The 57671-nt window shown below is 35.0% G+C and carries 54 protein-coding genes and 4 tRNA genes (2 of these 58 cut by a window edge); 25 read left to right on the top strand and 33 right to left on the bottom strand.

The window, feature by feature from the left end:
• The 6 genes from rpmG to Q0358_RS07210 all read right to left on the bottom strand — a co-directional run.
• On the bottom strand, positions 1–103 hold the 5' portion of the coding sequence (rpmG, locus tag Q0358_RS07185; protein ID WP_006802145.1) for a 50S ribosomal protein L33. 68 nt of this gene lie to the left of the window's left edge; 103 of the gene's 171 nt are visible here — the first part of the coding sequence; it begins with the start codon at positions 101–103; the stop codon falls past the left edge of the window.
• Positions 104–111: 8 nt separating this feature from the next.
• Positions 112–1314, bottom strand: a complete 1203-nt coding sequence (gene tuf, locus Q0358_RS07190) for an elongation factor Tu (protein WP_299549454.1) — start codon at positions 1312–1314, stop codon at positions 112–114.
• A 147-nt stretch (positions 1315–1461) separates the two neighbouring features.
• Positions 1462–1536: transfer RNA gene (locus Q0358_RS07195), tRNA-Thr, on the bottom strand.
• A gap of 83 nt (positions 1537–1619) precedes the next feature.
• A tRNA-Gly gene (locus Q0358_RS07200) sits at positions 1620–1696 on the bottom strand.
• Positions 1697–1703: 7 nt separating this feature from the next.
• Positions 1704–1788, bottom strand: a tRNA-Tyr gene (locus Q0358_RS07205).
• A gap of 53 nt (positions 1789–1841) precedes the next feature.
• A tRNA-Thr gene (locus tag Q0358_RS07210) sits at positions 1842–1917 on the bottom strand.
• A 182-nt stretch (positions 1918–2099) separates the two neighbouring features.
• Between Q0358_RS07210 and Q0358_RS07215 the strand changes: the two genes are divergently transcribed.
• The 5 genes from Q0358_RS07215 (at position 2100) to Q0358_RS07235 (ending at position 7721) form a co-directional block, all read left to right on the top strand.
• Positions 2100–4058: a TonB-dependent receptor gene (locus tag Q0358_RS07215; RefSeq protein ID WP_299549457.1), complete on the top strand. Its 1959-nt coding sequence runs from the start codon at positions 2100–2102 to the stop codon at positions 4056–4058.
• 77 nt (positions 4059–4135) lie between these two features.
• Complete coding sequence (locus Q0358_RS07220; RefSeq protein WP_299549460.1) at positions 4136–4630, top strand: hypothetical protein; 495 nt, start codon at positions 4136–4138, stop codon at positions 4628–4630.
• Entirely contained in the window at positions 4623–5270 is a 648-nt protein-coding gene (locus Q0358_RS07225) for a 5-formyltetrahydrofolate cyclo-ligase (protein ID WP_299549463.1), read from the top strand. Before Q0358_RS07220 ends, Q0358_RS07225 begins: the two co-directional genes overlap by 8 nt.
• On the top strand, positions 5212–6783 hold the full coding sequence (gene rny, locus Q0358_RS07230) for a ribonuclease Y (RefSeq protein WP_299549466.1): 1572 nt from the start codon (positions 5212–5214) through the stop codon (positions 6781–6783). The genes Q0358_RS07225 and rny overlap by 59 nt, the downstream gene beginning before the upstream one ends.
• 11 nt (positions 6784–6794) lie before the next feature.
• Positions 6795–7721, top strand: coding sequence for an alpha-1,2-fucosyltransferase (locus Q0358_RS07235; RefSeq protein ID WP_299549469.1), 927 nt, complete (start codon positions 6795–6797; stop codon positions 7719–7721).
• A gap of 35 nt (positions 7722–7756) precedes the next feature.
• On the opposite strand, the gene Q0358_RS07240 is transcribed toward Q0358_RS07235, so the two are convergent.
• From Q0358_RS07240 to wecB, 3 genes are read right to left on the bottom strand one after another with little or no spacing between them, the layout of a single operon-like run.
• Complete coding sequence (locus Q0358_RS07240; RefSeq protein ID WP_299549472.1) at positions 7757–9382, bottom strand: glycosyltransferase family 2 protein; 1626 nt, start codon at positions 9380–9382, stop codon at positions 7757–7759.
• Positions 9383–9405: 23 nt separating this feature from the next.
• Positions 9406–10212, bottom strand: a complete 807-nt coding sequence (locus Q0358_RS07245) for a methyltransferase domain-containing protein (RefSeq protein WP_299549475.1) — start codon at positions 10210–10212, stop codon at positions 9406–9408.
• Positions 10209–11330 (bottom strand): UDP-N-acetylglucosamine 2-epimerase (non-hydrolyzing), encoded by a 1122-nt coding sequence (gene wecB / locus Q0358_RS07250; RefSeq protein WP_299549478.1) that lies wholly within the window; start codon positions 11328–11330, stop codon positions 10209–10211. Before wecB ends, Q0358_RS07245 begins: the two co-directional genes overlap by 4 nt.
• 65 nt (positions 11331–11395) lie before the next feature.
• On the opposite strand from wecB, the gene Q0358_RS07255 reads away from it, so the two are divergent.
• The gene (locus Q0358_RS07255; protein WP_299549482.1) at positions 11396–12709 is read left to right on the top strand and encodes a glycosyltransferase family 8 protein; all 1314 of its coding nucleotides are present in this window, start codon (positions 11396–11398) and stop codon (positions 12707–12709) included.
• Here the strand turns inward: Q0358_RS07255 and Q0358_RS07260 are convergent.
• The 6 genes from Q0358_RS07260 to flhA are packed head-to-tail and all read right to left on the bottom strand — an operon-like array spanning position 12693 to position 19548.
• A complete protein-coding gene (locus tag Q0358_RS07260) occupies positions 12693–13760 on the bottom strand; it encodes a glycosyltransferase family 4 protein (protein WP_299549485.1) in 1068 nt (355 codons plus the stop codon). The two genes, Q0358_RS07255 and Q0358_RS07260, sit on opposite strands and share 17 nt — an antisense overlap.
• Positions 13751–15298 (bottom strand): glycosyltransferase, encoded by a 1548-nt coding sequence (locus Q0358_RS07265; RefSeq protein ID WP_299549488.1) that lies wholly within the window; start codon positions 15296–15298, stop codon positions 13751–13753. The genes Q0358_RS07260 and Q0358_RS07265 overlap by 10 nt, the downstream gene beginning before the upstream one ends.
• Positions 15295–15963: a phosphoribosylglycinamide formyltransferase gene (locus tag Q0358_RS07270; protein WP_299549491.1), complete on the bottom strand. Its 669-nt coding sequence runs from the start codon at positions 15961–15963 to the stop codon at positions 15295–15297. The genes Q0358_RS07265 and Q0358_RS07270 overlap by 4 nt, the downstream gene beginning before the upstream one ends.
• Entirely contained in the window at positions 15954–16199 is a 246-nt protein-coding gene (locus tag Q0358_RS07275; protein WP_299549493.1) for a hypothetical protein, read from the bottom strand. The genes Q0358_RS07270 and Q0358_RS07275 overlap by 10 nt, the downstream gene beginning before the upstream one ends.
• Positions 16200–16216: 17 nt before the next feature.
• The gene (locus Q0358_RS07280) at positions 16217–17278 is read right to left on the bottom strand and encodes a 3',5'-cyclic-nucleotide phosphodiesterase (RefSeq protein WP_299549496.1); all 1062 of its coding nucleotides are present in this window, start codon (positions 17276–17278) and stop codon (positions 16217–16219) included.
• A gap of 14 nt (positions 17279–17292) precedes the next feature.
• Positions 17293–19548 carry a flagellar biosynthesis protein FlhA gene (gene flhA, locus Q0358_RS07285; RefSeq protein ID WP_299549499.1) on the bottom strand — a complete coding sequence of 752 codons (2256 nt, stop codon included), beginning with the start codon at positions 19546–19548 and terminating at the stop codon, positions 17293–17295.
• A gap of 143 nt (positions 19549–19691) precedes the next feature.
• On the opposite strand from flhA, the gene rpsO reads away from it, so the two are divergent.
• A complete protein-coding gene (gene rpsO / locus Q0358_RS07290; RefSeq protein ID WP_221531690.1) occupies positions 19692–19967 on the top strand; it encodes a 30S ribosomal protein S15 in 276 nt (91 codons plus the stop codon).
• Between the two features lie 7 nt (positions 19968–19974).
• Here rpsO and recG read toward each other — a convergent pair whose 3' ends face one another.
• From recG to bamA, 4 genes are read right to left on the bottom strand one after another with little or no spacing between them, the layout of a single operon-like run.
• Positions 19975–21774: an ATP-dependent DNA helicase RecG gene (gene recG, locus Q0358_RS07295; RefSeq protein ID WP_299549506.1), complete on the bottom strand. Its 1800-nt coding sequence runs from the start codon at positions 21772–21774 to the stop codon at positions 19975–19977.
• Positions 21774–23024 carry a pitrilysin family protein gene (locus Q0358_RS07300; RefSeq protein WP_299549509.1) on the bottom strand — a complete coding sequence of 417 codons (1251 nt, stop codon included), beginning with the start codon at positions 23022–23024 and terminating at the stop codon, positions 21774–21776. Before Q0358_RS07300 ends, recG begins: the two co-directional genes overlap by 1 nt.
• 50 nt (positions 23025–23074) lie before the next feature.
• Positions 23075–24190 carry a dehypoxanthine futalosine cyclase gene (locus Q0358_RS07305; protein ID WP_299549512.1) on the bottom strand — a complete coding sequence of 372 codons (1116 nt, stop codon included), beginning with the start codon at positions 24188–24190 and terminating at the stop codon, positions 23075–23077.
• Complete coding sequence (gene bamA / locus Q0358_RS07310) at positions 24190–26442, bottom strand: outer membrane protein assembly factor BamA (RefSeq protein WP_299549515.1); 2253 nt, start codon at positions 26440–26442, stop codon at positions 24190–24192. The genes Q0358_RS07305 and bamA overlap by 1 nt, the downstream gene beginning before the upstream one ends.
• 111 nt (positions 26443–26553) lie before the next feature.
• Between bamA and Q0358_RS07315 the strand changes: the two genes are divergently transcribed.
• The 3 genes from Q0358_RS07315 to Q0358_RS07325 all read left to right on the top strand — a co-directional run bounded on the left by Q0358_RS07315 (position 26554) and on the right by Q0358_RS07325 (position 29193).
• Positions 26554–27381: a prephenate dehydrogenase gene (locus Q0358_RS07315; protein ID WP_299549518.1), complete on the top strand. Its 828-nt coding sequence runs from the start codon at positions 26554–26556 to the stop codon at positions 27379–27381.
• A 116-nt stretch (positions 27382–27497) separates the two neighbouring features.
• A complete protein-coding gene (locus tag Q0358_RS07320; RefSeq protein WP_006802172.1) occupies positions 27498–27665 on the top strand; it encodes a hypothetical protein in 168 nt (55 codons plus the stop codon).
• A 10-nt stretch (positions 27666–27675) separates the two neighbouring features.
• The gene (locus tag Q0358_RS07325; protein WP_299549523.1) at positions 27676–29193 is read left to right on the top strand and encodes a disulfide bond formation protein B; all 1518 of its coding nucleotides are present in this window, start codon (positions 27676–27678) and stop codon (positions 29191–29193) included.
• A gap of 291 nt (positions 29194–29484) precedes the next feature.
• Here Q0358_RS07325 and Q0358_RS07330 read toward each other — a convergent pair whose 3' ends face one another.
• From Q0358_RS07330 to Q0358_RS07340, 3 genes are all read right to left on the bottom strand, one after another.
• On the bottom strand, positions 29485–32544 hold the full coding sequence (locus Q0358_RS07330) for an efflux RND transporter permease subunit (RefSeq protein ID WP_299549526.1): 3060 nt from the start codon (positions 32542–32544) through the stop codon (positions 29485–29487).
• Positions 32544–33368 (bottom strand): efflux RND transporter periplasmic adaptor subunit, encoded by an 825-nt coding sequence (locus Q0358_RS07335; protein ID WP_299549529.1) that lies wholly within the window; start codon positions 33366–33368, stop codon positions 32544–32546. Before Q0358_RS07335 ends, Q0358_RS07330 begins: the two co-directional genes overlap by 1 nt.
• Positions 33369–33436: 68 nt before the next feature.
• On the bottom strand, positions 33437–35077 hold the full coding sequence (locus Q0358_RS07340; protein WP_299549531.1) for a hypothetical protein: 1641 nt from the start codon (positions 35075–35077) through the stop codon (positions 33437–33439).
• Between the two features lie 75 nt (positions 35078–35152).
• Between Q0358_RS07340 and Q0358_RS07345 the strand changes: the two genes are divergently transcribed.
• The 3 genes from Q0358_RS07345 to Q0358_RS07355 are packed head-to-tail and all read left to right on the top strand — an operon-like array spanning position 35153 to position 36544.
• Entirely contained in the window at positions 35153–35392 is a 240-nt protein-coding gene (locus tag Q0358_RS07345; protein ID WP_299549534.1) for a hypothetical protein, read from the top strand.
• Positions 35389–35955, top strand: a complete 567-nt coding sequence (locus Q0358_RS07350) for a Rha family transcriptional regulator (RefSeq protein ID WP_299549537.1) — start codon at positions 35389–35391, stop codon at positions 35953–35955. Before Q0358_RS07345 ends, Q0358_RS07350 begins: the two co-directional genes overlap by 4 nt.
• The gene (locus Q0358_RS07355; protein ID WP_299549540.1) at positions 35945–36544 is read left to right on the top strand and encodes a hypothetical protein; all 600 of its coding nucleotides are present in this window, start codon (positions 35945–35947) and stop codon (positions 36542–36544) included. The genes Q0358_RS07350 and Q0358_RS07355 overlap by 11 nt, the downstream gene beginning before the upstream one ends.
• A gap of 2 nt (positions 36545–36546) precedes the next feature.
• Here Q0358_RS07355 and Q0358_RS07360 read toward each other — a convergent pair whose 3' ends face one another.
• Complete coding sequence (locus Q0358_RS07360) at positions 36547–37818, bottom strand: TolC family protein (protein WP_299549543.1); 1272 nt, start codon at positions 37816–37818, stop codon at positions 36547–36549.
• A gap of 108 nt (positions 37819–37926) precedes the next feature.
• Between Q0358_RS07360 and pseB the strand changes: the two genes are divergently transcribed.
• Genes pseB through pseF form a run of 3 tightly spaced genes read left to right on the top strand, consistent with a single transcriptional unit; the run spans position 37927 to position 40749 of the window.
• A complete protein-coding gene (pseB, locus tag Q0358_RS07365) occupies positions 37927–38910 on the top strand; it encodes a UDP-N-acetylglucosamine 4,6-dehydratase (inverting) (protein WP_299549546.1) in 984 nt (327 codons plus the stop codon).
• Positions 38907–40067, top strand: a complete 1161-nt coding sequence (gene pseC, locus Q0358_RS07370) for a UDP-4-amino-4,6-dideoxy-N-acetyl-beta-L-altrosamine transaminase (RefSeq protein WP_299549549.1) — start codon at positions 38907–38909, stop codon at positions 40065–40067. Before pseB ends, pseC begins: the two co-directional genes overlap by 4 nt.
• Position 40068: 1 nt before the next feature.
• Positions 40069–40749, top strand: a complete 681-nt coding sequence (gene pseF, locus Q0358_RS07375) for a pseudaminic acid cytidylyltransferase (protein ID WP_299549552.1) — start codon at positions 40069–40071, stop codon at positions 40747–40749.
• On the opposite strand, the gene Q0358_RS07380 is transcribed toward pseF, so the two are convergent.
• Both Q0358_RS07380 and Q0358_RS07385 read right to left on the bottom strand, forming a co-directional pair.
• Positions 40740–41144: a Fur family transcriptional regulator gene (locus tag Q0358_RS07380; protein ID WP_299549555.1), complete on the bottom strand. Its 405-nt coding sequence runs from the start codon at positions 41142–41144 to the stop codon at positions 40740–40742. The two genes, pseF and Q0358_RS07380, sit on opposite strands and share 10 nt — an antisense overlap.
• Before the next feature lie 94 nt (positions 41145–41238).
• Positions 41239–41883 carry a Crp/Fnr family transcriptional regulator gene (locus Q0358_RS07385; protein ID WP_299549558.1) on the bottom strand — a complete coding sequence of 215 codons (645 nt, stop codon included), beginning with the start codon at positions 41881–41883 and terminating at the stop codon, positions 41239–41241.
• An 85-nt stretch (positions 41884–41968) separates the two neighbouring features.
• Between Q0358_RS07385 and Q0358_RS07390 the strand changes: the two genes are divergently transcribed.
• A complete protein-coding gene (locus Q0358_RS07390) occupies positions 41969–43003 on the top strand; it encodes a 4Fe-4S dicluster domain-containing protein (protein WP_299549561.1) in 1035 nt (344 codons plus the stop codon).
• The gene (locus Q0358_RS07395; protein ID WP_299549564.1) at positions 42993–43691 is read left to right on the top strand and encodes a cytochrome b/b6 domain-containing protein; all 699 of its coding nucleotides are present in this window, start codon (positions 42993–42995) and stop codon (positions 43689–43691) included. The genes Q0358_RS07390 and Q0358_RS07395 overlap by 11 nt, the downstream gene beginning before the upstream one ends.
• 8 nt (positions 43692–43699) lie before the next feature.
• On the opposite strand, the gene Q0358_RS07400 is transcribed toward Q0358_RS07395, so the two are convergent.
• The 7 genes from Q0358_RS07400 to Q0358_RS07430 form a co-directional block, all read right to left on the bottom strand.
• Positions 43700–44212, bottom strand: coding sequence for a YhcH/YjgK/YiaL family protein (locus Q0358_RS07400; protein ID WP_299549567.1), 513 nt, complete (start codon positions 44210–44212; stop codon positions 43700–43702).
• Positions 44213–44221: 9 nt separating this feature from the next.
• On the bottom strand, positions 44222–44689 hold the full coding sequence (sixA, locus tag Q0358_RS07405; RefSeq protein ID WP_299549570.1) for a phosphohistidine phosphatase SixA: 468 nt from the start codon (positions 44687–44689) through the stop codon (positions 44222–44224).
• A gap of 10 nt (positions 44690–44699) precedes the next feature.
• Positions 44700–45386, bottom strand: coding sequence for a 5'-methylthioadenosine/adenosylhomocysteine nucleosidase (locus Q0358_RS07410; RefSeq protein WP_299549573.1), 687 nt, complete (start codon positions 45384–45386; stop codon positions 44700–44702).
• Position 45387: 1 nt separating this feature from the next.
• A complete protein-coding gene (gene fabD, locus Q0358_RS07415) occupies positions 45388–46311 on the bottom strand; it encodes an ACP S-malonyltransferase (protein ID WP_299549576.1) in 924 nt (307 codons plus the stop codon).
• Positions 46312–46355: 44 nt separating this feature from the next.
• Positions 46356–47957, bottom strand: coding sequence for an arginine--tRNA ligase (argS, locus tag Q0358_RS07420; RefSeq protein WP_299549579.1), 1602 nt, complete (start codon positions 47955–47957; stop codon positions 46356–46358).
• A 9-nt stretch (positions 47958–47966) separates the two neighbouring features.
• Positions 47967–48194: a twin-arginine translocase TatA/TatE family subunit gene (locus Q0358_RS07425; protein ID WP_299549582.1), complete on the bottom strand. Its 228-nt coding sequence runs from the start codon at positions 48192–48194 to the stop codon at positions 47967–47969.
• Between the two features lie 81 nt (positions 48195–48275).
• Entirely contained in the window at positions 48276–49304 is a 1029-nt protein-coding gene (locus Q0358_RS07430) for an RluA family pseudouridine synthase (RefSeq protein ID WP_299549585.1), read from the bottom strand.
• Positions 49305–49367: 63 nt separating this feature from the next.
• On the opposite strand from Q0358_RS07430, the gene purB reads away from it, so the two are divergent.
• The 3 genes from purB to Q0358_RS07445 are packed head-to-tail and all read left to right on the top strand — an operon-like array spanning position 49368 to position 52650.
• Entirely contained in the window at positions 49368–50699 is a 1332-nt protein-coding gene (purB, locus tag Q0358_RS07435) for an adenylosuccinate lyase (RefSeq protein ID WP_299549588.1), read from the top strand.
• A 41-nt stretch (positions 50700–50740) separates the two neighbouring features.
• Positions 50741–51811 carry a hypothetical protein gene (locus Q0358_RS07440; protein WP_299549591.1) on the top strand — a complete coding sequence of 357 codons (1071 nt, stop codon included), beginning with the start codon at positions 50741–50743 and terminating at the stop codon, positions 51809–51811.
• On the top strand, positions 51811–52650 hold the full coding sequence (locus Q0358_RS07445; RefSeq protein ID WP_299549594.1) for a DNA adenine methylase: 840 nt from the start codon (positions 51811–51813) through the stop codon (positions 52648–52650). The genes Q0358_RS07440 and Q0358_RS07445 overlap by 1 nt, the downstream gene beginning before the upstream one ends.
• A 131-nt stretch (positions 52651–52781) precedes the next feature.
• Here the strand turns inward: Q0358_RS07445 and Q0358_RS07450 are convergent, their stop codons facing one another.
• Positions 52782–53810, bottom strand: a complete 1029-nt coding sequence (locus Q0358_RS07450) for a hypothetical protein (RefSeq protein ID WP_299549597.1) — start codon at positions 53808–53810, stop codon at positions 52782–52784.
• A gap of 394 nt (positions 53811–54204) precedes the next feature.
• On the opposite strand from Q0358_RS07450, the gene Q0358_RS07455 reads away from it, so the two are divergent.
• The 4 genes from Q0358_RS07455 to cybH all read left to right on the top strand — a co-directional run.
• A complete protein-coding gene (locus Q0358_RS07455) occupies positions 54205–54372 on the top strand; it encodes a hypothetical protein (RefSeq protein WP_299549600.1) in 168 nt (55 codons plus the stop codon).
• 98 nt (positions 54373–54470) lie between these two features.
• Complete coding sequence (locus Q0358_RS07460) at positions 54471–55625, top strand: hydrogenase small subunit (protein ID WP_299549603.1); 1155 nt, start codon at positions 54471–54473, stop codon at positions 55623–55625.
• A gap of 11 nt (positions 55626–55636) precedes the next feature.
• Positions 55637–57370: a nickel-dependent hydrogenase large subunit gene (locus Q0358_RS07465; protein ID WP_299549606.1), complete on the top strand. Its 1734-nt coding sequence runs from the start codon at positions 55637–55639 to the stop codon at positions 57368–57370.
• Between the two features lie 10 nt (positions 57371–57380).
• Positions 57381–57671, top strand: the 5' portion of a protein-coding gene (gene cybH / locus Q0358_RS07470; protein ID WP_299549608.1) for a Ni/Fe-hydrogenase, b-type cytochrome subunit. It continues 381 nt past the right edge of the window; 291 of the gene's 672 nt are visible here — the first part of the coding sequence; its start codon is at positions 57381–57383; the stop codon falls past the right edge of the window.

The raw sequence follows: 57671 nt of genomic DNA on the forward strand, positions 1-57671 counted from the left end.
CCAGTTTTTCTGTTGTGGTTTTAGCATTTTTCATTGTGCTGTAATTAATATCACCACATTCAGAACATTTAAGTCCAATTTTTACACGATTACCTTTAGCCATTGTTATGCCTACTCAATAATCTTAGTAACAACACCCGCACCAACAGTTCTACCACCTTCACGAATCGCAAAGCGTGTTCCATCTTCAAGTGCAATTGGGTTAATTAATTCAACAGTAATTTTAATGTTATCGCCCGGCATTACCATTTCTACACCATCTGGCAATTGAATAGAACCTGTAATATCTGTTGTTCTTACATAAAATTGTGGTCTATAACCATTAAAGAATGGGGTATGTCTTCCACCTTCATCTTTTGAAAGAACATAGATTTCACCCTCAAATTTTTTGTGTGGAGTAATTGAGCCCGGCTTACATAAAACCATACCTCTTTCTACTTCTTCTTTTTTTGTTCCTCTTAGAAGCACACCAACATTATCCCCAGCTTCACCTTGATCAAGCTCTTTTCTAAACATTTCAACGCCTGTTACCGTTGTTTTTTGTGTATCGCGGATTCCAACGATTTCGATTTCATCACCAACTTTTACAATACCTCTTTCAATTCTTCCTGTAACAACAGTTCCACGACCAGCAATTGAGAATACATCTTCAATAGGCATCAAGAAAGTCTTATCTGTTTCACGAACTGGAGTTGGGATATATTCATCAACTGCGTCCATAAGCTTCATAATCTTTTCGCTCCACTCACCTAGATTACCTGCTTTTGCTTCTTCAAGAGCTTTTAGTGCAGAACCTGCAACGATCGGAGTATCATCGCCTGGGAATTCATAGCTTGATAATAACTCTCTAATTTCCATTTCTACAAGCTCTAACAATTCTGGATCATCTACCATATCTTGTTTGTTCATAAATACCACAATGTAAGGAACACCAACTTGACGAGACAATAGAATATGTTCTCTTGTTTGTGGCATAGGACCATCTGCTGCTGAAACAACAAGGATTGCTCCATCCATTTGCGCAGCACCTGTGATCATATTTTTAACATAGTCAGCGTGTCCAGGACAATCTACGTGCGCATAGTGTCTTTTTTCTGTTTCATATTCAATATGAGAAGTTGCAATCGTAATACCGCGCTCTTTTTCTTCTGGAGCGTTATCAATATTATCGTAGTCTTTTAACTCTGCTAGACCTTTTTGTGATAGAACAGCAGAAATTGCAGCACTTAAAGTTGTTTTGCCGTGGTCAACGTGTCCGATTGTCCCAACATTTACGTGAGGTTTGTTCCCTCTGTTAAATTTTTCCTTAGCCATAAGCCTCTCCTAAAATTTTAAGTTTAAAATAGTGGATATTCTACACTATTTTTACCAATTTTAAAATTAAGAATCGTACATTTTCTACAATTCCATCATATCTTTTGCACAATTTACACACTTAAAATTATGCAACCCTTGAAAAACTGGAGCCCATAAGCGGGATTGAACCGCCGGCCTCTTCCTTACCAAGGAAGTGCTCTGCCACTGAGCTATATGGGCATAAATTCATTTAAAAATACATAAATTTAGTTCTTAAAGAAGTGTTTTGCTGATAAAGAAAAATGTAGAATCAGCTCCCAGTATGGAGCGGGAAACGGGGCTCGAACCCGCGACCCTCAGCTTGGAAGGCTGATGCTCTAGCCAACTGAGCTACTCCCGCATGGCTATGGTGGTGAGACGTGGATTCGAACCACGGAAGTCAGAAACAGCAGATTTACAGTCTGCCCTCGTTGGCCACTTGAGTATCTCACCCCAAAAATTATTAATAAAACTGGTCAAACACTGAAAAAATTTAGTAAATTTTATGGAGCTGGCAAAGGGACTCGAACCCCCGGCCTGCTGCTTACAAGGCAGCTGCTCTACCAACTGAGCTACGCCAGCACATTTTTAAAAAATTAAAAATGAGTTGAAATTCTACTCTTTTTTGTTCTTATTGTCAATACTTTTTAAAAATTTGTTATATAATTTTGCACTATCAGAGATTCTATTATGATCTCTATTAAATATGTGTAGAAATAATAGACTTTACCCTAGAATGCTGATAAAAAGGAGTTTTTATTAAAATGGAGAAAAAACACAAAAATCTTTACCCAAAGGGATTTAGAAAGAAATATTTTTCTCTTGCGGCGATTTTAGCACTTAATACTGCATTGCTTGCACAAAGTCAAAATACCGCATTGCTTGAAAAATCCGATTCCATAAATCAGGATATCAAACTTTCTGTAATCCACGCTAGAGAGTTTGTGGAGAATATGGACTTTAAAGAAGAATTTGATGCACAAAATATTGCACTTTCTAATGCACAAAATATCTATGACTTCTTAAATACAAATTCTCTACTCACAATCCGTTCTAACTATGGCAATCCTTATGCGCAAAACATTGACTTACGAGGATTTGGACAAAATGGTCATAAAAACCTTGCTATTATTGTAGATGGAATCTTACTTAATAATATAGATTCCTCTCCTATCTCTCTTAGTAATATCCCGTTAGATTCTGTGCAAAGCATAGAAATTATCCGCGGAAAAGGCACAACAAAATATGGAAATGGCGCAGTTAGTGGAATCTTAAAAATCACAACAAATCGCAAAAGTGGAGGTGCTGTCAATCTGGGCTATGCAAGCTATGGCACGCTAAATTCACAATTTTTTGCACGCAGCGTTAAAGACACTCTAAACATAGGAGTATATGGGCAATACCAACACGCACAAGGAGAGCGTTATTTAAGCAATCTAAGCGATGAAAAAAGTGGGAGCTATAATAAAAATGGCGGAATGACGGCTTTTTTTTATCCTAGTAATGATTTGCTATTAAAAACGCAATTAAATTACGCAAAATATGGAATTAAATATGCAAATCCTATTACACAGCAAGATTTTGAAAACGACCCTACACTTCCAGGCAATGGATACACACATCAAAAACGCTGGGATTTGACTTATTCAACCGGCTTTACAAGCTTTAGCGACACAGGGATTGTAACAGATGTCAATATCGGCGGGAGTCGCAATACAAGCCGTTATGTTAATTTTGATTCTAAATATGAAGGCAAAGGACTTTTTGCAGATTTTAACTCGCAGTTTAAAAACGATTCCTATCTTGCAGAAATTGGCGGTGAGATTCGCGCAAATGAACGCAAAAGCTTAGGGCAAAAAGCAGAAGTGGAATCCTTACTTCTCTACCTTAATGGTGAAAAATACATTAAGGATTCCACCTTCAATGCTGGAATCTCAACACAACGCGTCATCACAAAACAAAGCGATACTTACAGCAAACAAAATAATCTCTTTGGTGGCGAGCTTGGCTATCATTATGCATTAAATCGCCAAATTTCACTTTTTGCGTCCTATGCGCGCAGTTTTAATGTGCCAAATGTAGATTGGATGCTTTATTATGATCCTATTAACTTCACGCCTACTGCTAACCCCTACATTGAAGTTGCAACTTTTGACACCTATCAAATCGGCGCAAAAGCAATCTTTGGAATCCATACAATTCACACAAATGCTTTTATTATTCAAGGAAAAGATGAAGCCTTTTATGGATTTAACAAACTTACAGGCATAAGTGCTAATCAAAGCCTAGGCAAAACGCAAAGAATCGGTGGCGAGATACAGTTTAACACACAATATAGTTCATCACTTTATTCAACACTAAGTTATGCTTATGTGGAATCCAAAATTAAAAGTGCCGAGTTTGATGGCAAAGAAATCCCGGGCGTTTCTAAGCACATCTTTACTGCAAGCCTAAACTACTTGCCGCTAACAAATCTCAATTTAGGAGTGCATTATAAATATGGCTCAAAAATGTATGATTACAACGACTTTGATAATACACAAACCAAATCACCAAATTATCAAAGCCTAAACCTTAACGCAAGCTATAACTTTAAGGATTTTGAAGTGTATGCATACATTAATAACCTAACAAACCATAAAAATGCCATTGTTGTGAGTGGCGCATATTATCCTTACGCCTTTGAACGCACCTTTGGTGGTGGTGTGAAATACACTTGGTAATGCGCACTATACATTTACGATTCTACCTTTGGTATAAACTATTAAACGCCTTATTTCTAGGTTGTTCTTTAGGGAGTGTGTTTATCATCTATGCTCCCTTAAATCCTAAAATTTACTCCATAGGTGGAATCGCACTCTCTCTTGGAGCGTGGATTTTGACTTTTTTTTATGCAAAAATCCTAAAAGAAAAGCCTTATAAAATTATTCTCTTGGGTATCGAGTTAATCCCTTTTTGTTACATTTTGGCGTATTTGTTCTTTCCAAATACCTTTTTTGGAGCGATTTTGGTGTATTGCCTTTATCAAATCACTTTTATTTTTGGAGATTATTTAGGACGAGCTGAAACACTAATTTTTGCTAAAAAACCTCTATTGTCTTGGCTTGATAAACGCAAACAAATCGGCTATTTACTTGGACTTGGAATCGCTTTTTTGTTTTATGCAATTTTAGATTCCAACAAAATCACGCAAAAAGAATTGCAAATTTATTACATACATTTTTTACTCTTTTTGTTACAATGTGGAGTGTTTTTTACATTATTTTACGCTTTTGCAAAGAGAAAAAATGTCTGATCTAAAAGCAAATTATCGAAAAATTTTCAAAAAAAATCTCACAAAAATCTCACAAAAAAACAATAAGATATGGCTAGATTATAGAATCCAAAACACTCTAAAAAAAGAGATTGAATGTTTGCTTCTTACACATAAAAAAAAGCGTTTTATTAACCTTTTATTCTATTATCCTTTACCCATAGAATTTGATAGTAGAAAACTTTTAAGATTCTATAAAAAACAAAAAAAGGTGCAGATTTTTTTACCCTTTATGCAGGGTATCAGTTTTAAAATTGTAAAATATAGGCTTCCAATGCAAAAAAGGGATTTTGGAGTTTATGAATCTAGCCATTCATCTTTTAAAATTTCTAAACTAGATTACGCAATTGTCCCAGTTATTGGAATTGATAAAACATTTAAACGCATAGGATTTGGCAAAGGAATGTATGATAGATTTTTTAGCACTTTAAAAACAAAACCTCAAACAATTTTTATATGCCGTGCATTAAATCTAGCACAATGTGCAATCACACAATCTTATGATTTACAAGCAGATACATTTATTTCTCCCTTTGCCTACCTAAAATTTAAGGATATTCACAATGGTAATATGGGTTCTCACAAGTTCTATTCTCTCCGCTATCATCGCTGGAGGGGGTAGCTATCTTATTTCACGCAAACTCTCACACGCAAAACTAGCAGTCCAAATAGAGCAGGCAAACGCAAAGGCAAAGGCAATAGAATATGAAGCAGAAAAATTATTTCAAGAATCTAAAATTAAAGCAAAAGATATTGAATTAGAAGCAAAATTAAATGCCGATAGAGAAAGCAACAGAATCTTAAAAGAACACGAAGCAAATCTCTTGCTGTTTGAAAAAGAAAAAATTACACAATCTCAACGCATAGAAAAAGAAATGTGTAAAATTGAACACGAAAAACATCTTCTGAGCAAAGATCGCAATGCACTTTTTGAAGAGCAAGAATCTCTAAAAAGACTTAAAACAACTTACAATACAAAGCTTGAAGAACTCACCCAAAATCTCTCAAAAATAGCAAATCTTACCAAAAGCGAAGCTAAACAAATGTTTTTAGAACGTATCAAAGAAGAATCCAAGCTAGAAGCCGCAAAAATCATTAGAGAGCAGGAGATGCAAGCAAAAGAAGAAGCAAAAGATAAGGCGAACTACATCTTAGCAATGGCGACTTCACGCTTTGCAGGAGAATTTGCAGCAGAACGCCTAATCCAAAGTATTGTTCTGCCAAGTGATGATTTAAAAGCGCGCATTATTGGTAAAGAAGGGCGCAACATCAAGGCTTTAGAAATGATTTGTGGCGTGGATATCATTATTGATGATACACCAAATGTCATTATTGTAAGCTCCCACAATCTCTATCGCCGCGCAATTGCAGTTGAAACAATTAACAAATTATTAGAAGATGGCAGAATCCAACCTGCGCGCATTGAAGAGATTTATCAAAAATGCTTTGATGAATTTGAAGATAGCATTTGCAAAGAAGGGGAACGTGTCGTGCTAGATTTAGGTATTAATGGAATCCACCCAGAAGTTAAAAAACTTATCGGCAAACTTCGTTATCGCGCAAGCTATGGGCAAAACGCTCTTGCACATTCTTTAGAAGTGGCAAATCTTGCTGGAATCATCGCCGCAGAGCTTGGTGGAGATTGTCTGCTTGCGGCAAGAGCTGGGTTATTGCACGATATAGGAAAATCACGCACGCACGATTTTAAAGGCACTCATGTAGAACTTGGAGCAGAAATTGCAAGGCGTTATAACGAACCTGCTGTTGTCTTGAATGCGATTCTCTCTCATCACGGAAATGAAGAAGTTAAAAGCATTGAAGCAGCTGCAGTTTGTGCAGCGGATGCACTCTCTGCTGCACGACCGGGAGCAAGACGCGAAGTGCTAGAAAACTATCTAAGGCGTGTAAGCGAGATAGAAAAAATTGCGACTTCTAAAATGGGAGTCTTACACGCTTATGCAATCAATTCTGGACGCGAAGTGCGTGTGATTGCAAAATCTGAGGATATCAATGATGATGAAGCCTATCTCTTAGCAAGAGAAATTGCAAAAGATATAGAATCTAGCGTGCAATATCCGGGTGAAGTAAAAGTAAGCGTAATCCGTGAAACTAGAGCTTGCGCTATGGCGGAATAAAGAGAGCAAAAATGATTGTAAGATTAATGGGTGGATTAGGAAATCAAATGTTTTGCTATGCTTTTGCAAAATCTCTTAGCTTATTAAAAAACACTCAAGTCTTTCTTGATTATCATAACCAAGATTTAAAAAGGATTACTCCGCAAAGAAGATTTGAAATAGATCGTTTTAATCTTACTGTGCCAATAGTTTATGATTTTAAAATTCCAAAAAATCAGTTCGCTAGAATAATTAATAATTTTTTGCCTAAAAAATATCGCTTACAAAAATATAAATTTCCTATATACAGAGATGCCAATCTAACACCTGAATATGTTATAAACAATAATTTTGAAATAAATGCTTATTTCTTGGGATATTTTCAAAATATAAAATATTTCATTGACATTGAACAAATATTAAAAAATGATTTTATTCTCAAAACTCCATTAAGCCAAAATAATCAAAAATTACAAAACCATATTCTATCCACAAAAAATTCTTGCTTTCTACATGTTCGTCGCGGGGATTATCTAGGTGATACAGGATTTATAAATTTATGCCAAACGAATTACTATAATGAAGCCTTAAAAATTATAAAAGATAAATTAAAAAAACCGCATATATTTATTTTTAGCAATGATATGCAATGGTGCAAAAATCATTTTTTACAAACACTTGATCCCAAAATCACAAATGGCATATTTTTTGACTTTGTTGAAGGTAATGGTGAAGGCGATGCCATCGAAGAAATGGAGCTTATGCGAAGCTGCAAACATAGTATTAAATCAAATTCTACTTTTAGTTGGTGGGCTGCATTTCTTTTGAACAATAAAGAAAAGATAGTTATTAGTCCAAAAGAATTCTTTACAAGACATGTTCCAAATGTAGACCCAGATAATCTCGTAATTAAAGATTTAGATAACTCTGAACGTTATTTTTATATAAAATTACTCTAAAAGAATTATTAACCAATTTCTTAATTTTATTTAATTTATTTTAAAATTCTAAACTTGGCTCCAAAAATTCTAATAATTTTATATTTTTTATCAGAAGAATTTTTAATAGAAAAAATTTTCTGTAACAACTCAATGCTGAACTTTCTTTTTAAATCTTTGCGCAATTTAGAATAATATTTAATATCTTCTTGTTTTAAGGTCATAAAACCATCTTTTATAATTTCTTGTATAAAAATATTCATTTTCTGTATATTTTGCGGGTTCATTGAGATTGCATTGTTGTCTACTCCAAACTTCATTGCATACTTTTTTAATGAACCCCAAAGTTCCTGCTGATCCTTAGGGTGTGGTGGGACAAAAGTATTAATACCTTTTTGTTTTAATTTATAAGACAGAGTGATGTCTTCACCGACAATTTTGAAATTTGAATATTTTTGTGTATTCTCAAATAAATAATCTAGCCATTTTCTTTTCAAAAACCAACTATGTCCCACCAAATCCACTCTTGCTGTATAATCCAAATTTCCATCCCAACCAACCCTAAATGACTTGTCATAAGGATATTTTTCCATCTCATCAAAAACAATTCCGATTGTCCCATAAAGTCCTTCTTTTTCACACATTTGCACTAGGCAATTTTCAAGCCACCTTGAGCCTGGAATCGTATCATCGTCAAAAACACATACATATTGTGATTTTGCATTTTTTCTTGCAAAATCAAACCTTTCCCAGACTCCATAATTTTTATCGCAAATTTTCACATCATCAAAATGATCCAATAATTCTTTATTAAAGACGATTTTATAATCTTCATCTATCCCATCTTGAAATAACAAAATCTCTTTAGGTTTAACACTCTGATTCTTCAGTGCTTCTAATTGCAATCTTAGATTTGACGGTTTTTTATATGCTGTCAAAATCACGCTGACATCAAAATTAATCATTCTAGGATTATACATCCAACAAATGCGTTTGGCATAATCACTTGTTACATCCATATAAGGTCTAGTTTGTTTATTATGAATAAAAGTATCAAGCGCAGAGCCAAAATCTATGTAACAATTGTTCGGATTGTTTTGAAACAAATCCACAATGATAGGCTCACTCATAGGACCTGCTGCAACAACATAAAGCAAATCATTTCTGCACCCAAAATCTTGTTTTATTTGCTCAATCATTTGCTTTGCATCATTCTCCCAAAAGCCAATACAATCATCACTAACTTCATAATGTTTTAGGATATTTAAATTGCCTATTTTACGATTTTTCGCTCTATAATTTGCAATCAATACAACATCTCTGTGTAAAGTAGGAAACTTTTCTTCAAATTTCTTATAATTTGCATTTGACCAAAAATTAGAAAATGTAATATTTCTACTTCTTATTCTCGTCATATACCATAGATATGCACTCATATCACAACAAGGACAAGAGATTCCATAAAAAACTTTTTCATCATCAAGATTTAACGAAGCAAGCAATGCTTCTCCAAGTTTAGAAACATAATCTGTAGATTGCCAACCTTCCTGTGCTGTAACCTTGCGTCCGCACATAATTGCACACTCACCATCACCATATCTTAATAATACAAAATTTTCATTCTTTTCAATTTTATCCCAAATCTTATCAAATTCATTATTTTGAAAAAGTCTATGTTCCATTTTATGCCCCTTTTCTGTGTTAATTATAATTTTTGAGCTGTAATTACATAATCATAATTTGGTCTAAATACTTCAACCTTTAAATTCTTATATTTTCCAGAGTATTGAAAAAATTCTTTTATCATGTCTGGCACTAAATACAGTGTATGTGTAACTTCATTTCTTGATGCTGGATCATCTGAAAAACCATCTGGCACGAAAAGAACAATATAACCATTTGGCTTTAATAATTCTGCCGCGCTATTTAAGGATTTTATTGGCTCAAAAACATGCTCAAAAGAATGTGAGCTAATAACAAAATCAAAGGCATTTAGTCTATCTTGAATATTTTCTATCTTCGAACAATTCTCCCATGATCCTTGATAAATATTTTTTGTAGGATAATTATTTACATCCCAAATTCTTCCATTAAAATTTATAATTTCGTCCCCCCCCCCTCCCGCACTATTATTTTGCAAATTATAATCAACTCCTATCCAATTTTTATATTTTTTATCTGCAACAATAGGGAATTTTCCAGGACCGATTTCTGCTATATGTAGATCATAAGAAAAATTTGGAATAAGTTTTTTGATATATTCAAACATAAAAGGTTGCGGTTCTGCATTTTCACCAAAATAATACATTCCAAGTTTTCTATCTTTATATAGCATCTTTTTGTATTTTTTGCACTTTTCTATATCTAATTGAGTTTGCAAAGAACAGTCATACAATGTTCTAAATGACTGGTAATTTAAAAAGAAATCTAACACTAGATTATACTCTCTTTCAGAAAAAACAAATCTTTTGCTCTCATTGAGTCTGCCTAATAGTTTTTGAATCATTTTCATTTCATCTCCTTAAAATTTCTAATTTCCAAATATATCCTTAATGCCGACATTCCATCTCCATAGGGATTTCTACTGCTCTTTAGGCGTGTTTTTTCTCTATCTTGCTTTAAAATCTCTCTTGCTTCTTTTAAGATTTTATACTCATCAGCACCAACTAACCTAGAAAAACCAGCTTCAATCCCCTCTGTGCGTTCAGTTTCATAACGCATCACCAACACAGGAGTGCCAAAAGTAGGTGCTTCTTCTTGAATCCCACCAGAATCTGTTAAGATAAGCTTTGCACTTTTGATTAAGCAAATTGTTTCAGGATAATCTAAAGGACTAGTTAAAATCACATTAAAAATCCCATTTAATCTCTCAAAAACTCTATCAGAAACATTTGGATTAGGATGCACAGAAAACACAAATTGATGATCGCCAAACTCTTGTGCAAGCCCGATGATCGCCGATAAAATATACTCCAATCTTTCCCCAAAGTTTTCTCTGCGATGTGCTGTTATAAAAACCAATTTATCATTTAGTTCTATATGAAGATTTTTTAAATGTTTTTCTGCCCTTTTTATAACACTATCTGACAAACACTCTAAAGCATCAATAACCGTATTTCCAGTAATAAATATCTTTTCTTCTTTGATATTTTCTTTAACTAAAGCCATATAAGCTCTTTGTGTTGGAACAAAGTGCAAATCTGCAATGCGAGCAATCATTTGACGCAAGGCTTCTTCTGGATAAGGCTCAAAATTATCATAGCTTCTAAGACCAGCTTCAATATGAAAAATCGGAATCCTTTTGTAAAAGCTCGCTAAAGCTCCACAAAATGCACTCATTGTATCGCCTTGAATAATCGTAGCATCAATTTGATTATTACAATAAAGATCTGCTAAAGAATTCAAAATCCTTGCTTGAACACCGGCTAAAGTCTGATTTGACAACATAACATTCAAACGAAAATCAGCCGTAATTCCAAAATACCCCAATGTCTGATTTGAAAGTTCTTTTTGTTGTTCTGTATTGCAAACCAAAACTTTAAATGCAGAATCCTTACGCAGCTCTAAAATAACTGGAGCTAATTTTATCGCTTCAGGTCTAGTTCCTAAAATCACAAGAATGGTCTTCATCTACATCACCTTCAAAAACTGAAATCCTACCATATTCTGCTATAATTTTTACAAAAAGGATTCCAATGTTTCATATTATTTTAAGTGCTGATGAAAATTATATCAAATACACCTCTGTCTTAATCACAAGTATTATCTATAAGACAAACCCTAAATTAAGCTTTAAAGACTTCTGCCACAAAGAAGGCTTTAAAGCTCCTAAAAATAGCTCTTTTACTAGTTATCAAAATATGAATTTAAACACCTTATCCAAACAAGAAAATAAAGAATACTGCAAAGAAGGCTATGTGTTTCATATCCTAAGCAATTCTATCTCTAGCACAACTCAAAAGAAACTAAAAGAACTCCAAAACGCTCTTCACGCGATCTATCCTTGCGAAATTCTAACACATCTCATAAATGACAAAGAGTTTGCAAACTTCCCAATCTCTGGTGCTGCACATAGTAATTATTTGCCATATTATCGCTTAAGATTAGATTTTTATCTCGATGACTCTATTACAAAATGTCTTTATTTAGACTCTGATATGCTTTGCCTTTGTGATTTAAGAGAACTTTTTGCCATAGATTTAAAAGACTATATTCTAGCAGCCATCAATGATCCGGGCACTAAAAAGCGCAAAATCAAATACAAAGAAAATGGCAAAACAACAACTTTTAACTTTAACGATGATTATTTTAATTCTGGCTTTTTACTCATTAACACACTAAACTACAAACAACATAAAATTCAAGAAAAATGTGAAGATCTTGCTAAAAAATGCTATTACATCAAAGCTGCCGACCAAGACTTACTAAATGCTACAATCCCGCAAGATAAGCTTTTAAAACTTCCTATTGCCTATAATTTTTCTTCTATTAGCTTTTGTATTGCGATTTGTAAAGATGAGCAAAAATATCGTTTAAACTGCACTAGAGAGGAGTTTATGCAAAGTTATAGAAATCCAAAAATTATTCACTATGGTGAAAAACCTTGGAAATTTTTACAAAGCTATGTCAATAGCAAAGAAGAAAACATCAACGACATTTGGTGGCATTATGCAACAATTACGCCAAGTTTTAATCAAGAATTATTAGAATCCAAAACTTCCATTAAAGAGTATTTGCACTTCGCCTCTTTAGGCTTTGAAGTCTTTAAACTCTCTTCAAAATTCACAGGATATTTTGCTCTAAAAACCTTAATTCACACACCAGAAAATGACGCAAATCTAACAACTAAAATCCCAAAGGATCTCTTTGGGCTATGCTGTATTTTAGGAGAGATTATTCTTTTTGCTAGAAAACACAAAAAGGGGGCTTTAAGCGTGCTTTTAAAGGCTTTAAAAATTAAAAGAAATTTTAAAAAATTTAGCACACAAAAATTTAATCAACTGCTCTAAAAAACTTCTCCCACTCTTGCATTACTACTTCTTTAGAAAATTTTTTTGCTACCCTTTGTTTTGCATACTCTCCCATTTTCTCTCTCAAACTCTCTTTACCCATTAAATGCGCTAATTGTTTCGCATATTCTCGTAAATCTCCATTAGGGATTAAAAACCCACTTTGCTTATCTTCTATAATATCCCTAGGACCTGATAAAACATCAAATGCCACACAAGGCAATCCGTAAGCACCAGATTCAACCAATACCATACCAAAGCCCTCCGCATAACTTGTCATCGCATATACGCTAGAGCTTAGATATTTCTCACTAATTTTATCTGTAAAATTCTCTAAAATCACAGAATCTTCAAGTTGATATTCTTTAATTTTTGCCGTAATCTCATCTCTACTCTCCCCCTCGCCTACAATACATAATTTCCAATCTTTATATTGCCTACATACAAGATTCCAAACTTCCACAAGGCGTTTAAAACCCTTTTCGTCATTATCTGTCATTCTCCCAACTGATATAACACATTTTTGTCTATAATCTGTGCGTTCTTTTGGACAATTAAACAAGAAATTTGGAATCACTCTAACATTTTTATGATGCCTTTGCCAAAACTCAAATTCTCCAGATGACACAAGCACAAGCGTATCAAAAAAGTTATATCTCCCTAAATAACGCCCTTTTGATGCTGTGTGTATTATCTTTACATAATGCGTATTTTCACACTTAAACAAAGGATAGTGCGGAGAGTTATTAAAAATAATAAAATCTTTATCCTTGTAATGCCTATTTAGCCAATAACTTTCATAAATTTTATAAAACAACCTATACAAAAGACTTTTACGCTTATTATCCATTGTAGTTACATTTAAATATCTAAGTTTCACTTTAGGATCTAGCGCATAAGACTCTTTGTCTCCGCCCTTATAAAAACTTAGAATCTCAACATCAAAGCCATGCTCTACAAACGCATTTGCTAAATTTACTACGACGCGTTCTGCTCCACCTTTTATCGTAATATCGCCAATGGTTAAAAGGATTTTTTGAGTTACTTCCATTGTGTTTTTTGCTCTTTTAGTGTTTGAAGATAAATTTGATGATTAGATTCCAACATTGCACGATTATTTTCTAAATGATACAAATGATAAGCAATCCCTGCAAACTTCAATCTCCTAAACTCCCCTCCATTAAATAAAAATCTTGCAACAAATTCTGAATCTTCTCTCCCCCAACCAATAAATTTCTCATTAAATCCTCCAATATCTAGACAATCCCGCCTATAAAAGCTCATATTGCAACTCCTAATCCCTTTAATAAAATCCCTTGTTTTAAAAAAATCTTTTGAAATACTTGAATTTGCATATATTAAATAAGAAAATAGCTTGCAACGCCTAGATTTCAAGCCTCTATATTCTTTGACTTTACAAACTCCTTGCTCTATTACATTATCTGTCCTTTTAGGGTCTAAAATCACCCTTGAACCTTGCAAAATTTGCTTAGGTTTTGCAAAGCGTAAATGATCTTTAATAAAATGTGATTCCAACACCATATCACCATCAATGATAATAATATACTCTCCACTTGCTTCCTTAAAAGCATTATTCCGACTCTTAGAAGCTCTAAATCCTTTATCTTCTTGCCAAATATGCTTTAACACGCAAGGAAAATCCACTTGATAGGATTCTATTAGCTCCTTTGTATCTTCATCACTGCCATCATCTGCTATAAGCACTTCATTAGGCAACATTTCAAGCTCTTTAATGGAATCTAAAACTAACGCTAAACGCTTCTTTTGATTATAAGTTGTGATAATCAAACTCACACTTTTTGGTGATGTTTTGCATTGCAATTCATAAAGTTTTGCGTATTTAAAAAACGCTCCAAGTCCATTGCAAACACTAATTATAAAGCCTTTATAGCCATATAGAAATCCTTTTTTAAAACAATAATCGCGCACAAACTTAAAACCCCCGTGTAAAACTGCCCTAAACATTGAACTTTTTTTGTGTAGATTCTGCTTTGCCCATAACGTGGAATAATGCTGCATTTTTACAAGTAAAGTTTCTATATCATTATAAGCATAATGTAAAAGACCATTTTTTAATTGCACAATTTGCGTGTCCTTTTGCATCTCTAAGCTTTCATGCACTAAATTTGTATTAAATTGCGTATGTGTTTTATTAAAAATCCGATTGACAAAATCTGGATACCAACCACAAGCCTTAATCCATTCTCCACGATATAGATTTTTTCTAGGCATTGCTAAAATTAAATTTTCACTCCATTGTAAGCTTTCAAGCTCTTTAAATACATCTCTATCAAGCACCTCATCTGCGTCAATACTAAACACCCAATCATTGCTAGTCTTGCTTAATGCTAAATTTTTTAATGCTCCAAAACCGATAAATTCGCTTTCAAAGACTTTTAGATTTTGATAAGTTCCATTAAACTCTTGTACGATTTGTAGTGTATTATCTGTGCTTTTATTATCCACTAGGATAATCTCATCAAAACGCCCTAGTGATTCTAAGCACTCCTTTAAAGTGGATTCCGCATTTTTAACAATCATACAAACACTAATTTTAGGAAAACTCACACTAATACCTCTAACACCGCTAAAGGATAAAGATAATGCTCTAACCTATGCACGCGCTCTTCATAGGATTCCAAACTCTCTTTTTCTTTTTTGATTAAAATACCTTGCGCGATAATCTCCCCACTATCTAGCTCACTGCTTACATAATGCACGCTAACTCCCCCGAGCTTCATTTGACTTTGATAGGATTCCACAATCCCATGCGCTCCTTTAAAAAGTGGCAAAAGTGATGGATGAATATTAATCGCTTTGATTGCATTTGTAAAAATAGGGGTTAAAATCCGCATAAAACCCGCTAAAACACATAAATCTAATTTTAAAGGTTTTAAAATTGCAACGAGCTCTTTATCAAACTCTACTCTATCCTTAAAGGCACTGCTTTCTAAAATTTGCGTGTGAATCCCAAGACTTTTAGCACGCACCAAACCATAAGCATCCTTTTTGTTACTAAGTGCTAACACAACCTCTACTTTAAATGCTTCTTTAATACACTCTTCACACTCTACAAATGATTTTGTGATTCCACCTATTAAAAACTCTTTTGCTTCGCCTTGCCAATTTACTCCTTGTTGAACGCAAAAAGACTTGTTATGCAAAGATTTAATTAATGCTTCTAAATTGCTTCCATTTCCACTGAATAAAATTGCAACACGCTTTACTTGCAAGCTTTGTCCTTATGAAACAATGCTGGGTGTGTGGCTTTTAGATTCTGGAGATTTTGCAAAATCTCTCTTGTCCCATATTCCACACTCTCATCATCAAGATTATCAATATAAGCGTCTAATGCATCTTGAATCTTTTCTTCTTTAACTCCACTTAAAAGCAACGCCACGCACAACATATCGCTAAGTTGAATAGATAATTCTTCAATTTCTTCTTCTAAAGCTTTAATTTTTTCCATACATTAACTCCTAAATTCTAAAGTTCCTCTAAAATACTTTGCACGCAAGCCTTAATATCAGCATACACAAAGCTTTCTTTAAAATTCTCAATCTTCCCACCGCTTGCATTTGGATGTCCGCCACCATTAAAACACTGCTTTGCTAGCAAACTCACATCACAAGCATTATTTGCGCGCAAGCTTACATTTCCCCTAGCACTAATATCCATAAAAAAATCAAATTGTGGATTATTTTTTAAAAATAAATTTGCTAGCACTGAAATATTTCCAATACTATAACTCAAAAACCCCCGATATTCTCCCCAATACACACTACAAAATTCCGCCTTTTGCGCTAAAAGCTCACTTTGATGCTTTGATGCAAGATTATCTAGTGTATCACTCAACAAACTACCCTTTAAAAAGCATTTTTTCATCTCTAAGACTGCATTATCCAATAAAATATGTCCATTATTTTGCACAAGAAACTTTGCAGACTCACGCAATAACGCTAGTTTATATTCTCTATCTTCATCATCAAACATAAAGCGATTTAACTCTTTTGCCTCTACAATTAAGCGCATTGCTACTTTACCAAATTCAAAGGCAAACCCATTTTCAAGCCATAAATCAATACTATTTATCATCTCAACCATAGGTTCTAGCCAAGCCTTTATAGAATCGCAAACTCCATAACGCATTAAAAGCGTATCATAAACGATTTTTGTCGCACAACGCTTTGTATCTAACACATACCAAGAGTATTTTTGCGCACATTCTTGTCCGCTTTTATGGTGGTCTAAAAGTTCAAAAGTTACGCTAAATCCACTAAGATTAAGCTCTAGCACAGCCTGCATAAGTCGCTCACATTCTTCAAAGCTCAAATTTAAATCACTTACTAAAATATGTGCTTTACTCCCAATGCTCTGCGCTTTGATTCCTTTATAAATCTGTTCTAAGCGCGCGCCAACTTCTTTGCCATAGTTTGCGTTATAAAAAGACATTTTGCAATCTTTAAATGCTTGTCTATAAATCTCTTTGCTTACCATTTGACAGCCATAACCATCTAAATCAATATGCGATAAATGATACACTTCCATACTCTATTGCCTTACTAAATTGGAAAATCCACTGCACCTAAAATTTCATATTTCGCCTGATAATCAATCTCCGCCACACTTAAAGCAATCATATTACGCCCAAAATTATATTGCTCCATAAAAGTTGCTAAAGGCTTTCTAAGCACCATTGGAATTCCACCAATGATTGTTGGTACAGCCCCTAAAGAAGCTCCTTTTTCTTGTGCAACATTAATGGCATCTATTAAACTTTGTGATTCTGTCGGACTTAAGCGTAAGCGTTGCCCCATTTTCTGACCTTCTGGCAAGCGTTCTAACAAAAACTGCTCCAAAGTTGGCGAGAGGACAAAATAACGCAATGTCCCATCATCATTTTGAAAATTATGTGTAATTAGGCGTTTTAAGCATGCTCTAACATATTCTGTAAGTGTTGGCAAATCATTCTTATATGCAGGATAGCCATCAGCAATAGCTTCAGCAATACTTAACATATCCTTAATAGGGATTTGTTCGTGCAGCAATTCTTTTAAAATATGTTGAATTGTTCCTACACCAACGCCTTTAATTTCTTCTGCAAGAACCGGATAATCCTGCCCTAGCTTACCTAGTAAATTATGCACTTCTTGACGCGTCAATAATTCTTCAGCATAGCGTTTGATAAGCTCTTGAATATGCGTGCTAATCACTGTTGCACCATCAATAATTGTATAACCTTCAATAATCGCGTCTTCTTTTTTATCTTCATCAACCCAATAAGCATCTAATCCAAAGACTGGCTCTTTTGTTGGTATTCCATCTTGAAGCTCTCCTGCAAAGCCACTAGAGGCGATTGCAAGATATTTATCCATCATAATTTTCCCTTGCCCAATCTCAATTTCTTTGAGCAAAATCTTATACACATTAGGCTCTAAATCCAAATTATCTCTTAAATGCACCATAGGCACTAGGATTCCATATTCTGTTGCCATTGCCTTACGGATTTGACGGATTTTATTAACAAGCTCTCCACCTTGCGCAGGATCTGCAAATTTAATCAACTGATACCCAAGTTCAACGCGCAAAATCTTCACTTTTAACGCATTATCAATTTCTGCTTCATCACGCTTTCTGCGTTCTTCTTCACTCTCTTTTGGAGATTGCTGTGCAGCTTTAGCTGCAGCTTCTTGTGCGGCTTTGCGTTGCGGTAAATTCTCAACATCAATACCATCTTGAAGTTTTGTTTTGTCTTCTTTTTTGATTTTTTTCAAAAGAGATTCCACATATTTCCAAACTTCGCCTTCTTTTTGCTTGCTTAAAAGCAAAGAAAGCCCCAAAAACAATAACCCCACAAAACCTAAAGATAGTGTTGGCAATCCCGGGACCATCGCAAAAAGAAGCAAAATACAGCCCACAATCAATAGAGTTTTTGATTCATTAATTAACTGATCAATAATCCCAGAAGCAAAATTATCTCCCTCCTTACTAAAGCGTGTTACAATAATACCTGTTGCAGTAGAAACAATAAGTGCGGGGAGCTGTGAAACAAGTCCATCGCCAATAGTTAGAATCGTAAAAGTAGCCGCTGCATCGCTTAAAGTCATATCACGCTGAAACACACCAATTAAAAATCCGCCGATAATATTAATAAGCGTGATAATAATCCCAGCAATAGCATCACCTTTTACGAACTTATTAGCTCCGTCCATAGAGCCATAAAAATCCGCCTCCGCTCCTAGAGCATCACGCCTTGCCTTTGCTTCATCTTGTCCAATAACGCCCGAATTTAAGTCCGCATCAATTGCCATTTGCTTACCCGGCATTGCATCAAGCGTAAATCTTGCTTTAACTTCTGAAACCCTTGTAGAACCATTTGTTACAACCATAAAGTTAATAATCACTAAAATTATAAACAAAATGATTCCAATAACATAATTCCCGCCAACAACAAACTGCCCAAATGCAGTAATAATATCACTTACAGCCTCAGGTCCTAAATGCCCATTGCTTAAAATCATTCTTGTTGTCGCAATATTTAAAGAAAGCCTAAAAAGCGTAATAATTAGCAAAAGCGTAGGAAATGCAGAAAAATCTGTGGGTTTTTTCACATATAAAGCAATCAAAATAATCAAAGCAGAAAGCGCAATAGAAATTGCAAGAAAAAAATCCAACAAAGCACTAGGGAGCGGAACAATAATAATTGCTAAAATCGCCACAATAAAAAAGACAACCGTTAAATCTTTTGAGCCGGTCAAAAACCCCAAAAAGGGTGCAATTTTACCAAGAAGCGAAGTTTTTTTCTCTGCTACTGCCAAATCTACTCCAAAAAACAAAATTAGTCCGTAATTTTAGTAGTTTTTACCCCATAAAATCAAGAAGTTTATAGAATTTTAGCGGATTTTTACTTTTTTATGCTAGAATTTCGGCTTTTAATTTTATACCAATCAGGAGGTCACCAATGGCTCAAGATTCGGCGAAAAAAAGAGAAATTGTTTCTGCTTTTGCTAGAAATCCTAAAGACACAGGTTCCACAGAAGTTCAAGTTGCTTTGCTTAGCGATAGAATCAAATCCTTAACAGAGCATTTAAAAATCAACAAGAAAGACCATTCAAGCCGTTTAGGTCTAAGAAAGCTTGTTTCTCAAAGAAAAGGTTTGCTTTCTTATTTAAGACGCACAGATTTTAAACGCTATGCAAGCTTGATTGAAAAGTTAGGTTTAAAAGATAGAGGTTAATCTCTATCTAAACACTAGAAGTGTGGTTTAACGCTTCTTTTGCTAGTTTTATAATCTTTTCATCTTTGCTTAGATCTATCCAATTAAATTGCTTTCCACTTTGATGGATTCCACTTAACAAATCTCCACTGTTGCGATATTCTAAATCAAGTTGTGCGATTTCAAAACCATTTTGAGTTTTTGAAAATTTCTCCAAGCGTTCTGTAACCTTTTGCTTAGTAAATAAAAAGCAATATCCCTTTAAACCATTACGACTAACTCTCCCGCGCAACTGATGTAGAGTTGCAAGCCCCAATCTCTCCGCCCCAACAATCACAATCGTGCTTAAATTTGGCAATGAGATTCCAACTTCAATCACTGTTGTTGCAAGCAAAATGCTCCCTTTTTCTCTAAATTCTTCTAAAACACTCTCTTTATTTTTGTCCTTTCCGTGCGTGCTATACACTGCATCAAAATGCTTTCTCCAAAATATTTCTCCATCTTTTAGTGCTGTATAGTTTAATGCTTCACTCTCTTCTACCAAGGGATAGACAATAATGATTTGGTTGCCTTTTTGAATTTCTCCTTGAATATGCGCAAGCAAATCTTTGAAATCTTGCTGATGAATAATGCGTGTTGTAATATCTTTTCTAAAAGGCACATCTTTAATAAAACTAAAGTCTAAAAAATTTGAAGCAATCATTGCTTGTGTGCGTGGAATAGGAGTTGCAGAAAACTGCAAAATATGAGCTTTTTTTGAATCAGTATTAAACATTTTCTCTAACGCACTTCTTTGTGCAGTTCCAAAGCGATGTTGTTCATCAATCATTACTAAAGCTTTATTGCTTAAATCTTGATACAATAAAGCGTGTGTTCCAATTAAAAAATCACAATTCTCTACATTAATTTTACTATTTTGTGTTAGCAATCCCACTTCTAGCGGTAAAAACTTTTGTGCTTCATTAAAAAGCTGCTTTGCAAGCACAGAAGTTGGAGCCATTAACACGCTTTTGTTAGGATAAGCAATTAATACAGAGGCTAAAATCACTATTGTTTTACCACAACCTACATCTCCTACAATCACGCGCCTTGCAGCAAACTCTCCTTTTAAGGATTGTTGTATCTCTTTAATCGCTCCTAATTGCCCTTGAGTGAGTGTAAAAGGCAGAGATTTTATCCATTGATCTATCTCTCCATTTAATTGTTTTAAAGCTTTAAAATGGCGTTTTTTTTGACGCAAAAGACGCATATATTCATAGATTTCAATAAACTTTAATGCTTCTAAATAATGCCCAAAATAACCTCCATTTGCATTAAAATCTTTCAAAAATATGGAATCTGGGTGATAAATCTTATAAATTGATTCTAAAATCATAGGCAGAACATTAGGATAAAATTCCCTTAAAGATTCCAAAGCCACAGATTCTCCAAAATCCCTAAGAGAGCGTTCTTTGCCGCCTTTTGAACCAAAATTTAGCATAATAACATTAGTTGTTGTGAGAACTTTTGGCTGAATTAGCGAAAAAGAGATTCCATATTTTTGGACTTTTCCACTCACAATGAGTGTGGTTTTGGGCTTAAATTGATTTTTATGATAAGGCTTTGGGTGAAAAATAATTAACTCTAACTCACATTGAAACTTTGAAGAATAGCAAAGCACGCGCGCTGGAGAAGCCCATTTAAAATTTAAAACTTCAACCTCTAGCACCGCATTTTGTGCAACTTCTAAATTTTCACTTAAAAAAGTATTTGTATAACTCTTTGGCAAAGCTTGCAGTATAGCCTCAAAAGGCGTTTTGCCATATTTTTGCCAAAACTCTAATGTCATTATTTTTCTGTATCAGCACTCACTATGGCAAAAGTTAAGTCTTCTATCTCTTTATGTGTTTTAATATACGCATTAATTTCATTAAGTTTTAGCGTAGAAATCTCTTTTAAAACCTGTGCATTAAAGTCTAGTGGGAGTCCATCATAATGATTCATATAAGCTGTGCCTAAGCGTTGAGATAGTGTTTCATTGCGTAATGGCTCACTGCCTAGCAAATAGCGTTTTGCTTCATCTAATTCTTCTTGTGTGATTCCTTTTTTTACAAACTCTTTAACCACTTCCACAACAATTTTTTGTGCTTCTTTTTCATTTTTTAAACTTGTTTGCAAATATCCTAATGCGTAAGCTTGTCTATTTGTCGCATTAAGCCGCATTACAGCAGAATAAGCTAATCCTCTTTTCACGCGCACCTCTTCCATCATACGACTACCAAACCCACTTCCCCCAAGCACGAAAGAAGCCACCTTAATATAAGCTAACTCTTTTTGTAAATTTTCAACCTTTAAAGGCGCACCAAAATAAATGTAGGCTTGTTGTGTATCTTTTAATGTGCGTTGATAAGATTTAGAGTGATTTGCTTCTCTTTTTGCAATGATTTGTTTTTTGCCTTTTGGAAGCTTGCTTAAAGCTGTCTCTAAGTCCTTAGAAACTACATTAAAATCCACATCTCCACCCACAACTAAAATTAACGATTCTAAATTCACATGGCTTTTATAAAATTTCTCCACATCTCCCAATGTCATCTTTGCAATAGATTCTTGTGTTCCGCTTAAAGGATACTCCAACGCAGTTCCCTTAAAAAGAAGAGATTGCAATAAGCGATTTGCTTGATAGTCATAATCATTTTCTTTCTCTAAAATAGCAATTAAAGCATTTTCCTTAACTTTATTGAGAGTAGATTGTGTAAAATTAGGGTCTTCAAGCAAAGCTTTTAAAAAAGAGATTCCATCTTTTTGCATACTTTGCATTCCACTAAGTGTGAAACTTAGAGTTTCTAAGCCGCTTCCTGCACTTAAGGAAAGTGCTTTTTCTTCCAACTTTTGCGCAAATTTTGTTGCACCTAGCTTTTTTGTGCCTTCATTTAAAAGAGAGCTTGTAATATCGGCTAATCCTAAATTTTTGCCATTACTAACACCACCAGCACCCTTAAAGACAAGCTGCACATAAAAAAGAGGTAATTGCGTATTTTGCTCAAAAATTATCGGAATCTTAACACCATTAACCTGCAAACTCTTCATTTCAGTTGCCATTAAAGTCCCCTTTACCATAAAAAAACTAAGTAATAATACAATGATTCTTTTCAAAACCGCTCCAAAATATTATAAGCTGTGTCTCTTTTTGCCGGAAATTCCCCTACATCACGGATTAAATGAATCATTTCTTGCTGATTCATTGAATTTTTAGCTCCTGCTGCAGATACAACATTTTCTTCCATCATCGTGCTTCCTAAATCATTTGCTCCAAATAATAAAGCTAATTGTCCTATATATGATCCCTGTGTAACCCAACTGCTTTGGATATTTTGAAAATTATCCAAAAAAATCCTACTACAAGCAAGCAGACGCAAATAACGATTTGAAGATGCCTTATGTAAGTTTGGAATCTCTTTTTGTAAAGGTGTAAAAGCAGGTTGAAAACTCCATAAAATAAACGCTCTAAAACCATTTGTTGCATCTTGAAGATTACGGATTCTTTCCCAATGTTCCACAATATCTTCATTGCTCTCAACACTTCCAAACATCATTGTGGCTGTGCTTTTAATCCCAAGTTTATGTGCTTCCTTATGCACTTCAATCCACTCATCAGAATCTAGTTTTTTAGGAGCAATCACATCACGCACTTTATCGCTTAAAATTTCCGCACCAGCACCAGGAATTGAAGCAAGCCCACACTTGTGAAGTCTTTCTAACACTTCAGCAATAGAGATTTTAGAAATTTTTGCAATGTAATTAATCTCAATAGCAGAAAAGCCATGAATTGTAATTTGTGGATATTTTTTTGCAATATGACTAACTAAATCCTCATACCATTCTATTTTTAAGTTTGGATGCACGCCTCCTTGAAAAAGAATCTGCGTACCACCAATAGCCAAAAGTTCTTCAATTTTTTGATCAATCTCTTCAAAACTTAGAATATAAGTATTTTCTTCATTAACACGCCTTTTAAATGCACAAAACTTACAATCCACCCAACAAATATTTGTATAATTAATATTTCTATCTACAACAAAAGTTGTCAAACGATCAGTATGCAATTTACGCTTAATTTCTAAGGCACGCTCTCCTAACTCTTTTAAGGGGGCATATTGCATTAAGTGCAAAATCTCATCTGCACTCACACGTGGTAATTTTGTCTTAACAATTGCATTTTTTTCTTTAGAGTTTCTAACAAAAACTTCTTGTAAAGATTCTGACATTAAAATCTCTGCCCCATTGAAAATTCAAACGATGAAGTTTCATCACCTTTTTTATCATCCAATGCTCTTGGAAAAATAAAATTAATCACACCAATTGGAGATACCCACTCAATTCCTAAACCAACAGAGCTACGCCGCATATCATTAATATTCTTATTTCCAATCATTCCATAATCATAAAATGCTGTAAAACGCATCTGTATAGTTTCAAAAGGGTTATAGCTTAATTCAGCAGTATTATAAAAATACTGCTTTCCACCAATTCTTAAGCCAAATTTATCCCTTGGAGTAATAGAACGACTTTCAAATCCACGCACACTATTTATGCCTCCTAAATAAAACTTTTCGCTGATTGGCAAATATCCCTCACTTTGTACATAACCAGCTCTTGCGCGATATCTAAAAATTAAATCAATATCCACCCATTCTTCAATAGATTTATAAAAATTGTAACTTCCTTGGTATTTGATAAATTCTGCATCTCCTCCAACTCCAGCATATTCTATATTTCCAGATGCCCTAATCCCATTTTTAGCAAAAAGATATGCATCGGTATTATCAAAACTAAAACCAGGAATTATGGAGGATTTTACATAGGTTCCAGGATAATAATATCTACGATAAAGCTCTTCTAATGATTTACTATCAAAATCACTCAATTTTGTCTCTTGAAAAGTATATCCAAGTGTCAATTCTAAATCTTCCCAAATCCTTCTTCCGCCAACAACACTAAATCCAGTAGAGGTTTCTGTATAGTCATAACTTTCATAATCACTTTGATAAACATCTGTTCCTAAAGAATAATCCGTATCTAAAACAGCTGGATTGTAAAGATTTAAACGATAAGCTGTAGAAACTTCACTTTTATCCAAATAAACTCCTGCTGTTAATCCTGTCCCAAAAATATTACGATCTTTGACAGAAACACTTCCCATTAAACCATCATAACTTCCATATCCCAAACCAAAGGCAAACTCCCCTGTTTTCCCCTCTTTAACTTTAACAAGCAAATTAACATTTTCTTCATCAACACGCTCTTCTTGAATATCAACACTCTCAAAATTTCCTGTTCTCATAAGAGCATTTTTAGAACGCTTAATCTTACTCATTTCATATTCTTCTCCAGGAGCTATAAGCACATTTCTGCGCACTACTCTATCTAGTGTTTTATTATTTCCAGAGATAACAACATCTTTAACACGCACTTTTCTACCTGGTTGCACATAGTAAATAAGCCTAACCTTTCCATTCTCTTGATTCTTATCTAAATCAGGAGTTACACGCACAAACGCATAACCTAAATCTCCAATTCTATAACGGATGGATTCTATATCATCGCGCATTTTTGCGACATTATAAACTTTTCCTCCTTTAAGCTTAAGCCCATCATAAAGTTTTTCTAGCTCAATGACGTCTTCTTCTAGAACAATTTCTATCTCAGAAACCTTATAACGCTCACCTTCATTAATATGATAATCTAAAACCGCATTATAAGTTGTAAAATCCGTTTTTAAAAATGGAGTAGTAACATCAGCATCTAAATACCCTTTTTGCAAATATAAATCACGGATTCTTAAGCGATCAGACTCTAGTTCATTAACTTGCAACTTCCCATTATTAAATCCCCACATCCAACCAATAAAATCTTTTTCTTTATTCGCAGTTGCTGCTTCAATGCGCGATACAGATATATTATCTCTTCCATAATAATTAGCTTCTTGAATGATAATATTCTCACCTTTATTAATTTCCAAGGTAACTTTGAGCGCATTTTTAGAGATTTCCTCTGTTTTTACTTCAACTACACTGTCATAATAACCTTGCGTTTCGAGCAATCGAACAATCTGACGACGCACATTTACAATTTTATTCTCATCATACACATCGCCCTTTTTTAAGCCAATCTCTTTATCAAGCTGTTGCTGCTCTTTTCCTGCGCCATAACCACTAACAATTAAACTTGCAATCACTGGCTTTTCTACAAAATGATAAGTTAGGATTCCATTTTCTTCAGTAATCCAAATATCTTTAAAATATCCTTGCATATAAAAATCACGCACTGAAGCATCCACGTGATTAATATCTAAAGGCTCTCCTATACGCACTTTCGCAATTTCATTAGCAATCAAGGGCGAAATATAATTTAATCCTTCATAACGCACTTCTTTAATTGTTGGCAAACTTGCAGCATTCGCCCCCACCGAAAGAAGTAATCCCAAAGGTAAAGACGATAAAGACTTAGGAAAACGCATTAAAAACCTTACTTCACAAAAAATTTATTTAAAAAATCACGTGATTCTAACCTTTTATAGATAAAAACAATATTATAATGCAGACAATTTTTCTAACAAATAAGGTAAAAAATGCAAGCAGGAATTATTGGACTAGGATTAATAGGAGGCTCTTTAGGGCTAGCACTCAGAGAAACTCAAATGTTTAAAAGCATTGTAGGATTAGATAATAATCCTATTCATTTGCAACAAGCACTTTCTTTAGGACTTGTTGATGAGGGTGTAAATTTGGAAGAAATCAAACATTGTGATGTGATTTTTTTAGCAACTCCAGTTGAAGCAATTTTACATTTACTTCCAGACCTTGTAGGTATTGCTCCACATTGCACCATTATCGATTTAGGTAGCACAAAACATTTAATTGCAACAAATATTCCCAAAGAAATTCGCAAAAACTTCGTCTGCGCCCACCCTATGAGTGGGACAGAAAATTTTGGACCAAAAGCTGCTTTTAAAGAACTTTTACCTAATCACATTGTCGTTTTAACAGATTTAGAACAAAGTGGAGAATTGCAAGTTGCAATGGCAAAAGAAATTTTTGTTACTCTAAAAATGCATATTATTAAAATGGATTCCAAAGCACACGATAACCACGCCGCTTTTATTAGCCACCTACCCCACATTATTAGCTACGCCCTTGCAAACACTGTGCTCTCTCAACAAAATCCAACAGATATTCTAGCACTTGCTGGCGGGGGTTTTAAGAGTATGGTAAGAATTGCTAAAAGCTCTCCTAGAATGTGGAGTGATATTTCCAAACAAAACCGCACAGAACTCCTAAAATCCATTGATTTCTTTGAGCAAGAAATGTCCTTTGCAAAATCTCTAATTCAAGAAGAAAAATGGCAAGAATTAGAAAAATGGATGGCAAAAGCAAACTCCCTTTATGAAGTATTTTAAATTATATTATTCTTAATAATTATTCTTAATTTAAAAAATTAACACTCTAAGAATAGACTCTTCGCTAGAATTCCGCCTCATGTGATATTTATCAACATTAATTTTAAGGAGTCGCTATGGAGTTTTTAGAACTTCTAATGGTTTTAATTGCGATGATTTTAATCATCAAAAAACCAGAAAAAGAAAAATTGGCGTTTAATCTTGTAATGATTTCGTGGGTAATTATGATTGTGCTTTACATTGCGCACAAATCAAGTGCACTGCTTACAAATATGAATCTTTAAAGGCTGAACAATGACAGAAAATGTAAAAGCAAAAAATTTCTATACACTTATGTGTTTAGCAGGGTTTTTAATTATTTTATTACCTGTAGGTATTGCAAATATTGTGTTTGGTTATATGCTAGGAGATAGTCCTTGCACATTATGTTGGGGACAACGCCAAGCAATGATTTATATCGGCGTGATTGCGTTTTTCATTATTAGATATGGCATTAAGGGCAAATATGTTTCTGCACTATTAATTGTTACTGCGTTTGGATTATATCAATCTCTTGCACATTTTGGAAATCACGCTATGCGAGATCTGGATCAAGGATTTGGGCTAGCTGTTTTTGGGATCCATACTTATTTTTGGGCAGAAGTTGTGTTTTGGGCGGTTGTTTTATTGCTAGGTGTAATTTTTGCATTTGCTCCAAAATTTGGAGAATTTGACACAGAAATGGCGGGTAAAAAAATTAGAGAATGGACAAAATTCTCATTTATGGCTGTGCTTATTACGACATTTATTATTGCTTCTAATGTTTTTCAAGCTTTTGTAAGCACTGGGATTCCACCTTATGCAGGACAAGGCGATCCAGTAAGATTTAGTTTAAATCCTAAATACATTATTTGGTCCACTGATTATTGGAATGGTAAATTAAAAGGATTTTCATTTCTTGGCGCAAGAGATGTTAAAGCCCCTGATTACGCATTTGCACCTGCAAGCCAAAAATTAGGAATAGCATTTGACAATGATAGCAATAATGCTCCTTTAAATGTTGATGAAACATTAAAAGTTGCAACAAGCAAAGATATTGAATTTTCAAAACCTATCAACACCCTAAATTACATTTATGGTGAATATGTTGCAAGCTCAAAATTTGATGTTGCTTTCTTAGATGATAATTTTAAAGAAAAATCAAGTTTTCAATTAGATCCTTATTTTTCAGCAACAATTGATCCAATCATCGGTATTATCCCTTATATGGACAACAAATATATTTTAATGGGTTCTAACAAATCCTTTTTACGATTCCAACAAAATCCAAATGCGTCTGAAGTTAAACAATACGCAGACTTCATCAAAGGTGCAGATAAATTTGAAGGGCAAGGTGAAGGCTTAGGAAGAGGACGTTTAGATACAGTAAGATCAAAGTTTTTCCATGTTGCAAGTATGGCAAGTGATGGCAAATATTTCTATCTAGCAACAACACCAAACAATAAAAATGCTAAAACGCTTGTTATTAGTAAATTCTCATTAAAAGATAGAACGCTTTCTGCAGAATTTATTCCAAACGCAAAACTCAAAGAAGGAAAAACTCTAGGGGATTTATACATCACTTCTATGGTTTATCACAAAGGAGAGCTTTACGCACTTAGTAAAAATCACAATGTAATTGTTGTTATCGATCCAAAAAGTGAGAGCATCACAAAAACTATCAGTTATCCGCAAACAATTACAAATGCTAGAAGTTTGCTAGTTTCTGATCAAGGAACTTTCCAAATCCTAAGCTATCAAGAAGGCAAAAACACACTTTATACACTACAATAATTAAGAAATCCCACTTGGGATTCTTAATGAAATTCCAAATATTTTTTATTATTACTCACACTCTCCAAAGAGAATTTAGTTTAAGCAAAACCTTCAAATAAAACAGATTCTCATTCTCTCTTAATAAAATTGGAAGAATTTCGGATAGAATTATTCAATTTTGTCCAACAAGCATTCCTTTGTATTTTCTTTTTGCGGAAGGAAATATGGGTGCAGGCAGCATTTTAGCATTTGGGCTAGGTGTTCTTATGTTGTTTTTAATGTTATTTGTTTCAAATTTAGATTCCAACTTTACGCATACCATTTTCTTAAACGCATATCAAACGGTGCTAACATCTTATAAAACGCTGGCACAATCAACAAACTTAACACCATAGACACAATAAGCCCTCCAATCATCGCAATCCCCATAGGCGATTTTATCCCACTTCCAGCACCTCCAGCAAGCGCTAAAGGCAGCATTCCAAAAACCATTGCAATAGTTGTCATTAAAATAGGACGCAATCTAAGCACACCCGCTTGTAAAATCGCATTGTTAAGATCCACTCCTTCTTCGCACTTCTCATTTGCCACATCAATAATTAGCGTTGCGTTTTTGCCTACAAGCCCCATTAAAAGCATTAATCCCATAATGCTAAACAAACTTAAACTTGCTCCACTTAAAAACAACGCTAAAAACGCCCCTGTAAAACTTAAAGGTAAAGTTATCATAATAATCACAGGTTGCAACAATGATTCATACAAAGACGCTAAAATAAAATAAATTAAAAATAATGCAGAAACCATTGCCACAACAAAAGCAGCATTTGTTTCTTGCATATATTTTGCATATCCTTCAATTTTATAATGCACGCCATTTTCTAACCATTGCGCTTTGTTTTGCTCTAAATAGTTAGTTGCTTCTCCTAAACTTACATTTTCACTTAAATTTGCATATACCATCACACTGCGCTGCCTATCATATCGCTTCACATTTGTAACCGCTCCTACTTCTTCAATCTCTACAAGCCCATCTAAAAATACATTTTCCCCTTGTGCATTTCTAAGACTAAGATAGCTAATATCTGCAATAGAATCCTTTTTTGTGCTAAGTAAGACAATATTATACTCCTTGCCATTTTCGCGATAATAAGAAATCTCTTGCGCTCCACTAAAAGCACTATTTAACGCCAAAGCAATTTCTTTTGCACTAAAACCATAATGTGCCGCTAAAGCACGATTAATCTTAAGTCTAATTTGTGGAGTATTTGCTTTAATATCTGTATGAATATCGCGATATTTTCCACTTTGCTCCATTAGATCTTGAATCTTTTGCACACTTCTTGCAAGCACTTTTGGATCTTGTGAAAAAATCGCCATTTGCAAAGGAGAATCATCTTCGCCTAAGCTAATTTGTGGAATCTCAATAATAGCAATCTCCATTTTAAAGCGTTCTTCAAAAGGTTTGTAATATTCTCGCAATGACTCTATGATTTCTTTAAGAGAGCGTTCGCGCTTATCATAAGGACTAAGACGCACATAAATCTTCGCTTCATACACCTTCTGCTCTGCAGTAAAACCGATATTTAAAATGCTATATTCTACTTCACTTAAAGATTGTAAATGTTCTTGAATCTCTAAAGTTTGTCGTTGCATTTCTTCTATTGTAATTCCAGGTTTGCTTGTGAGTTTAATGTCAAACTCCGCCTTATCCTCTGAGGGCAAAAACTCAATCCCCAATCGCGTAACCAAAAACAAAGACACCACAAACACACTTAAGATTCCACCTATTACAAGGGCTTTATGATTTAATACCCATTGCAATATTCTTGCATAAAATTGTTCCAAACTCTTAAAATATTTCTCACTCCAAAGATAAAATCCATTATTTAATGCTTGCGTATCTACAAGGCGCGCACTTAACATAGGAATAAAAGTAATTACCACCAAATAAGAAATCACAATCGCCCCAGCTAAAGTAATCCCAAAAGAAGTAAAAAATCTTCCTGTTACTCCACTCATATTTGCAATAGGGATAAATACAGCAAGCAACATACAAGAAATCGCCACAAGCGCAAAACCAATCTCTTTTACTCCTTCATAAGCTGCTTTTTTGCGTTCTTCTCCATTTTCAATCTTTTTATAAATATTCTCAATCACTACAATTGCATCATCAATAATAATTCCAATAGCAAGCGTTATAGCAATCATTGTAGCAAGATTTAGCGTCATATCAAAAGCATACATCAGAGCAAAAACGCCCATTATGGAAGTGGGGATACTAAGACTTGCAATAAAAGTAATGCGCCAATTCCGCAAAAACAAAAGCACCACAAACACCGCTAAAAATGCCCCTAAAATCAAGTCAAACTCCACAGCAGCAATAGAGTCTTTAATATAGTTTGTTGTATCGCGCACAAGATGCAAATCATATTTTTCACTCATTGCTTGAAGTTCTGGCAAAATCTCTTTAATAGAGTTTGCAATCTCAATTTCATTTGCTCCTGTGATTTTTTGCACTTCTAATAAAATTCCACTATTGCTCCCTTGTGGTGTTGCAAGATTTGAAAAACTTCTTTTCTCTTTTGTGGAATCCAAAATCAACGCAATATCACTAAGTTTAATCCCTTGCGCAATAAGAAGATTTCCTAGGTCTTGCACGCTTGTCGCATCAGCTTTTGTTAAAATTTTCCACTCTTGCTTTCCAGAGATTAATCTCCCTCCATCAATCTCAATATTTTGCGCATTGATTGCGCGAGCAATATCACTAAAGCTAAGATTATATTTATTTAGTGCAGTTGGATTTGGACTAATTTTAATTTCTCTCTCCAAATATCCCACTAAATTAACTTTTCCAACGCCTTTAATCCGTTGAATTAAGGGTTTAATATTTAAATCGGCATGTAAGTTTAAATCTAGTAATTCTTGTGTTGTTTTTATCGCAGTTTTTGGTGTGATAAAGAGTGAAACAATGGGCGCACCACCTACATCAAACTTTTCAACAATAGGAGATTTCACTTCACTTCCAAAACGAATTGTAGAAATCTTATCACGCACATCATTTGCAGCAATATTAATATCTTTTTCTAGCTCAAACTCCACAACAACAATACTCACACTATCAGCACTTGTAGAAGTGATTTTTTTAAGCGATTCAATTCCACTTACCGCCTCTTCAATCCTATCTGTTACCTTTCCTTCTACAATTTCTGGATTTGCTCCGGGATAAATTGTTGTAATTGTAATCACAGGCACATCAACATTAGGATAAAGCGATACACTAAGACGCCTTAATCCATCACTTCCAAAAAATACTAGAGCTAGCACAAACATCAAAGCACTAATAGGGTGCGTAATAGCAAATTTTGACATTACAGCACTCTTTTTTGTTTTTTGCTAGATTTTTTAGGAGAAAGATAAATCTTTCCATCACCAAAGATTCCAGATGGGATTTTAGATTCCTTTATTAAACTTTCTGCAACAGCTTTTTTTGTGTTTTTATCAATACTTGGATAAATTTTATGAAGCGTAAGTTTAGAGTTTTGCAACACGCCATCAATACTATAAGCAAAACTATCGCCTACTTGAACTTGCTCAAAATAACGCGAATCAAAGCGAATAATTGCCTTTTTTTCTAGAGATTCTAATGCAAATGCCTTGCTTGAAATCGCCCCTACACCATCGCCAACTTCTACAAGTTTTTGAGTAATCACTCCGCTAAATGGAGCATAAAGAATCGTATTTTCTAGCAGTTCTTTTTGTAGTGCATAATTTGCTTCTGCGCGTTGCAGTTCAAAAACACTCGCCTTATATTCTGCTTTAATTTTTTCAAATGTATTTAAATCTAATGCGTCCTTAGATTTTTCATAGCGTTTAAATTGATTTGCAAGAAAGCTATGTTTCGCTCTTAATGCCTCTAAGCTTGCTTTTGCAATTTGTGTATTTTCTCTTAAATCTTTTGCTCTTAACTCTAGTAGTTTATCACCCTTTTTAACCACACTACCAACTTCTACATAAATCTTATCTACAACTCCATTTGCACTAAGAGCTAAAAGTGCGCTTTGCACCGCTTGAATTTCAAAGGTGGCATACACTTCCTTTTGCGTCTGTGAAACTTGTGTGTCAATTTGTATTTGCGATTCTGCCTTAAGCCCAAGTGTTGCTACAATAATAATCCCACAAATCCAAGTTTTCAAAAGCCTTCCTTACAATGCTAAATTCCCCTTGTTCTTTGTTATTGTAGTCCTTTTCTCTTAAAACTTCCCTATGCTTCTTTTTCAAATTTAGGACGCAATTTGTCTTTTTCGCTTAACTCGCTAAATAAAAGCATACTCTCTACACTTCTAATTTTGTATAAATCCAAAGCAGCAAGAGTAGAACCATCCCCTTTTACAAGCGTGAAGCCTATTTGCCCATTTGTGAGCATATCTTTTTGAATAAATTGTATGCCTAAATCTGCTAAAGATATGATTCCATTATCCGTTTGCACTCCAACTTGTGTAAAGTCAAGTTTGTTTAGCTCTTCTTCATTTAGGCTTACTGCATTACTCATTGTGCTAGCTCTCTGCTGTTTTTCTGTGAGATTAAACTCACCATCAGTTACAAAAACATCTCTTATATCAACACTCACACTTCTCCCAGAATCAAAAACAAAAGACAATTTTCCATCATCGTGAAGCTTCATCGCCACAACAGAATCCATATCTTTTAGAGAATGCGCATATTGCTCTGCTGTTTTTGGGTCATTTAAGCCTTGATAAAATTCTTTAAACTTCGCTTCGCTAAACTTCATTCCCGTAATCACTTGAAACTCTCTTTGAATAGCAAGTTTATTAACAGGTTCTCTAAAATTAACTCTGCCATTTAAATCTATAGATTGCTTATTATCTTGTCTGTAATAGTCGTTATACATTGCATTGAAACGATTCCGTATATCACCAAGATGACTAGAAGCCGTTGTCTTGTTAGCTTCATTGCGTCCATCATAAATACTAAAGCGCAATTCCTCTAAATGCGTCCTTTTATTTACCCCTGTTTTCTTATAGGCAAACTTTAGGGATTCCATTATATCTGCATACACAAAGCGTTCTAATCCAAACCCATCTTTATAACTCTCCCTTAAATCTATCCAGCCATCTTCTGTGCCATTGTTTTTAAAGAATAACCTTAAATTCTTAATACTCTTTTCGTCTATTCTTTTATAGCTTTCTTCTGGGCGAAACAAACTGATTCCATTTTTTAACTTGCTATGTCCATATTTTGAAATCTCGGCGTCTATGTCCTTTTGCGTATTAACAAATTTTGTTAAATCTAGAGCATTATACACATCACTAAGTTTTAGCACCACTTCTTCACCTTCAGAGTTATAACCCTTAAGCTTTAATTTATCAAAATACTCATCATCGGCATCTAAAAAACCATCTTGGTTGATATCTAAATTAATAAGCTTGCCCATACTGCTAATTTTTCCAGCATCATATTTGCCATTCATATTATCCAAGTCTAAAAAGACTTCCATTTTCCCAACAGGTGTATCAAGGTAACTAGATCTTCCAGCAGCATTTAAAACATCTCCATAAAATCCTGAAATTCCACTTTTTGAAAAACTATTATAAGCAGAATCAAAGATTATGTTTCCATATTTATCATATGATGCATTATGTGAGTAGAAATTTGGAGTAAAGTAATTAAGCTTATTCGCATCTAGTCCATAATCACCTCCTAAAATTCTATCAACCTTAGTATTCATTGCTGCAGCTTTGCTAAGCTCTAAACGCTCTTGTTCTCGTCTCTTTATTTCTTCTAATTCTTGTGATGTGATTTTAAAACCATTAGGCAAACTAGATTGTAAGCTCAAATTGTTTATGCTAGCTGCTGTTAAATTAAATTGACTATCAACCTTCATTAAATGACCTCCTTGATTTTATCGTTGCTAGATTTACATTGAGATTTTTCACGCTGACAAAAAAATGTTAAAAAAATGGGACAATTAGATAAAAAAGAAATAGTATATAAGCAGCCAATGGTAGGGACGCCCACTTCCTACACTCAAGCCCAAAGTCTTGATGGGCGACTGGTTCAAAAGAACATTTCATCGACTGCTAAAGAGATTATACCACAGCAAGACAAATCCACAAAGGACTTTAAATCAAAATTTAAAGAATTTAACACCAAGAAAACACATACTTTTAAATCTATAAGTAAGGAGTTGAAACGATGAATATGGTTATTAATAAACAAGAAGTTGTTTTTGAAAACAAAGATAATCAAATCTTTTGCACTAGTTTAGATGTGGCTAAGGTTTTTGGAAAAAGGCACAATGATGTTTTAAGAGCTATTGAAAACATTTTAAATGATTTACAAGAAATAGGGGATTTGCAAGCCAAACGCAATTTTACGCAAACCTACAGAAATGTTGAAATTAGGGGTTTTAGTAAAGTTCAAGGAAAAATAAGAAAAGATCGTTGTTATAATCTTACTCGTGATGGCTTCTCACTTTTAGCAATGGGCTTTACAGGAAAAACTGCACTACAATGGAAAATCGCCTTTTTAAATGCCTTTAACGAAATGGAAAGACTTCTAAAAAAGGAACTTCTAAATCCTAATAAATACATCATAGATTTAATGGCACTTGTGCAACCAAATTTGCCTCAAAGCGATTACAAAATTAGTGTAATTATAACAGATAAACCTTACTCAAAAGAAGCTAAAAATATTTTTTCTTTAGATTATCTTGTTGATAATCGCACACCAAAAGATCCAAAGGATTCTAATGAGCGATAAAGAATTAGAAATTTTTGAACTTTGTGAAAAATTAGTAGATCTTTTAGGGGATAAAGAAGCAATCGCTGATTTACAAACTTTACTAGACAGACACCCTGAAATGTTTCAAAACAAAAAACAGGTTGCCAGCTTAATCAAAAAAGTTGTCAATGATCCTGAAATTATTATCAACAATCCAACTCCAAAAAGTGAAAAAGACTACATTGCAGGGAAAAAACTAAACGAAAAGAAAATGGGTGAAGTAGGGATTCGAAAAGATGAAAATATCAGCAAAATTTTTCACGCTAACGAAAAAAATGTTAAAAAAATGGGACAATTAGATAAAAAAGAAGTAGTATATAAGCAGTCAATGGTAGGGACGCCCACTTCCTACACTCAAGCCCAAAGTCTTGACGAGCGACTGGTTCAAAAGAACATTTCATCGACTGCTAATGAAATTATACCACAGCAAGACAAATCCGCAAAGGATTTTAAATCAAAACTCAAAGAATTTAACACCAAAAAAGCAAAGACTACATTGCATAATATCGGTAAAAATATGCAAAAATTAAGTAAAATTTATTTAAAGCGTGTGTTTATCACTAAATAATCTTAATCCACAAATTCCGCTAGCGCATTTCCGTTTTTATAAAGAAATTCTGCCTTTTTTATCTCATAATCAAAGCGCGCTTCATCATAAAAACTTTGTGCGTTTAAAAGCGTGCTTAACGCATTTAAATACTGCGTATAATCAATAAGTTGTGCATTAAATTTTTCTTTTGCATAAGAATATGCCACAGAAGCAGACTTCACACTAGATTTTGCCCAAGCAATTTTCTCTTTCGCACTCTTTAATGCTTCTTTTGCAATAATTAATTCTTTTTCTTGCGTGTCTTTTAAATACGCATATTCAAAGTGTGAAGCAAGTGCATTTAAGCGCGCACTCTCTCTTGCTCTTAAAGTTGCAAAACTATCAAAAAGTGTGAAACTTATAGAGATTCCAAAGACATTTTGATAGCTTGGATCTTCTAAGGGGATGTTAAAAGGGAGTAATGGAATATTGCGATTGTGGTAATTATAGCGCGTGTAGCGGTTGCTTAAAGCAATTGTTGGCAAATAAGTATATTGTGATTTTACATTCTCTATTGCTTTTGTGGCATAGAAATTTGCTTGCAAATCTTCTCTTGTCTGCTTAGGTGCTTGCAAAGAAACTTCTTGAAGTTTTGCGCGCATATTAAGTGCTGTTACTTGTATCCCACTTAGAAGTGAAAGTTGTTCTAAATGCGCTCTATAAGCTAGCTTTACAGACTCTATTGCATAAGAATTTTGATAATTTTGTGCTTTAATTGCTTCTAGCGTATCTAAAGCAGCAAGCCCAACAGCATAAAATTTCTCATATCTTACAAGACTTTCTTCAAGTTCTTTTTGCTGGTTCTTTAGTGCATTTAGTTTGCTTTGCGCGCTTAAAGCACTAAAATATTCTTGAATAATTTTTAATTCTAATTGATCTTTTGTGCTATTACTTTGAGCATCTTTTGCTTTAATCTTATACTCTGCAATCTCTAATTTTCCTTCACGCTTTAATCCATCAAAAAGTAGCCATTGCGCTTCTAAAAACGCTCCATCAACACGCTCAGGATAAAAAATATCAGGATTTAGCGTGTTTTGATAAGCATAACCTAGAGTAACTCTTGGTAAATACTCCGCAAAAATTGCTTTTTTCTCAGCTTCTAGTGCTTTAGATTCCGTTTTTCTAGCTTGAAGAAGTGGATTTTCACGCACATTTTGCAAAAGTGTTTTTAAATCTTGTGGTGTGGAATCTAAAAGACTCTCTGCGCACGCAAAATAAAAGCAACACAAAAGCAAAATAAACAATGTCTTCAAAAATCACACTCCTTAAAAAGTCTCCATAAAATTTTATTTTACAAAACCTTAAATTAATAAAGATATTACTTGCTATAATAGAACCTATTTTTTGCAAAAAGGATTTTAATGTTTAATGGCAAAAATATTTTAATCACAGGGGGGACGGGAAGTTTTGGAAAGCGTTATGCAAAAACTTTGCTAGAACGCTACAAACCTAAAAAAATTGTAATTTTCTCTCGTGATGAGCTAAAGCAATATGAAATGGCACAAATCTACAATGCCCCTTGTATGCGCTATTTTTTAGGAGATGTGCGTGATGAAGCACGCCTAAAAGAAGCCACAATAGGAATTCATTATATTATCCACGCTGCAGCCCTTAAACAAGTCCCTGCTGCTGAATACAATCCTATGGAATGCATCAAAACAAATATCAATGGCGCACAAAATGTCATTAACGCCGCCCTTGCAAATGAAGTAGATAAGGTGATTGCTCTCTCTACGGATAAGGCTGCAAACCCCATTAATCTCTATGGCGCAACAAAACTAGCAAGCGATAAACTCTTTGTAGCCGCAAACAACATTGCTGGAACTCGCAAAACACGCTTTTCTGTCGTGCGTTATGGAAATGTGATTTGCTCGCGTGGCTCTGTGATTCCATTTTTTCAAAAATGTATCAAAGAAGGCGCAAAAGAGCTTCCCATTACAGATCCTGAAATGACGCGCTTTATGATTACACTTCAACAAGGTGTAGATTTCGTGTTAAAAAACTTTGAAAGAATGCAAGGCGGAGAAACTTTTGTGCCTAAGATTCCATCTATGAAAATTACAGAAGTTGCAAAAGCCCTAGCACCACATTTACCTCATAAAATCATTGGAATCCGACCGGGCGAAAAAATCCACGAAACAATGTGTCCAAGTGATGATAGCCATATTACTTATGCTTTTGATGATCATTATGTGATTGCCCCAACAATTCAATTTAACTTTCTAACAGACTTTAGCAAAAATGCACTTGGTGAGATAGGTAAACTTGTCCCACGCGGTTTTTCTTATGATTCTGGCTCAAACTCACAATGGTTAAGCCAACAAGAACTTTTGGAGTTACTATGATCCCTTATGGCAAACAAGAAATTTTAGATTCTGATATAAACGCTGTTGTGGAGGTGTTAAAATCACCTTTTATCACACAAGGACCAAAGGCACAAGAATTTGAAAAAGAAGTTGCAAAAAAAGTCCAAGCAAAGTTTGGAGTAGGTTTTAATAGTGCAACTTCTGCCTTACATTGTGCTGCCCTTGCGCTTGGATTAAGAAAAGGGGATTGGTTATGGACTAGCACAAATAGTTTTGTTGCAAGTGCAAATTGTGGAATCTATTGTGAAGCAAAAGTAGATTTTGTAGACATTAACCCAAAAACTTACAATCTTGATGTAAAAGCCCTAAGTCTAAAACTTAAACACACTAAAAAACACAAACTTCCAAAAGTGCTTGTTGTTGTGCATTTTGCAGGGCAAAGTTGCGATATGGAGAGCATTTGGCAACTTTCACAAAAATATGGCTTTAAAATCATTGAAGACGCTTCCCACGCACTTGGTGGGAGCTATCGTAAGTATCCTATTGGCTCTTGCGTGTTTAGCGATATTACAATTTTTAGTTTGCACCCTGTAAAAATTATTACTTCAGCAGAAGGTGGAATCGCTACAACAAACTCTCCAAAATATGCCAAAAAAATGCAAATGCTAAAAAGCCACGGAATCACAAAAGATCCAAATGACTTTGAACGCAAAAAGCAAGGTGATTGGTATTATGAGCAACAAATTCTAGGCTTTAACTATCGCTTAAGTGAACTTCACGCAGCACTTGGACTCTCACAACTTAAACGCCTTGAAAACTATGTAGAAAAACGCAATACTTTAGCAAAAATCTATCATTCACATTTAAGCGATTTAGAACTCACTTTGCCTTTTATAGAGTCGTATAATTACAGTGCATTTCATCTTTATGTTATTGTGCTAAATAAAAAGAGCGGAATCAAACAAAAAGCCCTTTTTGAAAAGCTTATTAACGAAGGTATTGGCGCGCAAATCCACTATATCCCTATCCATTTACAGCCTTTTTATGCGCGTTTTGGATTTAAAAAGGGGGATTTTAAAAATGCGGAATCCTATTATAAACACACAATTACCTTGCCACTTTTCCCAACTTTAAGCGAACAAGAGCAACAAAAAGTGATTCATCTCTTAAGAGATTGCATCAACAAAAAGGCTTAAAATGTCTTGTATCTGTGTGATTCCAGCACGTGGTGGGAGCAAGCGGATTTTACGCAAAAACTTAAAAGACTTTTGCGGTAAACCTATCATTGCTTATAGTATTCAAAATGCTTTGCAATGTGGAATCTTTTCTAAAGTTATTGTTTCAAGTGATGATGTAGAGATTTTAGAATATGCGACAACACTAGATGCGATCGCCCTAAAACGCCCAGATTATTTAAGCGATGATTACACAGGCACTAGAGAAGTGATTTTACACGCCCTAGAAGTTTTAGATTTAAGCGCAGAATCCTTTGTGTGTTGCTTATACGCTACTGCGCCACTTTTGGATTCCAACACGCTTAAAAATGCTTTTTTACAAGCACAAAACAACACACAAGATTGCTATTGCTTTAGTGCTGTGGAGTATGATTATTCTCCATTTCGTGCCTTTACCATTATAAATAACAAAAATACAATGCTTTTTAAGGAGCATTTTGACAAACGCTCCCAAGATTTAGAAAAAATCTATCATGATGCGGGGCAATTTTATTTTGCTAGAGTGAAAACTTGGAGGGAAAGAGAGAATATTTTTGAAGGCTCTTTTAGCTTTATTTTGCCGCAATCTCAAGTGCAGGATATTGACACACTTGAAGATTGGAATCTTGCAGAGTTAAAATATAAACTCTTAAATTATTCTTGACAATGCACACAAATCCCAAGCATCGCAATAGAAGTTTCTTTAACCTGAAAACAAGAAACATCAGTGCAAGCCTTTTTTAATGTATCAATACAATAATCTAACTCCACATCAACAATGCTCCCACATTTTTCGCACACAAGGTGAATATGAGGATTTTTCACAAGTTCATAGCGTTGCTTTTGATTTGGCAATTTAACCTCATCAATAATTTTAGCCTCTTGCATAAAGGTAAGGTTTTTATACACTGTTGCTAAGGACATTGAAGGATTGCTTTCTTTGATATTTTCATAAATCTCATCAATACCGATATGTCCAAACTTTTCAATTTGCTTTAAAATCGCAAGGCGTTGTGGCGTGATTTTTAAATGATTATCTTTTAGCAACTTTTCAAACATCTATATTCCTTAAAACTTATAAAATTTTATCTCATAAAAAAGCCGCTTATACTACAAAAATTATTTTTATTTTTCAATAAAAATTATCAACAATTTATAAAAGTTCTATGATCCCACGCTTCGTTTTGACTTTGCCTTGTCTTTCAAGCTCTTTTAACATTCTTGATACTGCCTCCCTAGCACTCCCTAAAGCATTTGCTATCTCTTCGTGCGTAACATAAAGAATTTTGACATCTTGGTGTTGATGATCTTTTTCTTGTAAGCGCATTTTTAAAAACTCTAAAATCCTATCCCCCAAAGGATCAAAAGCCAAAGAGCTTAGAGAAAACACAACGCGAGAAAGACGCTCACTCACTAAATCTACTTGAAATTTTCTAGCCACTGGGTATTTTTCACAAAGAGCATTAAAAGTTTTGCTAGGAAGAATCATCACGCTAGAAGTTTCTACGAACTCTAAATTCACATCAAAACAAATGTTTTTTAACATACACGAAGCTGAGAGAATACAATACTCATCTTTTTGCAGAACAAAAAGATTAATCTCTTTACCATTAGGCGAAACAATATACGCACGCAATGCACCATCTAAGATATACACAAGCCCACGACATTCATCATCTTCACTAAAGATTTTATAATTTTTAGGAAAGCTTTTTGTATAAATATTTTGCGCATATACTGCACAATCACTTGATGAAACTCCCCAAGATTCCATTAATTCTTTAATTGTAGCGTTCAAAACCAACCTTAATAAAGTAACTTTGTTACTCTATTCTATCTAAACTCCACATATAATTGCATAAATTTAACCAAAAGGCAAAACAATGCAACACGTTAATCGCCGTAATTTTTTCAAAATTATAGGAATCGCAAGTGCTGGCGCAATGAGTCTTAACGCAAAAGAAGCTCCACAAAAAGCCCCATTAAAAACACCTTATAAAACTGCATCAATCATTGATATAGGGCGTTGTGATGGCTGTAAAGATTTAGGCATTCCAAAATGCGTGCAAGCCTGTCAAAACAAAAATTTACCAAACTTCCCAAACCCTATTGCACAAATCCCTTATTATTTTCCTAGAAAAATTTATGAAGATTACTCCAAAGAACGCAACAATATCTCACGCTTAACGCCTTATAACTGGACTTATATAGAAAGCCTTACCCTTAACACACCAAAAGGCACACAAGAAGTCTTTATCCCTAGGCGTTGTATGCATTGTGATGATCCAACTTGTCAAAAAATCTGTCCTTTTGGAGTGATTAGTAAAGACGAAAATGGCGCAGTAAGCATTGATGATCAATTTTGCTTTGGAGGGGCAAAATGCCGCGATGTTTGTCCTTGGGGAATACCACAAAGGCAAGCTGGAGTTGGAATCTACTTAAAAATCGCTCCAGAACTAGCTGGTGGTGGAGCAATGTATAAATGCGATTCTTGTGCAGATTTACTCGCAAAACATCAAGCTCCTGCGTGTGAAAGCTCCTGCCCTAAAGGAGCAATTATCTTTGGCAAAAGAGATGAAATTTTTAAAAAGGCTGAAGAACTTGCAGAATCCTATAAACAAAAGGCACAAATACAAGGCACTTATATTTATGGAGATACTCAAAATGGAGGGACTTCAACACTTTATGTTTCTCCAATACCTTTTGAAATGTTAGATAGTGCCTTAAATCAAAAACATAATTTCACAAAAGAAAAACCACAAAAAGTAGGGATTCCACATTTAAATTTAAAGGTGAAAAATTTTGTAAGCAGTGATTCAACACTTATTAAAAGCGTTCTTCTAGCTCCTGTTATTGGAGCAATTGCCGGAGGGATTGCTATTGCAAAATCAAACAAAGGAGATAACAATGCAAAATAACATTGCCAAAATTCAACGACAAAGCCTACAAAATAGAATCGTACATTGGGGTGTTGCCCTAAGTATTTTTGGATTGATTTTTAGTGGAATCTTGCAAATGCCAGTAGCAAAACGCTATATGCTAAATGAACTTCCGCTTATGGGTTGGAGTGGCGATTATCACATTTCTTTGATGCTCCATTATGTTTTTGCGGTAATTCTTTGTTTTTTTGTATTTTTTCATATTGTTTTTCATAGCGGACGCAAAGAATTTGATATTCTCCCTAAAAAAGGAGACTTCTCTAAAAGCGTTGCAGTGATTAAAGCAATGCTTTTAAAGACGAAAGAACCACCAAGTGAGAAGTATTTACCAGAACAACGCCTGGCATATATTGGAATCGCATTTGTTATTCTTTTACTGATTGTAACGGGACTTATTAAAACCTATAAAAATTTAAGTGGTCTAAATCTAAGCGAGAGCGTGATGTTTTGGGCTACACAACTCCATAATTTAGGAATGTTTTTAATGATTTTTGCAATTATTGGACATTTAGCTGCATTTATCTTTAAAGAAAATCGCCCATTGCTTAGTGGAATGTTTAGTGGAAAAATCAGCGCAAAATATGTCTTACACCGCCACAGCCTTTGGGAAAAAGGCGTAAAAGAAGCATCAAAAGCGCAAGATGAAAAGCTACAAAAGGCTTTATAACACTTGGTTTAGAAATTTAATTTTACATATTCTTTTGGGACTTTAACCACCACTTTTTTCACAAGTGTTGCATTAGCGTCTGTTGCGATTCCACCTGCGTGTGTATCTAATGGCTCAAAAACCGCAAGATTACCTACAAACAACTGCACGCTAGAAATAAATGCACTAGGATAATACTCAATTAAATCTTTTGTGGAATCCAAAGGTGTTTTCACCTCACATAATGAATGTGGAGCGACAAAAAAAATCTCTCTACCCTCTACAACCATTTGAAAATCCACCATTTGACTGTGACTTTCATAAAAAGCATCTTTTGGTGTTTTTGTGTAATAAGCCTGCTCAATTGCCTTTGCTCCACCATCAAAATACACTTCAAACTGCTCTTTTGCATTTAAAGCGCAAATGCGCTTATGCACTTCACTATCTGCATCAAGTGCATCAAAAAGATAACCAAAAACTCTACCTAAAACTTCATTTTTTTTAAATTTATTTGCAGCATCTGGCAAATATCCTAAAAACATTTAGAATCCTTAAAAATTATTCAACCCTACTAAAATCCAATTATCTTCATTTTCGCGCTCAAGCTCCACCACGCAACCCTTGCTTACACGCAAATTTAATGTCCCTTTTGCACAAATAAAACGCACATATTCACTAATGCTAGGCTCGTGTCCTACAACAACAAGCGTTTGCCAATCCTCTTCTAGTTTATCTTTATTGCGCAAAAATCCCTCGATTCCCTCTTCTGGATTAATATTTGGCGTCAAAAGAAAAGTGCAATGTGCTTGCTTTTTGGTAATGTATTTTGCAGTATCGCACGCACGCAATGCTAAAGATGAGATCACCGCATCTACATTTGGATATTTTTTGCTAATATACTTTGCAATTCTCTTTGCTTGTTTAACGCCTTTTTTTGTCAAAGGTCGTTTTAAATCATCCTTATCAATCCACTTTTCCCTATCCTCCGCTTTTGCGTGACGCACCAAAATTAAACGCATAACAACTCCTTTATAGTTTTTCTATCATCTTAATCACAAGTGAAGCACTAATTCTAGCACTAGATTCTAAAAATTCTTCATAACTTACCAATGCTTCATCACCTGCATTATCAGAAATCGCACGGATTACACAAATAGGGGTGTTTAGATTATCACATACCACCGCAACACTTGCTCCCTCCATTTCAATTGCATCTGCATTAAACTCCTTTTTGATCCACTCTTTACGCTCTTTTGAGCTAATAAATTGATCACCTGTTGCAATAACTCCTTCGTGGAGTTTAATATTACTTTCTTGTGCTGCGATTTTTGCGATTTCATTTAATGCGAAATCTGATTCTGTGAAAATCTTGCCTTCAGAAAAATATCCAAAAGGATGTCCAAAAATTGTAATATCTACATCGTGTTGGCAGAGTTTGCTAGCAAGTACCAAATCACCAATTTTATAACTAGGATTAATCCCACCTGCTACGCCATTAAAAATAATTTTTTCGCAACCAAAATGCAAAATCATTGTGCTAGCAGTCAAAGCAGAATGCACCTTGCCAATACGACTACAAGAAATAATTAGCGTTTTATCTCCTAGTATTACCCTATAAAAAGTATTACCACCAAATGCAATTGTTTCATATTCTTTATAATGCTCTAAAAGTGGTGTGATTTCTTCACGCATTGCCCCTATGATTCCAATGATCATTTTAATCCCTTTGTAAAAATTCTTGAATTTCAGCATAAGTCTGTAAAGACAGCGTGTCTTTTTGACTCAAGCGTTTATTTAAGCCCTTCAATACGCTTCCACCACACTCTATAAAACCTAAAATTTCACTATCATTTTCACGAATGGATTGCTTATACAGCACAGGTTTTACGAGCTGATTTGCAAGCAATTCAAGTGCTTGTTCTTTTGTATGATATGGCTTTGCACTAACATTAGAGACAATAGGAAAAGTAAAAGTATCACAAAGTGTTTCTTCTAAAAGAGATTTAAAATCTTCACACATACTTTCAAGCACAGGGCAGTGGCTTGCCACGGACATAGGGAGCATTAATGCTCTTTTTGCGCCAAGCCCTTTTAGCTCAACTTCTAAACTTTGCAAATCTTCTTTGCTGCCACCTAATACCATTTGTCCATCACCATTATAATTTGCACACCAAACTTTTAATCCAAGATTGCGTTTTTTCTCACAAAATTCTTCAAGCATTACATCATCCAAGCCAAGCACAACCATCATTCCTGCAGCCTTTGATTTACACGCTTCTTCCATTAAGATTCCACGCTTATGCACAAGAGAAATTGCATCATCAAATTTAAGCGCGCCACTAGCACATAATGCACTAAATTCTCCCAAAGAATGCCCAAGCCCAAATGCGATTCCATCTTTTTGTAATTTTTCTTTTGCTAGCAAAAACACGCTATAACTCACAAGCAAAATTGCAGGCTGTGTGTATTGCGTGAGATTTAATTTAGCATTTTCCTCAAAACATAGCTTTTGCATATCTTCTTTTAAAATCTCACTTGCTTGATCAAACAATGCCCTAACTTCTGCACTATTTTCAAACAAATCCTTGCCCATTCCAACACTCTGACTCCCTTGACCAGGAAAAATAACTGCCTTACTCAAAAATTCTCCTTACATAATTAACTTTTTACTTGCTTGATAAATTTTTACATACTTGTTTTTGCTTTAACACCCAGCAAATCTAGCCCCAAGGCAATAGAATGCGCCACAACAACAAGCACTTTTAAAATCTGCTCTTCTTGTGCTGTGTTTAAAATCTTTGTTTCATTATAAAAGCGGTGAAAATCCGCAGATAGAGCATATAGATAATCTACAACTTTATTAACTAAACGCTGAGAAAACGCATCACTTAAAACCTTTGTAATCCCAAGTGCAGACACTAGCAAATCGCGCAAATTATCTTGTAATTCCCACGCTTCATATTGTTCTAATGTGCAATTTTTTAAGTCTTTTATTGCGAAGTTTGATTTAGAAAATAGCGTATGGATTCTAGCGTGTGCGTAATTAATATAATAAACAGGATTGCTAGCATCTTGTGTTTGTAGCAAATTCACATCAAATTCTAAATGTGTATCCGGTTTTTTGCTCAAAAACATAAGGCGCAATGCGTCCGCTCCTACCTCATCTACCACATCTTTCATCAAGATAAAATTCCCTGCACGCTTGCTCATTTTATAAGGCAATCCACCCTTTAAAAGTGCCACCATCTGTGCTAGCAAAATTTCTAATTTTTGACTCTCAAAACCCAAATACTCTAAAGCTGCCTTAACTCTTGCAATATAACCGTGATGATCTGCTCCCCAAATATTAATATAATGCGAAAACCCACGCTCAAATTTATCTTTATGATAAATAATATCTCCCGCTAAATAAGTAGGCTCTCCGCTCTCACGCACAATCACACGATCTTTTTCATCTCCATATTCTGTGGATTTTAGCCAAATTTTTCCATCACTCTCATACACGCCATTATGCGCTTGAAGAGATTGCAAGGTGGAATCCCATTGTGAAAAAAGTGCTTTTTCACTCACATAAGTATCAAAAACGATTCCAACTTGCGCTAGATTACTTTTAATTTCTAAAAGCATTTTATCTTTACCAAACACACTAAGCTTTTCTAAGGATTCTAAACTCTCAAAAACACTCTCTCCAAACTCCACCATAGCCTCTTGTGCTAACTCAAAAACATATTCCCCTTGATAGCATTCTGTTGGCAATTCTCTATTCTCTTTAAAAGCCAAAGAGCGTCCTGCATAGTAAATAGACTTCCCAAGTTTTTCAATTTGTGCGCCTGCATCATTAATATAGTATTCTGTATGGATTGTATATCCTAAAAAGCGTCCAATGCGTGCTAAACTATCACCAAACACTGCTCCGCGTGCGTGTCCTATATGTAAAGGACCTGTGGGATTTGCACTAACATATTCTAATAGAATTTTTTCATTTTTGGATTCCAACTTTTTAGATTGAAAATCATCTTGCAAAAACTCCCAAGCACATCGCCCTAAAAACACATTGCTTAAACTAAAATTCACATAACCATTGACCACGCTAACGCTTGCAATTTGTGAGAGAGATTCTAGCTTTTTAGCAAATTCTTGCGCAATGATTTGTGGAGATTTACGCAACTCTTTTGCAAAACTAAAAGTCGGCAAGGCAAAATGTCCAAAACTCTTATCACGTGGCTTTTCTAATACACTAGAGACTCCAAGTGCGCCATCAACAATTTCTTTTATTGTGTGATACATTACTAAACTTTAAACTTTTGCGGTTTCATTTGGCTTAGAGTCTGTTTGCGCTGTTGTTGTTGTATCTTGTTCAATCTTCGTATTTTGCGCTACTTCTTCATCATCTTCTTTGATTGCTTTTTTGAAATTTTTAATCCCAGAACCCAAACCCTTCGCTAAATCTGGAATCTTTTTTGCCCCAAAAAGCACAATAATAATCAATAAAATAATGAGTAATTGCTGCCAACCAATCGCCATAAATAATCCTTTAAAATTGAAATTTGCTAGATTATAACATAATCCCACATAAAATAAAAAAGATTCCGTATTTTTGAGTAATTATTCTATACCTAAAACATCTTTATGAATCTCAAAATTCTTCGCACTTTTAAAAGTATATTTCTTGCCCTTATAAAAAAATTGCAATCCATAAGCATGGAGCATTAAACGCGTTGCTCCAAAATATTCTAAGCGTTTTTCATCGCTTAATGCGTTTTTGGATTCCAACTTTTGCGTGATAAACTCACCATCTAAATATTCTCTGCTATGCAAATCCTTTGCTCCATATAAAGGATCTCCTAAAATTGGAATCCCTAATGCTTGTAAATGCACTCGAATTTGATGTGTGCGACCTGTTTTTGGCAACACTTTTAAAAGCAAAAATCTAGAATTTTTATCAATCTTATCTTTTGTTAAGATTTCATTTTTTTCATCATCAAATTCCAAAATCCCTAAGATTTCAAAATCGGTTTTTGCTTCTTTAAATTTCAATCCATTATGCGCTTGTGAGTTTGCAAAATACACAGAACGCACGCACAAATCCCCACCTTTTTCTTGTGTGGCAATAGGTAAAGATAAACAAAAATTACCATTTGCATTTTGGATTCCAACTTTTACACGTGTTAAGGCTAAATATTCTTTTTTTATGCTGTTGTTTAAAAACATTAACCCAAGTTCAGTTATGCTTTTTTTATGCTTACCAACTAGCACTAAACCGCTTGTTTCTTTATCAATCCTATGTGTAAGGTTCGCATTTACTCCCAAATACGCACGCACTTCATCAATAAAACTATGATGTGTAAATCTCCCTTTTGGATGGATTAGCATTTTAGAAGGCTTATTAAAAATTGCAAAATCTTCATTTTCAAAAAGCGGCTTTAACCCTATGGAATTAGGCTCAAAAACAAGCACTTGCACGCAATGGCTTAAAACTTTTGCTTTTTCTTGTAGCTCTACACCTTTATAACGCACTCTGCCTTTATTGATATAGCGTTGCGCTTCTGCCATAGAAAGATTAAGTTGTTGCATTAAAAAAGCAGTAGCTTTTATGGGAGAATTTATTATAAATTCTTTGTAGATATAGGGCATTTTCTAACTTTTAAGGGGGGTTATGTTAGCATTATTGTAGCACAAAACTAGAAAGGATTATTTATGGTAGAGCGATACGCAAGAGAGCAGATGAAAAAACTATGGGATATGAATGCAAAATATTCCGCGTGGCTTGAGGTGGAAAAGGCGTTGGTTAGAGGCTGGAATAAGCTAGGGCTAATTCCTGATAGCGATTGTGAAAAGATATGCAAAAACGCGAAATTTGACATCGCTAGGATTGATGAAATAGAAGCGGTTACTAAACACGATTTAATCGCCTTTACCACTTCAGTAGCAGAATCTTTGGGCGAAGAATCTCGCTGGGTGCATTATGGGATCACTTCTAGCGATTGCATTGATACGGCTGTGGCGTTGCAAATGCGAGATTCTCTAAAGATTATTTTAGATGATATTAAGCAAGTAAGAGAAGCGATAAAAGTGCGCGCATATCAGCATAAAGACACGCTAATGGTAGGACGGAGCCACGGAATCCACGGAGAGCCTATCACTTTTGGGCTAGTTTTGGCGATATGGTATGATGAGCTAGGGCGGCACTTGAAAGCTTTAGAATCTACTTTAGAAGTCATCTCGGTAGGGCAGCTAAGCGGGGCTATGGGCAATCTCGCTCATACACCTATGGAGCTAGAAACACTTGTCTGCAAAGAGCTTGGACTTACACCTGCCCCTGTGAGCAATCAAGTAATCCAAAGGGATAGATACGCTAGGCTTATGAGTGATTTAGCCCTTTTGGCTAGTAGCTGTGAGAAAATCGCTGTTGAGATTCGGCATTTGCAACGCACGGAAGTCTATGAGGCTGAAGAGTATTTTGAAAGCGGGCAAAAGGGAAGCTCTGCTATGCCGCACAAACGCAATCCGGTTTTGAGTGAAAATATCACAGGGCTTTGCAGAATGATCCGCGCTTATGCCCTGCCAGCAATGGAGAATGTCGCGTTGTGGCACGAGCGAGACATTAGCCATAGTAGTGTGGAGCGATTTATTTTGCCAGATAGCTTTATCACCACAGATTTTATGCTAATGCGTCTAAAAGGGCTGCTTGAAAAGCTCGTAGTCTATCCTAAAAATATGATGAAAAATCTCAACCTTACCGGTGGGCTTGTCTTTTCACAACGCATCTTGCTTGAGCTGCCCAAAAAGGGTGTATCACGCGAAGATGCTTATAAAATCGTGCAAAGAAATGCGATGAAAGTGTGGGGTGATTTACAAGAAGGCAAAGCGGCGGTAAATGATAAGGGCGAGAGCTTGTATTTGCAATATCTTTTGGCAGATAGTGAGCTTGTGGGGCTTATCGGTGAAGCAGCAATCCGCGAGTGCTTTGAGTTTAGCTACTACACAAAAAATGTGGATTCTATCTTTAAGAGAGTGTTTGGGGAGTGAAAGTCTATCCATATTTTTACAAACCATAAGTAAGGAAAGTTATGCTGCACGCGAAGATAAAGAATTTTTCCTACACAAAATCTTGGGAGCAAGATTTAGAGCGATATGATTTTGATAATATCAATGACCTGCCTAGTAAGTGCATTGTAAATTTTGGTAATAAAAGCTTTGCTTTGAGTAAATGGGTGAGTCCCAAACGCACAAGATCTTATCCTTACGCTAGAGTGTATGATACTTTTGGTAGTGGCACAAATAAGGTAGTAACGATAATCCCACTTATAAAAGATGAAGGGATTAGTGGCGATAGAGATTACTTGCAATGGGATAGCCTTAGCCTTATGAGTTTGCTTAATGTTTATGTAATCATTGCTTTTTATGATAAAGCAGAGTTACACCCCACAAAGCAGGGTAAAATCACAAATCAGCAATTTAATAATGATGATATATGTAGGCAGTTTAGCAAGCTTGCAAATTATCATCAATCAGCATTACATTGGAACATAAATCAGCTTGAAAATCTTTCTATTTTGGCAAAAAATGCTAAAGATGCCTATACAGAGATTTCTAAAGATCTTGGAGTAAGACTTCATAGCGTAGAAAATATTGATAATTTCATTGCAAAAATCATAAAAAGTAAAGAATCTTTTATGGATTTTTCACGGACAAAAGCTAGGGTAGCTCAGCATAGAGAAGTGCTAACTACCCAGCCAAAGGAGCAAATTGGCATAGGACAAAAATATAAAATCACTATAGAAAACTATTTAGGTGGGCAGTATTTTTTCACTTGTGATGATGTGCTATTACAAGATAATATGTTGATTTTATGTGAAAGTAAGCACAGCAAAAGTGCATTGCTTCCAAGCAATGATGATATAAAAGACGGACTCTTAAAACTTATGCTTTATAACAATATAGATTCTATCGTAGGGCACGAGAATTTTAAAGTAGTTTTACGACTTACTTCAGGATTATTGCAAGATAGTTATATGTTGCCTAATGATGATTTGCAGGATTTTATTAAGCGTAATTCTTTTTCAAAATCACATATTGCAACACTTGAAGCACTTAACATAGAATCTAGTAAAAATCATTTTGAAGTATGGATAAACTGATGAAAAGCTATTATAAATCCCCGCTTCGTTATCCCGGAGGCAAAAGTAGAGCAATAAAATTTCTGCAAGACTTTTTTCCTAAAAATTTTAAAGAGTTTAGAGAGCCATTTTTTGGCGGTGGGAGTGTGGGGCTTTATCTTGCACAAACACATACAAATGCAAATTTTTTTGTTAATGATTTAAATTATGATGTATATTGCTTTTGGCAGACTTTAAAAGTAGATTCTAACAATCTTATTGCAAATGTTGAAAGAGTAAAAACAAATTGTAATAATGGCAGAGATTTATACACAGAGATTTTACATCGCAGACAACAAAATTTAAGCCCCTTGCAAAGAGCAGTAGATTTTTTTATTTTAAATCGCATTACTTTTTCGGGTTTGCTTGATTGCGGAGGGTATTCCCAGAAGGCTTATGAATCTCGCTTTACACAAAGTAGCATTGAGCGACTTAAAGTTATATCGCACATTTTGCAAAATTTTCATTTTAGCAGTGAGGATTATGAAATGCTTTTACAAAAAGAAGGGCAAGATGTGTTTATGTTTCTTGATCCACCTTATTTTAGTGCGATTAAGTCAAAACTTTATGGCAAAAAGGGCGATTTACATACAGGCTTTGACCATAAAAGGCTCTGTGAAAATCTTAAAAACACACCGCATAAATTTTTGCTAACTTATGATGATAGTGAGTTTATTAGGGATCTTTATAGGGATTTTTACTGCAAAGAATTTAGTGTGCAGTATGGTATGAATAATGTGAAACAAGATAAGGCACAAAAAGGAAAAGAGCTTTTAATCAGCAATTTTTCTTTTTCTCATCTTTCGCTTTTTAGTGCGTAGAATTTTTATATATAGTGATGTTTATAGGGATTGCAAACATAAAGCTAAGATAGAATCTAAAATGCGTGATGTAAGACTGCTAAACTCATAAAAACTTGCACTAGAATCTAGCTAGATTCTAATGCTTTGCTCTAGTGTGGCGGATTGTCATCGTGGATTGTCTCTGGTGTGATGGGCAAAATCCTTGCATCATCGCCTAGCTCTTTGGGGCTAGGCATTTTGCCATTATCAAGGTGGCTTAATAACGCCTTTTTAAACGCTAGAGTAGAATCCACTTTATAATACTTTCCGCCGCTATCCTTGCTTAATTCTTGCAAAAACGCCACATCTTCGCCCAAAGCAAAGCTATGAAACACGACTTGGTTTATAGCTTGCTCTTGTCTGCCTTGTGTGATATTGTGATTGAGATTTTTCATTGTTTTAACCACCAAATCCGCACGAAATTGATCCAAAGGCGTGGGATTTCCGCCAAAGATATAAAGCTCTTTTGCTAGCCCATTATCCTTTGTGAAATATCGCATACTCTCAATCATCGCGTCATTTAGCAAATAAAGATTTTCTAAATTCATAGGGATATTTTGAACACTTTTTGTAAAACTTTTATCATCATAAAAAGGACCTAAAACATTGATTTTTTCGCTCTTATAATCATTAACAACCGCTTTTGTGAAAAAATCAGGCTTATAGATCCTCTTTGCGATATAGGGGGCGATTTCTTTCAATGCCTTAATGTAGGGATGCACGCTAAAAGTATTGCAATACACAAAGCCAAGCTCTTTATAAGGCTTCTGGCGCAAATAGATTCCAAAATCGCAATTTTTTTGCGAAAAATTTATGAGAGTAAAGCTTGTCTTTTTACACACAGAAGAAATACGCAAAATCCCCGCTCCGCTGCTTGTATCAAGGCTATATACAAACTCCCTATCATCACTCAAATAGCTTCCATCTTGCTGCAAGATTCCACCATTTAGAATCTTCCCTGCAAAGGAGATTTTTTTATCCGTGCTAGATGATTGGATACTCTCTTTATCCTTAGCATAGATTATGCCCTCTTGCTCTTTGTGCTGCTCTAAACTCTGCTTAGAGCAATCAAGTCCATTGATAAGGGTGCTAAGTTGAGAAAAGATGATTTTTTCATCATAAGGATCAAAATTTTTCATAACAAACTCCTTGCTATCAAGTTACATTACAATCATCGCCCTTATTTGGATAATAAAGAGTAAATACAAAAAAGAAATTTTTAAAACGCTATAATGCAATTCTTCTTAAAATTTAAGAACAACAATGCAAAAATGACCTATTTGGAAGTGGCAAAAGCTGCGCTAGAGAGTGCGACCACTCCGCTTGGTTATCAACAAAATTGAGATATAGCAGCAGAAAAGAACTAGACAAGAATCTAAAAAGTGCTGGCAGAACTCCACAAGAAGCTATGAGTACACGGCTTTATATGAATGTGCGCGATAGGCAAAATCTGTTTTTATGAAAGCCTCTAGCCTATGGAATCTCAAGTGCTTTTGCCTTCAATGCTAAGAGATTTGGATTTTAGAACTTGATATGCTAGTGGATAAAAACACTGATTTTAGGGTGTTTATTAAGACGATAAATGGCGATATACAGACAAATGATAAAAGACACATTGCAAAGCAATATTATGACAAGATGCTTGGTGATGAAGCATTAGAAGAACATATCTTAAAACATAAAATCACATTAAAGTCTTAAACTTTTATCAATTTAAAAAATTATTAACTTTTTGTAGCATAAATTAAGAAAAAAAAGAGTAAATTTTAAGTAATTTTTCAACTCTTAAGGAGGTCAAGATGATAGAGAAAGACAATCTTTTGCTTCAACAAGCTAAGGAGAGGTTAGCAAAACTTGCAAAGTTTCCAGCACTCAAAAAAGGTAATAGCATTAAAAAAATGCTTAAAGAAAAGGGTATCTCAAGAAGAGATTTTATGAAGTGGGCAGGATCAATGACGGCAATGTTATCCTTGCCAGCAAGCTTTGCACCACTTACTGCAAAGGCAGCAGAAGTTGCCGATAGGCTTCCAGTGATTTGGTTGCACTTGGCAGAATGCACAGGCTGTAGCGAAAGTCTTTTAAGAACTGATGGACCGGGTATTGATAGCCTTATTTTTGACTACATTTCTTTAGAATACCACGAAACACTAATGGCAGCAGCAGGTTATCAAGCAGAAGAAAACCTAGAATCCGCTATTGAACGCTATAAAGGACGCTATGTGCTAATGGTAGAAGGCGGTGTTCCAACTGCATTAGAAGGACAATATTTGACCATCGGCGCACACGGAAAAACAGGGCTAGAGAGCGCAAAGGAAGCAAGCGAACACGCAGCGGCTATTTTTGCTATTGGGACTTGCTCTAGCTTTGGCGGAATCCAAGCTGCAAATCCTAACCCAACAGCATCAAAACCACTAAGTGCAGTAACAAATAAGCCTGTTATTAATGTGCCGGGCTGTCCGCCAAGCGAAAAAAATATCGTAGGAAATGTCTTGCATTTTATTCTTTTTGGAACACTACCAAGCCTTGATGCTTACAATCGTCCAAAATGGGCTTATGGACTTAGAATCCACGATTTATGCGAAAGACGCGGACATTTTGATGCAGGAGAATTTGTGCAAACCTTTGGTGATGATGGGGCAAAAAATGGCTATTGCTTGTATAAAGTAGGCTGTAAAGGTCCTTATACATTTAACAACTGCTCAAAACTCCGCTTTAACTCACATACAAGCTGGCCTATTCAAGCAGGACACGGGTGTATAGGCTGTAGTGAGCCAAATTTTTGGGATACAATGGGACCTTTTGAAGAACCTCTTGCTAGCAAACTCTATGACACGCCAATGTTGGGTGGTGCAGATAGAACAGCAGACACTATTGGTATCACACTTTTAGGAGCAGCTGCTATCGGTATGGCAGCACACGCTGTGTTAAGCAATATTAAAAAAGATAAAGAATAAAAGGAGATCTTATGACAAAACGAATCATTGTAGATCCTATCACGAGAATTGAAGGACATTTAAGAATTGAAGTGATTGTTGATGAAAATAATGTCATTACAGATGCATATTCTAGCTCTACATTATGGCGTGGATTAGAGGTGATTGTTAAAAATCGCGATCCTAGAGATGTCGGCTTTATGGTGCAAAGAATCTGTGGAGTTTGCACCTACTCACATTATAAAGCTGGAATTACAGCTGTAGAAGATGCTCTTGGAATTAAGATTCCATTTAATGCTGAAATGGTGCGTTCTTTAATGAATGTTTCTCTTGTTTTACACGATCATTTGGTGCATTTTTATCATTTACACGGACTAGATTGGTGCGATATTACTTCTGCATTACAAGCAGATCCTAAAAAAGCTTCTGAGCTTGCTTTTAAATATTCTAAAAATCCACTTGCAACAGGTGCTGATGAATTAGCAAATGTGCAAGAAAGAGTCAAGAAATTTGCAAGCGCAAAACAAGGTTTGGGACCATTTGCAAATGCATATTGGGGACATAAAACTTACCGCTTCTCACCTGAACAAAACTTAATTGTTCTTTCGCATTATTTAAAGGCGCTTGAAGTGCAAAGAGTCGCTGCAAAAATGATGGCAATCTTTGGAGCTAAACAACCGCACCCACAAAGCTTAACCGTTGGTGGTGTAACTTGTGTAGCAGATATTTTAGACCCATCAAGGCTTGGAGATTGGCTTACACAATACAAGGAAGTTGCTGATTTTGTAAATCGTGCATATTATGCTGACGTTGTTATGGCTGCTGAAGTGTATAAAAATGAACCTAGCGTACTCAAGGGTTGTGGAGTGCGTAATTTCTTATGCCACGCAGAAATCCCTATCAATCGCAGTGAGACACTTTATAGCACAGGCATTGTCCGCAACGGAGACATTTCAAAACTTTTAGATTTAGATGAAAATCTAATTACAGAAGAAGCAACGCATTCTTGGTATAAAAACGATAAACCACTTCACCCTTATGATGGACAAACAGAGCCAAACTATACAGGATTTGTAGATAAAGATACAATTGGACCAGATGGCAACCCTATCCATACAAAAGCCTTAGATACTGATGGTAAATACAGCTGGATCAAATCTCCACGCTACAATGGAGAGCCTATGGAAGTAGGACCTTTAGCAGCAGTTGTTGTGGGGCTTGCAGCCAAAAATCCACGCATCACAAAAATCGCCACACAATTTTTAAAAGATACTGGCTTGCCACTTGAAGCACTCTTTAGCACGCTTGGAAGAACAGCAGCTAGAGCCATTGAATGCAAACTTTCAGCAGATTATGGGATTGAAGCCTTTAATTCTCTAGTTGAAAATCTAAAAAGTGATCAAACAACTTGCGCACCTTATAGCATTGATAACAAAAAAGAATACAAAGGACGCTACATCGGAAATGTGCCACGCGGAACATTAAGCCATTGGGTTAGAATCAAAGATGGCGTTGTCTCAAATTATCAAGCCGTTGTCCCTAGCACTTGGAATGCAGGACCAAAAGATTCTAAAAAACAAATGGGACCTTATGAAGCTTCACTTGTTGGAACAAAAATTCAGAACCTAACACAGCCACTTGAAATTATTCGCACAATCCACTCCTTTGATCCTTGTATTGCGTGTGCTGTGCATTTAATGGACACAAAAGGCAATGAAATTAGTCAATACAAAATTGATCCTATTGCTATGAATTGCAACATTTAAGGGGGCGGTTATGGAAGCAAAATATAAGCCCATAATGGAGTTTTCAAAGCTCACAAGGATTTTTCACTGGGTTAGGGCAATCGCAATTTTCGCTCTCATTGCCACAGGGTTTTATCTAGGCTATCCCTTTTTAGCTCCAGATAATTTCAGTGGAGAGCCAACAGGATTTCTATATGCGCTAATGCGTAGTTGGCATTTAATTTTCGGATTTGTGTTAATTGCTGTTACAATCTTTCGCATCTATTTGCTTTTTACTAAAGAGTGCGCAATGGAACGCCGCTCCTTTTTGGATTTTATTAAT

Origin of the sequence: uncultured Helicobacter sp. (assembly GCF_937893305.1) — a bacterium.
GTDB lineage: Bacteria > Campylobacterota > Campylobacteria > Campylobacterales > Helicobacteraceae > Helicobacter_D.

Bases quoted from the DNA above. Each gene is read 5' to 3' on its own strand.
- Q0358_RS07260 (WP_299549485.1), bottom strand. From the start codon at position 13,760: ATGGAAGTAACTCAAAAAATCCTTTTAACCATTGGCGATATTACGATA.
- Q0358_RS07390 (WP_299549561.1), top strand. From the start codon at position 41,969: ATGCAACACGTTAATCGCCGTAATTTTTTCAAAATTATAGGAATCGCA.
- Q0358_RS07350 (WP_299549537.1), top strand. From the start codon at position 35,389: ATGAATATGGTTATTAATAAACAAGAAGTTGTTTTTGAAAACAAAGAT.
- rny (WP_299549466.1), top strand. From the start codon at position 5,212: ATGGTAATATGGGTTCTCACAAGTTCTATTCTCTCCGCTATCATCGCT.
- Q0358_RS07410 (WP_299549573.1), bottom strand. From the start codon at position 45,386: ATGATCATTGGAATCATAGGGGCAATGCGTGAAGAAATCACACCACTT.
- sixA (WP_299549570.1), bottom strand. From the start codon at position 44,689: ATGCGTTTAATTTTGGTGCGTCACGCAAAAGCGGAGGATAGGGAAAAG.
- Q0358_RS07340 (WP_299549531.1), bottom strand. From the start codon at position 35,077: ATGAAGGTTGATAGTCAATTTAATTTAACAGCAGCTAGCATAAACAAT.
- Q0358_RS07315 (WP_299549518.1), top strand. From the start codon at position 26,554: ATGCAAGCAGGAATTATTGGACTAGGATTAATAGGAGGCTCTTTAGGG.
- Q0358_RS07345 (WP_299549534.1), top strand. From the start codon at position 35,153: ATGGGACAATTAGATAAAAAAGAAATAGTATATAAGCAGCCAATGGTA.
- Q0358_RS07225 (WP_299549463.1), top strand. From the start codon at position 4,623: ATGTCTGATCTAAAAGCAAATTATCGAAAAATTTTCAAAAAAAATCTC.
- pseC (WP_299549549.1), top strand. From the start codon at position 38,907: ATGATCCCTTATGGCAAACAAGAAATTTTAGATTCTGATATAAACGCT.
- Q0358_RS07235 (WP_299549469.1), top strand. From the start codon at position 6,795: ATGATTGTAAGATTAATGGGTGGATTAGGAAATCAAATGTTTTGCTAT.
- Q0358_RS07400 (WP_299549567.1), bottom strand. From the start codon at position 44,212: ATGTTTTTAGGATATTTGCCAGATGCTGCAAATAAATTTAAAAAAAAT.
- wecB (WP_299549478.1), bottom strand. From the start codon at position 11,330: ATGAAGACCATTCTTGTGATTTTAGGAACTAGACCTGAAGCGATAAAA.
- Q0358_RS07450 (WP_299549597.1), bottom strand. From the start codon at position 53,810: ATGAAAAATTTTGATCCTTATGATGAAAAAATCATCTTTTCTCAACTT.
- Q0358_RS07240 (WP_299549472.1), bottom strand. From the start codon at position 9,382: ATGGAACATAGACTTTTTCAAAATAATGAATTTGATAAGATTTGGGAT.
- rpsO (WP_221531690.1), top strand. From the start codon at position 19,692: ATGGCTCAAGATTCGGCGAAAAAAAGAGAAATTGTTTCTGCTTTTGCT.
- Q0358_RS07445 (WP_299549594.1), top strand. From the start codon at position 51,811: ATGAAAAGCTATTATAAATCCCCGCTTCGTTATCCCGGAGGCAAAAGT.
- Q0358_RS07465 (WP_299549606.1), top strand. From the start codon at position 55,637: ATGACAAAACGAATCATTGTAGATCCTATCACGAGAATTGAAGGACAT.
- purB (WP_299549588.1), top strand. From the start codon at position 49,368: ATGGTAGAGCGATACGCAAGAGAGCAGATGAAAAAACTATGGGATATG.
- tuf (WP_299549454.1), bottom strand. From the start codon at position 1,314: ATGGCTAAGGAAAAATTTAACAGAGGGAACAAACCTCACGTAAATGTT.
- Q0358_RS07320 (WP_006802172.1), top strand. From the start codon at position 27,498: ATGGAGTTTTTAGAACTTCTAATGGTTTTAATTGCGATGATTTTAATC.
- Q0358_RS07275 (WP_299549493.1), bottom strand. From the start codon at position 16,199: ATGGAAAAAATTAAAGCTTTAGAAGAAGAAATTGAAGAATTATCTATT.
- Q0358_RS07255 (WP_299549482.1), top strand. From the start codon at position 11,396: ATGTTTCATATTATTTTAAGTGCTGATGAAAATTATATCAAATACACC.
- Q0358_RS07305 (WP_299549512.1), bottom strand. From the start codon at position 24,190: ATGTCAGAATCTTTACAAGAAGTTTTTGTTAGAAACTCTAAAGAAAAA.
- Q0358_RS07245 (WP_299549475.1), bottom strand. From the start codon at position 10,212: ATGAAAATGATTCAAAAACTATTAGGCAGACTCAATGAGAGCAAAAGA.
- pseB (WP_299549546.1), top strand. From the start codon at position 37,927: ATGTTTAATGGCAAAAATATTTTAATCACAGGGGGGACGGGAAGTTTT.
- Q0358_RS07440 (WP_299549591.1), top strand. From the start codon at position 50,741: ATGCTGCACGCGAAGATAAAGAATTTTTCCTACACAAAATCTTGGGAG.
- Q0358_RS07455 (WP_299549600.1), top strand. From the start codon at position 54,205: ATGCTAGTGGATAAAAACACTGATTTTAGGGTGTTTATTAAGACGATA.
- Q0358_RS07280 (WP_299549496.1), bottom strand. From the start codon at position 17,278: ATGGAAGTGTATCATTTATCGCATATTGATTTAGATGGTTATGGCTGT.
- Q0358_RS07325 (WP_299549523.1), top strand. From the start codon at position 27,676: ATGACAGAAAATGTAAAAGCAAAAAATTTCTATACACTTATGTGTTTA.
- Q0358_RS07355 (WP_299549540.1), top strand. From the start codon at position 35,945: ATGAGCGATAAAGAATTAGAAATTTTTGAACTTTGTGAAAAATTAGTA.
- Q0358_RS07395 (WP_299549564.1), top strand. From the start codon at position 42,993: ATGCAAAATAACATTGCCAAAATTCAACGACAAAGCCTACAAAATAGA.
- Q0358_RS07330 (WP_299549526.1), bottom strand. From the start codon at position 32,544: ATGTCAAAATTTGCTATTACGCACCCTATTAGTGCTTTGATGTTTGTG.
- bamA (WP_299549515.1), bottom strand. From the start codon at position 26,442: ATGCGTTTTCCTAAGTCTTTATCGTCTTTACCTTTGGGATTACTTCTT.
- Q0358_RS07215 (WP_299549457.1), top strand. From the start codon at position 2,100: ATGGAGAAAAAACACAAAAATCTTTACCCAAAGGGATTTAGAAAGAAA.
- Q0358_RS07460 (WP_299549603.1), top strand. From the start codon at position 54,471: ATGATAGAGAAAGACAATCTTTTGCTTCAACAAGCTAAGGAGAGGTTA.
- Q0358_RS07300 (WP_299549509.1), bottom strand. From the start codon at position 23,024: ATGGCAACTGAAATGAAGAGTTTGCAGGTTAATGGTGTTAAGATTCCG.
- Q0358_RS07430 (WP_299549585.1), bottom strand. From the start codon at position 49,304: ATGCCCTATATCTACAAAGAATTTATAATAAATTCTCCCATAAAAGCT.
- argS (WP_299549579.1), bottom strand. From the start codon at position 47,957: ATGTATCACACAATAAAAGAAATTGTTGATGGCGCACTTGGAGTCTCT.
- recG (WP_299549506.1), bottom strand. From the start codon at position 21,774: ATGACATTAGAGTTTTGGCAAAAATATGGCAAAACGCCTTTTGAGGCT.
- Q0358_RS07380 (WP_299549555.1), bottom strand. From the start codon at position 41,144: ATGTTTGAAAAGTTGCTAAAAGATAATCATTTAAAAATCACGCCACAA.
- pseF (WP_299549552.1), top strand. From the start codon at position 40,069: ATGTCTTGTATCTGTGTGATTCCAGCACGTGGTGGGAGCAAGCGGATT.
- Q0358_RS07425 (WP_299549582.1), bottom strand. From the start codon at position 48,194: ATGGCGATTGGTTGGCAGCAATTACTCATTATTTTATTGATTATTATT.